Source organism: Burkholderia sola, from assembly GCF_905400185.1.
Lineage (GTDB): Bacteria > Pseudomonadota > Gammaproteobacteria > Burkholderiales > Burkholderiaceae > Burkholderia > Burkholderia sola.
In genome coordinates this window covers 1,706,374-1,764,044 of record NZ_FR989676.1, presented here as the reverse complement: position 1 = coordinate 1,764,044, position 57,671 = coordinate 1,706,374, and the positions used below count along the sequence as shown (strand labels likewise).

At 68.3% G+C, this 57,671-nt stretch carries 43 protein-coding genes and 1 pseudogene (2 of these 44 only partly in view); 11 read left to right on the top strand and 33 right to left on the bottom strand.

Annotation, left to right across the window (positions count from 1 at the left end):
* The 3 genes from KR541_RS24410 to panE all read right to left on the bottom strand — a co-directional run.
* Positions 1–778: the 5' portion of a substrate-binding domain-containing protein gene (locus KR541_RS24410; protein ID WP_216089853.1), read on the bottom strand. 167 nt of this gene lie to the left of the window's left edge; only the first 778 of its 945 coding nucleotides appear in the window; its start codon is at positions 776–778; the stop codon falls past the left edge of the window.
* 120 nt (positions 779–898) lie between these two features.
* A complete protein-coding gene (locus KR541_RS24405) occupies positions 899–1,858 on the bottom strand; it encodes an AraC family transcriptional regulator (RefSeq protein ID WP_050015075.1) in 960 nt (319 codons plus the stop codon).
* A 236-nt stretch (positions 1,859–2,094) separates the two neighbouring features.
* Positions 2,095–3,042, bottom strand: coding sequence for a 2-dehydropantoate 2-reductase (gene panE, locus KR541_RS24400; protein ID WP_050015073.1), 948 nt, complete (start codon positions 3,040–3,042; stop codon positions 2,095–2,097).
* Between the two features lie 150 nt (positions 3,043–3,192).
* Between panE and KR541_RS24395 the strand changes: the two are divergent.
* Positions 3,193–3,952, top strand: a pseudogene (locus tag KR541_RS24395) (IS5 family transposase).
* A 136-nt stretch (positions 3,953–4,088) separates the two neighbouring features.
* Here the strand turns inward: KR541_RS24395 and KR541_RS24390 are convergent.
* The 3 genes from KR541_RS24390 to KR541_RS36795 form a co-directional block, all read right to left on the bottom strand.
* Positions 4,089–4,658 carry a hypothetical protein gene (locus KR541_RS24390; protein WP_216089852.1) on the bottom strand — a complete coding sequence of 190 codons (570 nt, stop codon included), beginning with the start codon at positions 4,656–4,658 and terminating at the stop codon, positions 4,089–4,091.
* A 124-nt stretch (positions 4,659–4,782) separates the two neighbouring features.
* Positions 4,783–5,199, bottom strand: a complete 417-nt coding sequence (locus KR541_RS24385; RefSeq protein WP_089489538.1) for a DUF4279 domain-containing protein — start codon at positions 5,197–5,199, stop codon at positions 4,783–4,785.
* A gap of 7 nt (positions 5,200–5,206) precedes the next feature.
* The gene (locus KR541_RS36795; RefSeq protein ID WP_239468980.1) at positions 5,207–5,554 is read right to left on the bottom strand and encodes a hypothetical protein; all 348 of its coding nucleotides are present in this window, start codon (positions 5,552–5,554) and stop codon (positions 5,207–5,209) included.
* 793 nt (positions 5,555–6,347) lie between these two features.
* On the opposite strand from KR541_RS36795, the gene KR541_RS24375 reads away from it, so the two are divergent.
* On the top strand, positions 6,348–7,901 hold the full coding sequence (locus KR541_RS24375; RefSeq protein ID WP_089489539.1) for a methyl-accepting chemotaxis protein: 1,554 nt from the start codon (positions 6,348–6,350) through the stop codon (positions 7,899–7,901).
* 19 nt (positions 7,902–7,920) lie between these two features.
* Here KR541_RS24375 and KR541_RS24370 read toward each other — a convergent pair whose 3' ends face one another.
* The gene (locus KR541_RS24370; protein ID WP_050015069.1) at positions 7,921–8,598 is read right to left on the bottom strand and encodes a LuxR C-terminal-related transcriptional regulator; all 678 of its coding nucleotides are present in this window, start codon (positions 8,596–8,598) and stop codon (positions 7,921–7,923) included.
* A 376-nt stretch (positions 8,599–8,974) separates the two neighbouring features.
* On the opposite strand from KR541_RS24370, the gene KR541_RS24365 reads away from it, so the two are divergent.
* Complete coding sequence (locus KR541_RS24365) at positions 8,975–9,466, top strand: hypothetical protein (RefSeq protein WP_011547320.1); 492 nt, start codon at positions 8,975–8,977, stop codon at positions 9,464–9,466.
* 56 nt (positions 9,467–9,522) lie between these two features.
* On the opposite strand, the gene KR541_RS24360 is transcribed toward KR541_RS24365, so the two are convergent.
* The 9 genes from KR541_RS24360 to KR541_RS24320 all read right to left on the bottom strand — a co-directional run bounded on the left by KR541_RS24360 (position 9,523) and on the right by KR541_RS24320 (position 18,176).
* Positions 9,523–10,029: a hypothetical protein gene (locus KR541_RS24360; RefSeq protein WP_050015065.1), complete on the bottom strand. Its 507-nt coding sequence runs from the start codon at positions 10,027–10,029 to the stop codon at positions 9,523–9,525.
* 129 nt (positions 10,030–10,158) lie between these two features.
* Entirely contained in the window at positions 10,159–11,580 is a 1,422-nt protein-coding gene (locus tag KR541_RS24355) for a sigma-54 dependent transcriptional regulator (RefSeq protein ID WP_425542634.1), read from the bottom strand.
* A 108-nt stretch (positions 11,581–11,688) separates the two neighbouring features.
* Complete coding sequence (locus tag KR541_RS24350; RefSeq protein WP_124595230.1) at positions 11,689–12,273, bottom strand: hypothetical protein; 585 nt, start codon at positions 12,271–12,273, stop codon at positions 11,689–11,691.
* Positions 12,274–12,426: 153 nt separating this feature from the next.
* Complete coding sequence (locus KR541_RS24345; protein ID WP_216089851.1) at positions 12,427–14,052, bottom strand: chemotaxis protein CheA; 1,626 nt, start codon at positions 14,050–14,052, stop codon at positions 12,427–12,429.
* A gap of 44 nt (positions 14,053–14,096) precedes the next feature.
* Positions 14,097–14,378 carry a hypothetical protein gene (locus KR541_RS24340; protein ID WP_050015058.1) on the bottom strand — a complete coding sequence of 94 codons (282 nt, stop codon included), beginning with the start codon at positions 14,376–14,378 and terminating at the stop codon, positions 14,097–14,099.
* 72 nt (positions 14,379–14,450) lie between these two features.
* On the bottom strand, positions 14,451–15,041 hold the full coding sequence (locus KR541_RS24335; RefSeq protein WP_050015056.1) for a hypothetical protein: 591 nt from the start codon (positions 15,039–15,041) through the stop codon (positions 14,451–14,453).
* 111 nt (positions 15,042–15,152) lie between these two features.
* Entirely contained in the window at positions 15,153–15,476 is a 324-nt protein-coding gene (locus tag KR541_RS24330; RefSeq protein WP_050015054.1) for a hypothetical protein, read from the bottom strand.
* 1,214 nt (positions 15,477–16,690) lie between these two features.
* Positions 16,691–16,909: a hypothetical protein gene (locus KR541_RS24325; RefSeq protein ID WP_162484455.1), complete on the bottom strand. Its 219-nt coding sequence runs from the start codon at positions 16,907–16,909 to the stop codon at positions 16,691–16,693.
* A 340-nt stretch (positions 16,910–17,249) separates the two neighbouring features.
* Entirely contained in the window at positions 17,250–18,176 is a 927-nt protein-coding gene (locus KR541_RS24320; RefSeq protein WP_050015052.1) for an AraC family transcriptional regulator, read from the bottom strand.
* A gap of 181 nt (positions 18,177–18,357) precedes the next feature.
* On the opposite strand from KR541_RS24320, the gene KR541_RS24315 reads away from it, so the two are divergent.
* Positions 18,358–18,819 carry a (2Fe-2S)-binding protein gene (locus KR541_RS24315; protein ID WP_050015050.1) on the top strand — a complete coding sequence of 154 codons (462 nt, stop codon included), beginning with the start codon at positions 18,358–18,360 and terminating at the stop codon, positions 18,817–18,819.
* Between the two features lie 2 nt (positions 18,820–18,821).
* Positions 18,822–21,032 (top strand): xanthine dehydrogenase family protein molybdopterin-binding subunit, encoded by a 2,211-nt coding sequence (locus KR541_RS24310; protein ID WP_216089850.1) that lies wholly within the window; start codon positions 18,822–18,824, stop codon positions 21,030–21,032.
* A 121-nt stretch (positions 21,033–21,153) separates the two neighbouring features.
* On the opposite strand, the gene KR541_RS24305 is transcribed toward KR541_RS24310, so the two are convergent.
* On the bottom strand, positions 21,154–22,356 hold the full coding sequence (locus KR541_RS24305; protein WP_050015046.1) for a Fic family protein: 1,203 nt from the start codon (positions 22,354–22,356) through the stop codon (positions 21,154–21,156).
* Between the two features lie 417 nt (positions 22,357–22,773).
* On the opposite strand from KR541_RS24305, the gene KR541_RS24300 reads away from it, so the two are divergent.
* The 5 genes from KR541_RS24300 to KR541_RS24280 all read left to right on the top strand — a co-directional run bounded on the left by KR541_RS24300 (position 22,774) and on the right by KR541_RS24280 (position 39,978).
* Positions 22,774–23,172, top strand: coding sequence for a winged helix-turn-helix domain-containing protein (locus KR541_RS24300; protein WP_050015044.1), 399 nt, complete (start codon positions 22,774–22,776; stop codon positions 23,170–23,172).
* Positions 23,173–23,584: 412 nt separating this feature from the next.
* Positions 23,585–24,739: a type III secretion system cytoplasmic ring protein SctQ gene (gene sctQ / locus KR541_RS24295; protein WP_050015043.1), complete on the top strand. Its 1,155-nt coding sequence runs from the start codon at positions 23,585–23,587 to the stop codon at positions 24,737–24,739.
* A gap of 3 nt (positions 24,740–24,742) precedes the next feature.
* Entirely contained in the window at positions 24,743–25,417 is a 675-nt protein-coding gene (gene sctR, locus KR541_RS24290; protein WP_006480865.1) for a type III secretion system export apparatus subunit SctR, read from the top strand.
* The gene (locus tag KR541_RS24285) at positions 25,417–26,205 is read left to right on the top strand and encodes a lytic transglycosylase domain-containing protein (protein ID WP_216089849.1); all 789 of its coding nucleotides are present in this window, start codon (positions 25,417–25,419) and stop codon (positions 26,203–26,205) included. Before sctR ends, KR541_RS24285 begins: the two co-directional genes overlap by 1 nt.
* 252 nt (positions 26,206–26,457) lie before the next feature.
* A complete protein-coding gene (locus KR541_RS24280) occupies positions 26,458–39,978 on the top strand; it encodes an LWXIA domain-containing protein (protein WP_216089848.1) in 13,521 nt (4,506 codons plus the stop codon).
* Positions 39,979–40,021: 43 nt separating this feature from the next.
* On the opposite strand, the gene asnB is transcribed toward KR541_RS24280, so the two are convergent.
* From asnB to KR541_RS24205, 15 genes are all read right to left on the bottom strand, one after another.
* A complete protein-coding gene (gene asnB / locus KR541_RS24275; protein WP_050015037.1) occupies positions 40,022–41,992 on the bottom strand; it encodes an asparagine synthase (glutamine-hydrolyzing) in 1,971 nt (656 codons plus the stop codon).
* 267 nt (positions 41,993–42,259) lie between these two features.
* Entirely contained in the window at positions 42,260–43,291 is a 1,032-nt protein-coding gene (locus KR541_RS24270; protein WP_124595235.1) for an EscU/YscU/HrcU family type III secretion system export apparatus switch protein, read from the bottom strand.
* Positions 43,292–43,307: 16 nt separating this feature from the next.
* Positions 43,308–44,117, bottom strand: a complete 810-nt coding sequence (gene sctT / locus KR541_RS24265) for a type III secretion system export apparatus subunit SctT (RefSeq protein ID WP_069619387.1) — start codon at positions 44,115–44,117, stop codon at positions 43,308–43,310.
* Complete coding sequence (locus KR541_RS24260) at positions 44,111–44,779, bottom strand: hypothetical protein (RefSeq protein ID WP_216089847.1); 669 nt, start codon at positions 44,777–44,779, stop codon at positions 44,111–44,113. Before KR541_RS24260 ends, sctT begins: the two co-directional genes overlap by 7 nt.
* Complete coding sequence (sctN, locus tag KR541_RS24255) at positions 44,772–46,148, bottom strand: type III secretion system ATPase SctN (RefSeq protein WP_216089846.1); 1,377 nt, start codon at positions 46,146–46,148, stop codon at positions 44,772–44,774. Before sctN ends, KR541_RS24260 begins: the two co-directional genes overlap by 8 nt.
* The gene (sctL, locus tag KR541_RS24250) at positions 46,145–46,774 is read right to left on the bottom strand and encodes a type III secretion system stator protein SctL (protein WP_050015029.1); all 630 of its coding nucleotides are present in this window, start codon (positions 46,772–46,774) and stop codon (positions 46,145–46,147) included. Before sctL ends, sctN begins: the two co-directional genes overlap by 4 nt.
* Positions 46,756–47,496 (bottom strand): SctK family type III secretion system sorting platform protein, encoded by a 741-nt coding sequence (locus tag KR541_RS24245; protein WP_050015027.1) that lies wholly within the window; start codon positions 47,494–47,496, stop codon positions 46,756–46,758. The genes sctL and KR541_RS24245 overlap by 19 nt, the downstream gene beginning before the upstream one ends.
* Positions 47,493–48,377: a type III secretion system inner membrane ring lipoprotein SctJ gene (gene sctJ / locus KR541_RS24240; RefSeq protein ID WP_050015026.1), complete on the bottom strand. Its 885-nt coding sequence runs from the start codon at positions 48,375–48,377 to the stop codon at positions 47,493–47,495. Before sctJ ends, KR541_RS24245 begins: the two co-directional genes overlap by 4 nt.
* A gap of 53 nt (positions 48,378–48,430) precedes the next feature.
* Positions 48,431–48,907 carry a hypothetical protein gene (locus KR541_RS24235; RefSeq protein ID WP_089489769.1) on the bottom strand — a complete coding sequence of 159 codons (477 nt, stop codon included), beginning with the start codon at positions 48,905–48,907 and terminating at the stop codon, positions 48,431–48,433.
* A gap of 124 nt (positions 48,908–49,031) precedes the next feature.
* Positions 49,032–49,244, bottom strand: a complete 213-nt coding sequence (locus tag KR541_RS24230) for a hypothetical protein (RefSeq protein ID WP_050015022.1) — start codon at positions 49,242–49,244, stop codon at positions 49,032–49,034.
* A 138-nt stretch (positions 49,245–49,382) separates the two neighbouring features.
* Positions 49,383–50,741, bottom strand: a complete 1,359-nt coding sequence (sctD, locus tag KR541_RS24225; protein ID WP_124595238.1) for a type III secretion system inner membrane ring subunit SctD — start codon at positions 50,739–50,741, stop codon at positions 49,383–49,385.
* Entirely contained in the window at positions 50,722–52,767 is a 2,046-nt protein-coding gene (gene sctC, locus KR541_RS24220; RefSeq protein ID WP_050015018.1) for a type III secretion system outer membrane ring subunit SctC, read from the bottom strand. Before sctC ends, sctD begins: the two co-directional genes overlap by 20 nt.
* On the bottom strand, positions 52,767–53,045 hold the full coding sequence (gene sctS, locus KR541_RS24215) for a type III secretion system export apparatus subunit SctS (RefSeq protein ID WP_006480854.1): 279 nt from the start codon (positions 53,043–53,045) through the stop codon (positions 52,767–52,769). Before sctS ends, sctC begins: the two co-directional genes overlap by 1 nt.
* Positions 53,042–55,258, bottom strand: coding sequence for a type III secretion system export apparatus subunit SctV (gene sctV / locus KR541_RS24210; RefSeq protein WP_050015017.1), 2,217 nt, complete (start codon positions 55,256–55,258; stop codon positions 53,042–53,044). Before sctV ends, sctS begins: the two co-directional genes overlap by 4 nt.
* 250 nt (positions 55,259–55,508) lie before the next feature.
* On the bottom strand, positions 55,509–56,342 hold the full coding sequence (locus tag KR541_RS24205) for a helix-turn-helix transcriptional regulator (protein WP_050015015.1): 834 nt from the start codon (positions 56,340–56,342) through the stop codon (positions 55,509–55,511).
* Between the two features lie 281 nt (positions 56,343–56,623).
* On the opposite strand from KR541_RS24205, the gene KR541_RS24200 reads away from it, so the two are divergent.
* Positions 56,624–57,532: a helix-turn-helix transcriptional regulator gene (locus KR541_RS24200; protein ID WP_050015089.1), complete on the top strand. Its 909-nt coding sequence runs from the start codon at positions 56,624–56,626 to the stop codon at positions 57,530–57,532.
* A gap of 122 nt (positions 57,533–57,654) precedes the next feature.
* On the opposite strand, the gene KR541_RS24195 is transcribed toward KR541_RS24200, so the two are convergent.
* A protein-coding gene (locus tag KR541_RS24195) for an NRAMP family divalent metal transporter (RefSeq protein WP_050015013.1) crosses the window boundary here: on the bottom strand, positions 57,655–57,671 show its 3' portion. The gene runs 1,630 nt beyond the window's last position; 17 of the gene's 1,647 nt are visible here — the last part of the coding sequence; the start codon falls outside the window, past its right edge — the gene reads right to left on this strand; its stop codon occupies positions 57,655–57,657.

Genomic DNA, 57,671 nt, shown 5'->3' with positions numbered 1-57,671 from the left:
TCTGGATCGCGGCGATCGCCTCGGGCGCGCCGTCGACGCTCGTCAGCTTGATGTCCTTGCCGGACCCCTCGATCGCGGCGAGCGCGCCCATCGAGCCGCCGTCGTTCACGCTGAAGAGGCCCTTCAGGTTCGGATGCGCGGAGATCATGTTCTCGGTGACTGACAGCGCGGTCGCGCGCTCCTGCTTGCCGTTCTGCGTATCGACGAGCTTCACGTTCGGGAATTTCGCGAGTCCGGCCTTGCAGCCGCGCACGCGTTCGAGAATCGGCACGACCGGAATGCCGTCGAGGATCGCGACCTCGCCGCTGCCGCCGATCGCCTTCGCGAGGTATTCGCACGACATCACGCCCGCGTCGTAATTCTTCGAGCCGACGAACGAATCGACCGGGCCGTTCGCGTTCGCGTCGACGGCGACGACCACCGCGCCGGCCTTCTTCGCCTGCGTGATCGCCGACTGGATGCCGGTCGAATCGGTCGGGTTCACGAGCAGGATGTCGATCTTCTTCTGCAGCATGTCCTCGACGTCGCTCACCTGCTTGCTGACGTCGTGATGCGCGTCGGTGACGACGACCTGCGCACCGATCGACGCGGCCGCGTCGTTCAGCGCCTTTTGCATCGTCACGAAGTACGGGTTGTTCAGTTCCTGGAACGTCATGCCGATCCGCAGCGGCGCGGCATGCGCGGCCGCGGCGGGCAACAGCGCCGCGACGGCGAGCGCGGCAACGGCCGCCAGGCGGGCGGCGCGACGGGGGGATGAAGCGGGCGATGCGTGCGTCATGACGGTGTCTCCAGAATTGTGTGCGGCTTTTTCGTGGGTGAATGCGCCCCTCGCGACGTGAGCGACGCGATCGGCTGGGTGAAACGGCGGGTAAAACTCGGGCGGGCGGCGGCCCGGCGATCATCCGGGCTGCGGCATGAGTTCGGGCGCACCGGGCGTCAGCACGCGCGGCGGCAGCGGGTTACCGGTCGGCGCCGCGTGCAGCGCCAGCTCGCGGCTGCGCACGTTCAGGCGCTGCAGCGCGCGGAATTCGGACGGCGCCATTCCCTTCACCGCGCGGAACTGGCGGTTGAAGTTCGACACGTTATTGAAGCCGGCCTGGAAACAGATGTCGGTGATGCTTGCGTCGTCGGCGAGCAGCATCTGGCACGCGGATTCGATCCGCAGACGATTCACGTACTGGACGAACGGCATGCCCGTATGGCGATGGAACGCGCGCGAGAACGCGCTGACGCTCTGCCCGGTCAGTTGCGCGAGATCGGATTCGCGCAGCTCGGAAGCGAGGTTCTTGCCGATATACGACAGCGCGTGGCTGAGCCGTGTCGGCGTGACGTCGGCCTGGTCGTACGCGGGGCTCGCGAGCAGCGTGCGCTCCGCCGCGCCGCACAGCCGTTCGAGGATCGTCATGAACAGCGCGATGCGGCGCATGCCGCGCGCGGTCAGCAGTTCGTCGAACAACGGCGCGATCGCGGCGCTCGTCGCGGTGTCGAAGCCGACTCCGCGCCGCGCGTCGTCGAGCAGCGCCTGCGCGTCGCGGCATTCGGGGAATGCGTCCATGCAGCGACGCACGAACGACGGATCGAACTGGATCACGAGATTGCGGCGCTCGACGGTTTCGCCTTCGGCCATGTCGCTGACCCAGTTGTGCGGCAGGTTCGGGCCGAGCAGCACGAGATGGCCCGGGCCGAACGAGCCGATGTGATCGCCGACGAAATACTTGCCGTGCGTCGCGACGATCAGGTGCAGCTCGAATTCGGGATGGAAATGCCAGCGGATCGTGCGATACGGATAGCCGTGCGACCAGACCTTGAACGACTCGTCGCGTCGCACTTCGACCACTTCGAGATCGGGGTGCATCATGTTGGCGTCTCCATTCCCATATATTGCTGGCCGGCCTGTTCGGCTGGGCGCGCGTGCCGCGTGTTTCGCGCGGCACGGCGACCGGTCGCATGGGAAGCAATGTAGGTCGATCGAGCGCGCGGCTCCACCAACTTTACGCCTGATTTTCGATACTTTTTTGCCGCCCGCGCGCGGGAATGGCGTCGGACGGCAAATTTGTTGCAGCGCGGAACGGCGCGGCGGCCGCCCTCGCCGGCTTACGCCGCCGCGTGCTCGCGCGCCGTGCGCACCTCGTACGCCTTCAGGTGGTTGTACGCGATCCGCAGCAGCGACAGCGTATCGGCCGCCTGCGGGTCGCGTCGCGCGAGCAGGTCGCCGATCACGTGATCGGCTTCGACGCGCGCATGGTTCTCGACGTCGCGCAGCATCGACGCGGTCAGCGGCGACGGCGTCAGCACCATCCGCTGCATCCGCTCGCTGGCCGCCGGGTCGGGCCGGTGGCCGTTGTATTCGGCGATCGCGCTGCATTCGGCGAGCATCGTTTCGAGCAGGCGGCGGCCGTCCGGCGCGGCGAGAATGTCGCCGATCGACCCGCGAAACAGCGACGTGCTCGCGGCGAGCGTCGCGAGAAACACCCACTTGTCCCACATCCGCGCGGTGATGTCGTCGCTGAGCGTCGCGTCGAAGCCCGCGCCGCCGAGCACGTCGGCCACCGCGCGCACGCGCGGCGATTCGCCGCCGGCCAGTTCGCCGAACGACACGCCGTGCGTGTCGTTCAGGTGCACGATGCGCTGCTCGCGATCGAGCGTCGCCGCGATCACGCACAACCCGCCGAGCACCTGCGACGCGCCGAAACGCTCGCGCAGCACGTCGACGTGACGCATCCCGTTGAGCATCGGCAGGATCAGCGTCTGCGGGCCGACGAACGGCGCGAACGATGCAATCGCGTCGTCGAGGCTGTACGCCTTGCAGCTCAGCAGCACGAGATCGAACGGCGCGACGCCGGCGCCCGCGTCGCCCGCGCGGATGGTCTGCACGTTCGCGAGCGTCAGGTCGCCGCGCGGGCTGCGAATCAGCAACCCGTCGCGCGCAAGCGCGGCCGCGCGGCCGTCGCGCACCAGGAACGTCACGTCGCGCCCCGCCGCAGCCAGCCGGCCGCCGAAGTATCCGCCGACCGCGCCGGCCCCTACCACCAGAATCCGCATCGTTGCCTCCTTTCGGTTTCATCGTCATCGTGCTGCCGCCCGTGCGGGCGCGACGCCGATCATCGCCCGACAGTATAGCGGCCGCTGTTATGCATATGCATAGATGCCCGCGCCCGCGTAACGGGCATCGGGAAATGACCGCTTCTTAGCGTGCTGCCACCGCCAAAGCCACGCCGCAAGAAACACCCAGGACGGCTCCCGGTTTCCAACCGGGCGGCACTGGACGGCATCCTGAACGTATTCAAGACCGGGATACGCTGGTGCGACCTCTGGACCAAGCTGGGATTTGGCTCAGGGCCGACCTGCTGGAAGCGTTTGCGCGACTGGCAAAGGGCCGGCGTGTGGAGCGCGTTGCACGAACTGCTGCTTGCGAAGTTACGCGAAGCCGGCGAACTCGATTTCTCACGGGCAGCGGTCGATTCATCGTCGGTGCGAGCCGTTGGGGCGGGCGAAAAACTGGCCCGACCCCCATCGATCGCTCGCGACCAGGTTCGAAGCATCACATCCTCGTCGACGCCAATGGCGTCCCCATCGGTGCCATCCTGATTCGCGCGAATCGCAACGACGTTACCTAGCTGCTGCCGCTCATCGACGCGGTCCCGCCACTTCGCGGCGTACGCGGCCGACTGCTTCGCAAGCCCGAAGTCATCTACGCAGATCGAGGCTATGACTCCGAGCCGCATCGTCAGCGGCTTCGTGCGCGTGGTATCGAACCGGTGATCGCCCTGCGCCGTATGGAATGCGGCAGCGGACTAGCAAGCTCCGCTGGGTGGTCGAGCGTACTCACGCATGGCTGCACAATTTTCGTCGTCCTCGCATTCGCTTTGAGCGTCGAGCCGCGTCTGTACTGGTTAATCGACGGTTGCAGAAAAGGCAGCACTGCGCGGCGTCATCCTTGTTGAGTAAATGAAAAAAACCCGGACCTAATGAAGGTGCCGGGGCTTTTGTTGGTTTTTCGTGGATTTTCGTGGGTGTCCCCAGCCGACCGAAGAGATCTCAGGGGCAGCGTACGGTACGCTGCACTTCGAAAGAAAACGAGAAATCATTTAGCTGAAAAATAAATCATTTTTACGTGGTGGAAATGTAATTTCCGCATCTGAAAATTTTTCAATGTCACGACGAACTATCGCGTCACCCAACCTTTCATCAAAACACCTTCTAAACACCCCAAGAACCTTAGAGGTGTATTTCGCCTTTTTAATAAATTGACGAAGATCATCAATCGCCAGTTGGGGGAGTTTTGCATTTTTATCACCTATAACAGGATGAATCAAAACTTCAGCCACATACTTTATATCTGCCCCTTCGAATACAGGGTAATCGTGCCAGTGCACGATTTTATTTCTTTGCTTATTTATCGAAGCAACGATCTTGCGCACCGAATCCCAAAATTTCTTGAATTGATCTCCGCAGGACGCCTCTAGAATGGCGGTCACGATTTCAATCCGTGGACTCATTGAAATATTTGAGTAAAAAATGACAGATGCAATCTGATGGTCAATTTTTCCCGCATCAGCCATAACCCAGCAAAGCTGGCTCTCAATGTTCGCAAATGCGTCGATCGCCCTACCTCTTTCAAGATCGAAAGTGTCCTTTATATGATCTTTGTTATCCATCGATATTTTTCAAAAAAATCGCTGCACATACGACAACAAGCACGCTCAGTTTGATAGTACGTCGCTTGACTGAACAACCCTCCAATGCAATGCCATGTACTTCTCAGTGGTGCGTTGATCCGCGCTATCGGTATTCATCGACCTCGACCTCGCCTCCGAGCGATTCCACAAGAGCCCGGATATCGTCCGGCACGTCCGGCACGCGCTTACCGCTCTCGTTGTCCCAATAGCAGCGGAGACGGACCCGAGCGCCCGCACCGTCGATAAGCCCGCGCAGGTCCGGGCGCGGCAAAGACAGATGCTTGATGAGATAGCGAAGATGGGGTTCCAGTTGATCACTGTGGACAGCGCCGTCACTGCGAACCGCCCAAACACTCGTGCGACGCGTTATGACGCGCCCCTGTCCTGTCGGATCGTTTACCCGCTCCCCTTTCGTTACCTCCGTATCGGGTACGACGCGGAAATAGTCTGTCCAAAATTTGGGGACGACGCGATCGCCTGAAATAGAGAATGATGCATGTGCAAGTTGCTGTTTTTTCATGATCCGCTCAGTCCCCGTAGTTGTGCATGTTGTCGATCACGACACCTTTGAATTCAACGTCTCCGTTGTCGTGCCAGAGAACGTTATCGGCCCCTCCCAAATCATTCGCGTCTTTCATTTGGTGGATCATGTTGCCGAAGATTTTACGCTGGTAACCAAGCATTTTCGCCGCAAAGTTCGGGTTAGTCGTGCTTGCCGCCAGCTCTTGAATGTCACCGCTCAAAGGGCTATCAGCGTAGTCAAACACGTTCGCATCACCTAGCGGCGAACCCGATCCAAACGAGTTCGCAAGTTGAGGCGTACCGCCTGCTAGTGCGCCGCCAGTACCGGCAACGACACTTTGAAGGTAACTCATGAGTTCACCGGCTGACACATCGCTTGGTACGGCCCAAGACGGTATCGGCTTGTCCGCTGGAAGCGCAGCCATCCTCGGCACACTGGCAAACCTACTGCCCTTTGGGAAAGGCGGTGTTGATGGTCCGCCACCGCCCCCAGCACCCCCACTTGCCACGGGCCTATCGATCGAGACGGTAACCCGGCCGTCCTCTATCGCTGACCTAAGCGCGGCGACGGGATCGCCGGACAACGACCCGGCAAGCCCGAGTTCCCGAAGGTAGCTGGCAGCCTCCGCCATCAATGCGGAATACTTCGGCCAATGGAGCATTAATTCTGAGACAGCCGCGCGCTGTTCCGCAGGCCGAATTGCCCCGCTGTCACTGGACAGCGTAGCGCGCTTTCCTGAGCCAATGTCGATAGTTACGGCCACAACTCGAATTCTCCATACGAATCCTGGTCACTGGATCGCACCTCCCCCCGGCCTGTGAAGGCGCGGAGGGGTTCGTTTTCCGGTCCGGCGCGACGCCTTATAACGCGCCGCATAGAAGCTGTTGCGAAATCACGGCTTAGGTCTGTTAACTTTTTCGCAGCCGCCTCAAGATTCGCTACGAACGGTACGCACACGTGCACGAGGCATTCCTCTCGCTCGCGTGCTGCTTGATTTGCTGGAACAAACGCAAGACAGCGTCCGATTGATTTCGCAGCATCTTCTAAGGGATTTCCCGCCTACGGCGCCGCGCGTTTCACGCCGTCAAAACATGTATCCCGTCACGCCGTCCCGGCGAGCTTCCACGACTGACCGACCTCATACCATGCGCAATCTCTCCCTGAATCAGAAACTCGCCTCGATGATCGTCATCCTGTGGCTCGGCCTGCTCGTGATCGCCGGGCTCGGCGCATGGCAGACCCGCGCGTCGATGATCGCGGACCGCCGCGACCAGCTTGCGTCGCTGGTTGCGCAGGCCGCGAGCGTGACCGATCACTACTACAAGCTGTCGCAGCAGAACGCGCTGCCGGAAGCCGATGCGAAGCAGAAGGCGCTCGAGGCGATCGCCGCGATGCGCCACGGCGCCGACGGCTATGTGTCGGTCAACGATTCGAAGCCGGTGATCGTGATGCATCCGATCAAGGCCGAGCTCAACGGCAAGGACGTGTCGAACTTCACCGATCCGAACGGCCAGCACCTGTTCGTCGAGATCGTGAAGGCCGGCAACGCGGCAGGCGGCAAGGGTTTCGTCGAATATCTGTGGCCGAAGCCGGGCGCGGACAAGCCGCAGGACAAGACCAGCGCCGTGCAGCGCTTCGCGCCGTGGGACTGGTATCTGGTGACCGGCATGTACATGGACGACGTGCGCTCGGCGGTGCTCGCGAGCGTCGGCCGCTGGTTCGCGATGACGGCCGTGCTCGGCGCGATCGCGACGGCCGTGATGGTGCTGGTGCTGAAAAGCGTGCGCGCGAGCCTCGGCGGCGAGCTCGAAGCGGCGCTCGACGCCGCGCAGCGCATCGCGCAGGGCGACCTGACCGCGCGCGTGACCGTGAAGCACGACGATCGCGGCAGCCTGCTGCATGCGCTGCATACGATGCAGGGCGGGCTGATCGACATGGTGTCGCGCGTGCGGATGGGCACCGAGAACATCAACGTCGGCGCGAGCGAGATCGCATCCGGCAACACCGACCTGTCGCAGCGCACCGAGGAACAGGCGGCCGCGCTCGTGCAGACCGCGTCGAGCATGGACGAGATGACCGCGAACGTAAAACAGAACGCGGACAGCGCGGCGCAGGCCGCGTCGCTCGCCGGCCAGGCCGCGCAGGTCGCGACGCGCGGCAGCGAAGTGGTCGACGACGTCGTGCGCACGATGAACGAGATCACCGATCGCTCGCACAAGATCGGCGACATCATCGGCGTGATCGACGGGATCGCGTTCCAGACCAACATCCTCGCGCTGAACGCGGCCGTCGAAGCGGCGCGGGCCGGCGAACAGGGCCGCGGCTTCGCGGTGGTCGCGGCCGAAGTGCGGTCGCTCGCGCAACGCTCGGCGACGGCGGCCAAGGAGATCAAGTCGCTGATCGTGTCGTCGAACGAGACGGTCCAGCACGGCGCGACGCTCGTCACGCACGCGGGCGAGACGATGACCGAGATCGTGCAGTCGGTGCGGCGCGTGAACGAGATCCTCGACGAAATCAGCCACGCATCGCGCGAGCAGAGCGCCGGGATCGAGCAGGTCAACCGCGCGGTGGGCGAGATGGATCAGGTCACGCAGCAGAACGCGGCACTCGTCGAACAGGCCGCGGCCGCCGCGCATTCGCTGCGCGACCAGGCCGAGGCGCTGCGCGACGCGGTGACGCGGTTCGCGCTGCCGGCCTGACGGCAAGCCCGCCCCGCACTCACGCCGCGCTGCCCGCCCGCCGCGCGGCCTCGCCGCTCCCGAGCCCCAGCCCCGCCGCGCGCTGGATCAGCTCGACGTCGTTGCTCGCGCCGAGCTTCTTCATCGCGCTGATCTTCTGCGCGCTGACCGTCTGCTTGCCCTTGCTCAGGCGCTGCGCGATCGTCTTGATCGGCACGCCCGACAGATACAGGCGAATCACCTCGATCTCGCGCGCCGACAGCTTCACGGGCGTATCGCCGCGCGTGCCGAGCGCTTCGACCGCGCGGCGCACGGACGGGGACAGGTAGGTCGCGCCGCTGTAGCTCGAATGGATCGCCGTGACGATATGGCCGACCTCGTCGAGCTTGCTGACGACGCTCACGCCGCCGATCGCGACGATCGACCGGAAGATCAGCGGGTTCTCGTTCGCGACCAGCGCGACGATCCCGACGTTCGGCCGCGTGCGGCGCAGCCAGTCGAACAGCGCGAGGCCGTCCATCTGCTCGTCGCCGCGAATCGCATAGTCGACCAGCACGACGTCACAGTCGACGCCGCCGAGCGACGCGACCAGTTCGGCCGCGCTCCGATAGACGGCGGCGAGCTCGATCGCGCAGGCGCCACCTGCGATCTGCTCGATACCGGCCAGCGTCAACGGCCAGTCGTACGCGACGACGATGCGAACATTGAATTTCCTCATGCGCAATTCCTGGTGGTTCACCGGCCGCGCCACGCGGAACGCGCGCGACTGGTTGGGCGTTGAAAGGATATTCAGGCTATTTTTAGCCCGAATGTCGATTCTATGAACGTATGCCCGCTCGCGATATCGGACGGTGTACGAATTGGCCGCCGAAGACGTAATACTGGTTTGATATTTGCACCGGCTCGACGCCCGGCGGCCGTCGATCGACCGTCGCGGCATCGGCCCGATGGCCGGTATTGCGCGCCGCACGACCGGTCAGCAGGTAAAATTGCGCGTTTGCATGCCACCCCGGGCCGCCGGCGGCGAGCGACGCGCCGATGCCGGCCGCGCGCCACCGCCCCTTCGCCGGCTTGCCCGACCTCCCGCTTTGCTCATGACCGATTCCGACCTGCAATCCGACGACACCTCCATCCACGAAGACGGCCTCTGGCGCGACAACGGCTGGACGGCCCGCATCATCAAGAACGAAGACGACGACGGCTGGGCCGTCGAGATGGTCAAGGACGGCGAGTCCGAGCCCGCGCTCGTCGGGCCGTGGACCATGGGCCGCGACAAGAAGAACCCGAAGCCGATGGACGCGAACGCGTTCCGCACGCTCGTGAAAACCGCGACCGAAGTGCTGATGCGGCACGAACAGCAGCGGCGCGCGCTGCTGCACAAGGAAGTGACGGTGCAGGACGAAGCCGGGCAGGATGTCTCGGTGACGCTCGACATCGTGCCGGACGAGTTCGAGCCGTATGCGCAGCTCAAGGCGTTCGATCCGTATGGCGAGCTGCTGGCCGACGCGAAGGTGTCGGCCGGGTTCAAGCTCAACAAGGCCAGCGCCGAACGCTGGGTCGCATCGGGCTTCGACCGGCCGGCATAGGGCCGGCTCAGGGCCTGTTCAGGCCCTAAGCGCGCACGGCGCGCCGAGGCGGGCGATCAGGCCCGGGCGCCCCGCTCGGCCCGCGCGAGCCGGCGCGCGGCCAGCTTGCGCCGCACGAGCGCCTCGAACTGCGGCGTCGCGGCCTCGGGATCGCGCGCGGCCAGGCCCAGCACGTTGCGCGCGAGCTGGATCGGCGTCAGCACGATGCCCCACGGCAGCCCCCACCAGCCGAGCGTGGCCGACGCGAGCAGCGCGACCGCCTGCTTTCTGCGGCCGCAACGGCGGCAGCACACGTGGCGCCGCGTCGCCCAGCGCGTGACGAACACGAGCGACACGACGCGATGCGACGCGTGGACGTCGACCGGCCGCCCTTCGCGCAGGCAGATCGGGCAAGGCCCGTAGCGCCAGTCGTCGACGTACTGCCGCACCTTCGCGTCGGGCACCCGTTCGGCCTCGACGACGACCGGATGCGCCCGTGCGCATGCCGGGCTGCAATAGCGGCGGCCGTCGATCGACCGCCCGCCGACCAGGAACGTCCTGCCGCAGTGATTGCACTCTGCCACGATGACCTCGGATAAACGTGATGCGCCGCGTGCCGGTTGCGCGCCGATCGATGCGCGCGCCGGCCGCGGCCATTTGCTGTTTTAACGGCTGCCGCCGCGCGGTCTTGAGCGGTCGCGCGCCGCGGCGCGTCAGTCATGCAGCCCGTGCGTGTTCATCAGCCGGTACAGCGTCGCGCGCGAGACGCCGAGCTCCGCCGCGGCATCCGCATGCTGGTGGCGGTGACGCAGCAGCGTTTCCTCGATCGCGTGCCGCTCGGCCTGCCGGCGCGCCTGCGCGAGCGTCGGTGGCCGCAACGACGTGTACGGGCGCAACTCGAGATCGGCGGCCGAGATCAGCGGGCCGTTCGTCATCACGACCGCGAAGCGGATCCGGTTGATCAGCTCGCGCACGTTGCCGGGCCACGGATAGTTGTGGATCGCCGCGATCGCGCACGGCGTGAAGCCGCGAATCCGGTACGAGCCGTCGCCGCGGTAGCGCCGCAGCACGTGATCGGCGAGCAGCATGATGTCGCGGCCGCGCATGCGCAGCGGCGGCTCGTCGATACGCAGCACGCACAGGCGGTAGTACAGGTCGGCGCGGAATCGCCCGGCCTGCATCGCGGCCTCGAGATCGACGTGGGTCGCCGACACGATCCGCACGTCCACCGGAATCGACGCGTGCCCGCCGAGCCGCTCGATCTTGCCCTCCTGCAGGAACCGCAGCAGGCTCGCCTGGCTCTCGAACGGCATGTCGCCGATTTCGTCGAGAAACAGCGTGCCGCCGTGCGCGGCCTCGATGCGGCCGATCGTGCGCTGGTGCGCGCCGGTGAACGCGCCGCGCTCGTGGCCGAACAGTTCGGCCTGCAGCAGCGTCGTCGGGATGGCCGCGCAGTTCACGGCGACGAACGGTGCGTCGGCACGCGACGACTGCCGGTGGATCGCCGCCGCCGTCAGTTCCTTGCCAGTGCCGGATTCGCCGGCGATGAACACGGTCGCCTCGGTGTTCGCGACCTTGCGGATCGTCGCGAACAGCCGGCGCATCGCGTCGCACGCGCCGATCATCGCGCCGCCGGGCGGCGGCGCTTCCGCGGCCGGGTCGCCGTCCGCGAGCGTCAGCATCCCGTATGCATGGCCGACGAGATAGCCGATCGTCGTGTAGGCGGTCGCATCGCGCACGTAGTCGAAGCAGCAATGGCGGATCAGGCGCGCGATCGTGATGTTGCGCAGCCGCTCGCCGTCGGCGAGCGCGACCCAGCCGACGCGCGGGTCGCGCAGCAGCGCCTCGAACGACGCGACGTCCGGCGCCGCGAAACCGGCGAAATCGACGATGCCCGCGTGCGGACGGTTCGCCTTGACGAGATTCAGCGCGTCCGCCACGGTTTTGGCGTGCCATACGTCCCAGCCGCGCGACGCGAGCACATCGACGAGCGCGGCATCGTGTTGCCGCGACAGGTAGACGAGCGGCCGCGACGGCGCGACGGGGGGATGCCGGACCGCGATGAACGGCAGCGCGCTCACCTGCCGTTCGACATCCCGGGCGCCCGACATGCTCAGCTGACAGCAATGGTTCACGATCGCCTCGCCGCATAAGGGTATGTATCGGAGCGGCCGTTGCCCGATCGCGCGCGGCGGGGCCCGTGGTCCCGCGGCGCGACGCCGCTCCGTCCTCGAATCGATGCGTCATCGGCAGAACACGACGCGCTGCGTGTAGATCTGCGGCTCGACGACAGGCTTCGTCGAGCCGTTGAGATCGTCGCGATACGCGCGGTAGGTCCTGCCGTTCACCGTCACGTCCGACGCGCGGGCCGTCTCGATCCTGTCGAGCCCGGTGTGCCGCCATTCGTTCACCCGGTCCGCCGCCGTGACGCTCGACTCGCCCGCGATCTGCTGCGTGATCGTGCTGCCGTCGCTCCACGGCTGCGTCTGCATGTCCTCGGCGTGCTGCATCGCGCCGACCGTCTTGCCGGTCGACTTCGGCCCGTTCTGCGCGTCGAACGGCGCACCCCGGCCGTACACCGGCGATTGCCACGACGGCGCGTGACCCGCTTCCGGCATCATGTAGATCATCTGTGGATCGCCGATCATCATCATCGGCGCGCATGCCGTGTTGTCGGGACGGCCAAGCGTCGACAGCGCCTGCTGGACGCTCGCGGCGTTCGCGAGGGTCTGCTCGTTCAGGATGACGAAGACCGCGGGATTCTGGAAAACCGACTGCGCAGCGGCTTGCACGCTGGCCAGCAACAAAGCGATCAAAAAGATCCTCATGATTGAGGCCTCCTTGCACTCGTCACGCAAAAAGAGGTGTTGACCTCGGGGATGGGAGCAACACCCGTCAAACCGGAAAAGCGGGTCGGGCATCGGCCCGAGCGCCTGCCGTGCGACCAGCGTGCCGGTCGCACGGCAAACCGACCCGCATGCTCACGACGAGGTGCTCGTCGAGATGATGGCCGGCGCCGGCGCGATCGGTGCCGCCGGTGCGGCCTGCTGGTCGACCGTGGCCGGCGGCAACGCTTGCGCCGGATCGGTCAGCGCAGGCATGCCGGCGGCTTGTGCAGCCGCGGTGCCAACCGATTCCACTGCGTCCGGCGCTTTCGCGTCCGCTGCCCGCATGTCGGCAGGCGCAGCGCCGACGGCAGGCTGCGGGGCCTCCGGTGCAGGCGCTTCGGCGGTTGCCTGCGGCGCCGGCTCGGCCGCCTTCGCATCGGCGGCAGGCGCCGCGACGACGGCTGCCGCCGGCATCGGTTCGGCAACCGGCTCGCCGGCGGTCTGGGCCGTGTCGGTCGCGGCCGGCAGCGGCTCCGGCGCCTTGTCGGCGACGGGCTGAGCAGGCTCGGGGGCCTTGTCCGCGACGGCCGGGGCAGGCTCGGGCGTCTTGTCGGCAACCGCCGGGGCGGGCTCGGCGGCCTTGCCGGCGACCGGCTGCGCGGGCTCCGCTGCCTTCGTATCGGCAACCGGTGCGGCAGGTGCCGGCGCTGCCTTGTCGGCCACAGCCGGTGCGGCGATGACGGCTGCAGCCGGCACGGCTGCCATTGCGGCCGCCGGTACCACCGAGGCCGCAGGTGCGGCGGCGACAGCAGGCGCGGCAGCAGCAGCCGGTGCCGCGGCGGCCGGAACTGCGGCGGCAACCGTCGGCACTGCGACGGCTGGAGCAGCGGCGGCAACGGCTGGCGTCGCGACGGCCGGCGCGGCGGCGACAGGCGCGAGCACCGGGACCGGGACCGGCACCGAAACGGGCGCAGCGCGCATCGAAGCCGTCTCGATCGGGCGCGTCGGTGCGGGCGCGGGTGCGGCCGAGCCGAGCGGCGGCAGGCCCATCCGGTCGCGCACGATCGGATCGCGATACTTGATGTCGTCCGCGACGGTCGCTTCGACGCTGGGCGCCACGTTCGAACGCGCGAGCGGCGCGGTCGTACCCGGGCACAGGTGCCCGGTCGCTTCCACCGCGCGCCGGTTCGCGTCGCTTTGGCACAGCAGCGCGAGCGCCACGTCGGTCAGGCCCATCGCACGGAATTCACGCGCATCGAGACGCCGCACGCAGGCCTGGTCGACCAGCGTCGTGCCGCCGGTCGCGCCGAACCCCGGGAACGACACGCCGACGCTCACCGAGCCCATGCAGGTATCGGACAGCGTGGTCGTGAGGCCCGGCGCCTGAATCGACGGGTTCGTCTTGATCGTCTGCGTGCCCGAGTAATTGACGTTTTCCGAGATCTGGGTGTTGTACGGGTTGGTGCCGGGCGCCCCGGACGACTGGAGCGAGTTCACGCTCTGCGGCGTCACGTTGCCTCCGGCCGTGCCGGACGGCATCGTCACGTTGACGTTCACGCTCGAATTGCCGCTGCCGCGCACGCCGCTGCTGCTGCTGGCATTACCGCCGCGCGAACTCGTGGTGTTCGTGTTCATGCTCGACCCACCGCCCTGGCTGATCGCCGTCGACGACGTCGACGATTGCGCACTCGACGTCGAATCGGCGGTTTGCGCCTGGGCACCGATCGTGGTCATCGCGAACATCGCCGCACATGCCACCTTGATCCTGTTGCTGTTCATTTCACTCTCCGGACGAGGTTTGACCTCCGACCCAGGCAACCGTACTAATTCCCCTGAATGCCTTCAGTTTTCGCTGCTTCCCCGAACTGCTTCCAGCCGCTGCCCAGCTGGGACCACGAGCCGGCCGACATGCCCTGCCACTGCTGGGTGTCCGGTCCGCCGATGGCACTGCCCGACGAAAGCGTGTGTTGTTCTGACGGTTTGGTTGTCTGGTCAGGTTTGTTTGACGTCTGCATAGTCGATTGCCCACCATCGGCAGCACGGTCAGCGCCATACGCCGTCAGAGACGCGAACATCAGAGCGGCGGCAATCAGGTTCTGCTTCATGCCAACTCCTTACGTGACAACGATGCGGAAAAGAGACCAGCGTCGCTGGGAAACTGGCCCCCCCACACCTGACTAATGACTGCTCCCGGTCGCGCTCGAGTCGCCCTGGCTTCCGCCCGATGCGGACGGCGAACCGGCCGGACCGGTACTCCACACGGTCGACGAGTTGTAGTGATTCGAGCCCGTGATCGCGCCCGACCCGCCACCGCCCGTCCATCCCACGGCACCCGCGTTGGCATTGCCGTGGTCGTTCGCGCCCGTGGCCGTGTAGTGGTTCGCGCCGAGTACGATCGTGGCGGTCACCCCTCCCGAAAGCGCATTCGCGTTCTCGTTCGTGCTGCCGTTTCCAGCGAACGAGCCCGCGGCACCGATACCGCCGCCTGCCGCGAACGCGCCCCCGTTCGTGCCCCAACCGCTGGCCGTCGAAGTCGAGTTGTGATACGCGGACGCCGTGCCGGCGGAGCCGGCGGGTGTCACGGTACTGCCCGCATTCGCGCCGGCCGTCGAAGTCGAATTGCTGGTATAGCTGCCGGAACCGACCAGCACCGAACCGGAAACACCCGCCGCGACGGATTGCGTCTGGTTGGTCGTGGACGATCCGGCCGCCAAAGCAGCGGACGAAATGACGGTGAGCGCTGTCGCTAATATGACTTTGGCTTTCATAGCAATTCCTTGCTGTGAGGAAGTTCGACGGTGGCGGAGCCGGGCCTGCCCTCGCGGGGCAAGACCCGGCATCCGACCCGCCAGCCAATGACGAACGCTATGCGTCGCGGCTTAGTGGTGATACGTCCAGCCGGTCGAGCCCGCGTTCGCGCCGCTGCTGCCGCCCGCTTGTGCGCCGCCGAAGCCGAAGCCACCGACCGTCGACGTTTGCGTGTGGTTCGTGTACGAGATCGAACCGCTGCTGCCGCCACCGGCCGCTGCGCCGGCTGCGCCGAGCGCCGAGCCCGAATCGGTCGCGGAGAAGTGGCCGAACCCGGCAACCCCGGCCATCGTCTGGCCACCGCTCGACGAAGTGCTGCTCGACACCGTGCCGCTGCCGGCAAACGCTGCACCCGAAACCGCCAGAACTGCTGCTGCAATCAGAAGCTTCTTCATGGTGGACTCCTAACGGCGTGGAGAGAATGAGCACGGAAGATCGCACGCCATCGACCTTCCAGCCGCGAGCAATCCTTAAAATTAAGGATTACTATAAAATTGATAAATCAGTACTTTATCGAAAGTCGGCGCTTTATTTTTACAGCCGAATTCTAGTTTTATGTTTTTAAGTTGGCCAAAGTTTATTGGTAGGTGTTTTCTATTATTTTTACGATCATTGAGATGACAAAAAAAACACCCTTGATTCAATTAACCAAAATGACGCGCACATCTTTCCGGCTCGCGATTTTCAATTCCACGTCGAAAACGAATGCCGGCACTGGCGCCCGTTTTCGGAATTGAAAATCAGCGAATGTATTGACTACCGCAAAATGCAGTGCCCGCTCGACAGGCACCCTTCATCCGGGCGATAACGGGCCGGCATTGCAGCCAGACGACATGTCTGCTCCCTGAGCTGACGAAGAAAGGCCTTCCGGATAACCGGCCGACGCGCGTTCGATCTAGTCCGGCCGGCACCGGGGCTGGCCCGGCGCGATCGAAACGGCGCTGCACGGTTGAAGAGGAATCGGCGCCACGCTGTCCGGCACGAACAGCAGGCCGCATCCGGGAATGCTGAATGAAGTGGAGCGCCGCTGTCGGCGGGTGGCCGCGCGAAGCGACGAGCGCGCCACCACGCGGCGCGCGCGGAGGGCGGCAAACAGGCAACGCGCTACCGACGACGCTGGCACGGCGTCGCAAGCGCTACCCCGATCGTTCCCACTACCCCTTTGGTGCGCAAGAAATGCGCGGATCATGCCACTGCTTATAGTGTTCATCGCCGTTTCCCCGACAGGCATGTGACGAACTGGCCGCCCCCACATCGTTGTTGCATCGTGTCGACCGCTCGCCGGTGCGTCCTATATCGCAAACCTCATGCCATGCGATATTCCACCGAGCATTGCATGCGGCGTGCGGCCGCCAGGCCTGATCATTTCTCCAGAAACGGCGTTTTTTTGTTTCATGAATGTATCGCGATAATGAGGCACCCCCTACAGCGATCATTGAAGATCGTGACGCAATATCGTGATTTGATGGAAGAATCCGGCTCGCTGGGCATTGGCGGACACCCGTGTGAACGGGTGTTTCAATCTTGAGAGGCGAATCTCGACTCACCGCTCGGGGTTCGTGTTTTTCCACTGACAAACCGCGTGTTGCGGCATGCCAGCAGCCGTCCATTACCCCGACGAACCAGGGCCGGTCGCTCGATGCTTCACGCCGAACGGCCGCCGATACGGCCGGAACACGGGTTCACCCAGAAATGCAAAAGGAATTTGATTCATCCGTGAAAATACCCGCACGATCACGCGGCGAAAAATCGTGCCATCGGGCGTGTTGCAGTCGCAATAACCGAACGAATGAAAACGTCCAATTCCCACACAAACGGGCGCCTTCATTTTTTCACCGTTCGATTCACCTTCGCGCACGAAGCGACGACGATCGATTCATCGAACAGACATCTTCACTCGGCTATCCGTTTGATTCTCATCACTGAAACATTTCGATTCAAGACGGCTTTCACGTCTTCAATCTCGTGAAAGCCTGATTCATCGCGCGTTTCGTCGCATCGAACCGTAACGATCCAGCAATCTCCGTGGGTGCTTCCCTGTCCCCAAGGTTCGCGCGTGAGACACAAACGTTCAATTTCGACGAAGGCCCGCATCGGACAGGCGACGATTACAGTCGCGAACCGTGGCGCGACCGTCGGCACTGCGCAAGACCGGAGCGCGCCGCCCGTCAGCCGAGCAGTTCCTTCTTGCGCAGATGCACGACGTCGCGCATCGGCGGCGCGCCGAACAGCCGGCTGTATTCGCGGCTGAACTGCGACGCGCTTTCGTAGCCGACGACGGCCGCCACCGACCCGACGTCGCCGCCCTGCCGCAGCAACAGCAGCCGCCGCGCCTCGTGCAGCCGCAGTTGCTTCTGGTACTGCAGCGGGCTGAGCGTCGTCACGTGCTTGAAATGATGGTGCAGCGACGACACGCTCATGTTGACCGCCTGCGCGAGCGATTCGACGCGCATCGGCTCCGCGAAATGATCGCGGATCCATTCGATCGCGCGTGCGATCCGGTGCGTCTGGCTGCCTGCGATCGCCATGTGCCGCAGCCGCGTGCCCTGCCCGCTCGTCATCAGCCGATACAGCACCTCCTTTTCGATCAGCGGCGCGACGACCGCGATGTCGGCCGGCGTATCGAGCAGCCGCAGCAGCCGCAGCGCCGCGTCCAGCAGCGGCGGCGTCAGCTCCGCGAGCGCAATCCCCTCGCCTTCCGGGCCCGCATCGGGCTCGGGCAGCCGCATCTCGGCCGCCAGCTCGACGATGCGCTGCGGATCGAGCGTCAGCGACAGGCACAGATACGGTTCGTCCACCGACGCACGCGTCACGCGCGAGAGGATCGGCAAGTCGATCGACGTAATCAGGCAATTGTGGGTGTCGTATTCGTAAGCCTGGCCGGCCACGATCACGCGCTTCGCGCCCTGCGCGGCGATCACCAGCGCGGCGCGCGATACGCCGCAGCCGAGATCGACCGGCCGCGTGTGCCGATGCAGCATCAGGCCCGGCACGGCCGTCGAATGCGAGCCGTCCGCCGGCGCGAAACGGCCGATCAGCGACGCCAGCTCACGTCGCCCGGATTCGCGCGACGCGACGATATCGGTCATGTCCATGACGCATCCTCGAATGATTTCCCGTGTCGCGCGAGCATAGCGAAACGGCCTGCGGCGTGCCGGGGATTTGCAGGATTGTTCAATAAATTTGCAGGATTGGGTAGACGCAAATTCGGGCTGCTCGCGCACACTCCCGGCTAACCTGCCCGTAAGGCGGGTTTTCCCCACGGAGACATACAACATGCCTACCTCGTTTGTCCTGAACGGCAAGAACGTCACGCTCGACGCCGATCCGTCGATGCCCGTCCTCTGGGCGATTCGCGAACACGCGGGACTGACCGGCACGAAATTCGGCTGCGGCATGGCGCAGTGCGGCGCGTGCACGATCCATCTCGAAGGCCAGGCCGTACGCTCGTGCGTGCTGCCGCTCGCCGGCATCGCGGGCAAGCACGTCACGACGATCGAAGGCGTGCAAAGCAAGCCCGCGCAGGCCGTGCAGGCCGCGTGGGTGAAGCTGCAGGTGCCGCAATGCGGCTATTGCCAGTCCGGCCAGATCATGTCGGCCACCGCGTTGCTCGAACAGAACCCGAAGCCGACCGATGCGGACATCGACGCCGCGATGAACGGCAACCTCTGCCGCTGTGCGACCTACGCCCGCATCCGGGCCGCGATCCACGATGCGGCCGCGACACTGGGAGCCTGACCATGACGATCGAACTCGACCACACCGATGCGGTGCGCCCGTCGCGCCGCACGTTCCTGAAAGCCGCGGGCGCCGCTGCCGCCGTCAGCCTGACCATCGGCTTCGACTGGGCCGGCCTCGGCCGCCGCGCGCTCGCCGCGACCGCGCCGGCCGGCGAATTCGCGCCGAACGCCTTCCTGCGCATCACGCCCGACGGCGCCGTCACGGTGATCGCGAAGCACGTCGAAATGGGCCAGGGCGCGTATACGGGCATCGCGACGATCGTCGCCGAGGAGCTCGACGCCGACTGGTCGAGCGTGCGCGTCGAAAGCGCGCCGGCCGATGCGAAGCGCTATGCGAACCTCGCGTTCGGCACGATGCAGGGCACGGGCGGCAGCTCGGCCATGTCGAACTCGTGGCAGCAACTGCGCGAAGCGGGCGGCAAGGCGCGCGCGATGCTCGTGTCGGCCGCCGCGGCCCGCTGGAAGGTGCCGGCCGCCGAACTGACCACCGCCAACGGCGTCGTCACGCACGCAAAGAGCGGCAAGACGGCCGCATACGGCACGCTCGTCGCCGATGCGTCGAAGCTGCCGGTGCCGGACAAGGTCACGCTGAAGCAGCCGGCCGATTTCAAGCTGATCGGGCATCGGATTCCGCGCGTCGACGCATCGTCGAAATCGAACGGCACCGCGCATTTCACGCTCGACACGACGTTCCCCGGCATGCGCGTCGCGCTGCTGCAGCGGCCGCCGCGCTTCGGCGCGACGGTGAAATCGTTCGACGCGACGGCCACGAAGGCCGTGCCGGGCGTCGTCTCGGTCGTGCAGGTGCCGGGCGGTATCGCGGTCGTCGCGACGGGCTTCTGGGCCGCGAAACAGGGCCGCGACGCGCTGAAGATCGACTGGGACGAAACGAAGGCGGAAAAGCGCGGCTCGGACGAGCTGATGCGCGAATACCGGCAACTCGCCGAGAAGCCGGGCGCGTCCGCGCGCAAGGACGGCGATGCCGATGCGGTGATCGCCGGCGCGGCACGCAAGATCAGCGCGACGTACGAATTCCCGTATCTCGCGCATGCGCCGATGGAGCCGCTCGACGCGGTCGTCAAGCTGACGGCGAACAGCTGCGAGATCTGGGCCGGCGACCAGTTCCAGACGGTCGACCAGGGCAACGCGGCCAAGGTCGCGGGACTGAAGCCCGAACAGGTGAAGATCCACACGCTGTATGCGGGCGGCAGCTTCGGCCGGCGTGCGAACGCGTGGTCGGATTACGTGGTCGAGGCCGTGTCGATCGCGAAGGCGCTCGGCGCGGACGGCAAGCCGGTCAAGCTGCAATGGACCCGCGAGGACGACATCCAGGGCGGCTTCTACCGGCCGATGTACTTCCACAAGCTCGACGCGGGCCTGACCGCGGACGGTCGGCTGGTGGGCTGGCGTCACCGGATCGTCGGCCAGTCGATCCTCGCCGGCACGCCGTTCGAGGCATTCATGGTCAAGAACGGAATCGACGCGACGTCGGTCGAGGGCGCGGCGAATCTGCCGTACGCGGTGCCGAACGTGTCGGTCGAACTCACCACGACCCAGGTCGGCCTGCCGGTGCTGTGGTGGCGCGTGGTCGGCAGCTCGCACACGGCGTACGCGGTCGAGGCGTTCATCGACGAAGCCGCGCATGCGGCCGGCAAGGATCCGTACGCGTTCCGCCGCGACCTGCTCGCGAAGGAGCCGCGGATGCGCGCGGTGCTGGAGCTGGCCGCGCAGAAGGCCGGCTGGGATCCGGCCAAGCCGCTGCCGAAGGGCCGCGGGCGCGGGATCGCGGTGGCCGAGGCGTTCAAGAGCTATGTCGCGCAGGTGGCCGAGGTGTCGGTCGATGCGGACGGCAAGGTGAAGGTCGAGCGCGTGGTGTGCGCGGTCGACTGCGGGATCGCGATCAATCCCGACATCGTCGCCGCGCAGATGGAAGGCGGCATCGGTTTCGGGCTCGGCGCGGCAATGCACAGCGCGATCACGCTGAAGGACGGCCAGGTCGAGCAACGCAACTTCGACGGCTATCACGTGCTGCGGATGGCCGAGATGCCGAAGGTCGAGGTGCATATCGTGCCGTCGGCCGAGGCGCCGACCGGGGTCGGCGAGCCGGGCGTCGCGCCGGTCGGGCCGGCCGTGGCGAACGCGATCTTCGCGGCGACGGGCAAGCGGCATTACGTGCTGCCGTTCGATTCGGCGGAGAGCGCGAAGGCTTGATGGGCCGGGACGCCGGCTGCGGCGCAAGGTATGCGCCGCGGCCGGTGTTTTTCAACGCATCGTCAACACCATGCTCATCCGGGCCGAAGCCGCATGACAGGACGCGGCCCGCCACGCTCGCTCACTCCTGCTCAACTTCGGGCCAAAGCCTCGGAAACAGAAACCGCAGGCTATTCAACGGCAATCCAAAAGAAAGCTCGCCGCGATGCGAAGGCGAGGTCAGCAGCCCGTAGTCCAGCAGCGATCGAACGATCCTGCGCGCCAGTACGTCGCTGACACCCAGCATCTGCGCGAATTCCGCACGCGTGACGGTCCGGCGCAGCGCCACGAACTCCATCGCCAGCGCCGCCGCTTCCGGTTTGATCACGGATTTTTCCGAGCGAATCGTCCATGGGTTGGCCTCCAGGAACCTCAGCAAATCCAGCAGCCGTCCCGTCACTCCATCGAACTGGGTCATATGCACCATAAAACCGACCTGGTCCTGACAGCAGTCGAGAAAAAACCGGGCGAACTTGACCAATCCTTCCTGGGATAGATTGCCACGGCCGTCCAGATCGTTGCGACGCGTCTGGTCGGCCTCGCTCAGCCTCGCGTAATACTGCTCATGCTCTCGCGCCAGCCCTCGAAGCGGCGACCAGAGACCGTGGGTCAGATCGGCAGCGCGCAACCCGAGATGCGAATGCAGGCGCGCCACGCGCCCGTTGCCGTCCATGAACGGGTGCACCCAGGCGAGGCGATGATGCGAACAGGCAATGCCGATCAGTTGATATTCCTTGGCCCGAATGCGCGCGTAACGTGTCGCCCAGACCTGAAGCAGCGGCGCGATCATTTCCGGTTCCGGCGCCAGATGGCGCCCGACCGTCACGTCCCCGCGCCGAAATTCGCCCGGGACGACGACATTGCCGTCGGCGGTCATTCGCTCGTCGTCAGGCAGGCAGGAAAAGAAGCGATCGTGAATGGCCGAGATCCGCGCCGGCTCGAACAACGCAGCGACCGGTAGCGCACGCCACTCTTCCTCGAGCGCGGCTTCTGCCGCGATATGCGCGACCGCAAAGCGCTGCTTCTTGCGTTCGACGAGATCGGTCGAATAATCCCGATGCAGCGCCGCCTCGATCTTGGCAGGCGTCGTGTGCTGGCCTTCGATCTTGTTCGTGTAGTACGAGTTCATCGCGCGCAATTGCGGCACGAGTGCGGTGGCCAACGGGGTATCGCGTATGGCAAGCAACCGCTGCGAAGAATCGACGAGTTCGGCGGCCTGCTCGAGCAGCGGATCGAGTACGCGATCCTCGGGAAACAACGGTTCGAAGGTAGCGACGGTCGTCATGCTTCCCTGTATGGTTCCATGTAGGGTTCAATGTCGGCCATTATAATAACTTATGTTGCTGATTTATATTGATTTTTCATTGAACCACGTAGAGTTAAATGTAGGGTTCAATGTAGGGTTCCCATCGCATGCCGCTAACCCCGGTTGTGCCGCTTGTTACGATGCCCTCCCCACACGTTACGTCAGACGTAACGCCCGTAACGTCGCCACCCGATGCTACGTAACAATCCTTCACTATTGCCCGGCCGCTTTCATCGGTCGCCCGGCGCTCCCCGTTAAAAATTCTTTTAAATTCAACGCTTCCCCGCCGTCCGCGCCCTTGCCGCGGGCTCGCACCGCCGGACAACCATCTCCCTGGCCCGGAAGTTGCAGCACAGGACCCCGCAAACACTCCTTTACGGACATGCGAGGGCCACCATGGATTGCAAATACCTGTACATCGACAACATAAAAATCAACTTCGTCCGCCGCACGATCGAAATCGACAACAAGGTCGTCGACGTGACCCCGCGCGAATTCGACGTCGTCGAATTCCTGCTCGACAACATGAACAAGATCGTGCCGCGGCAGGCAATCCAGGAAGCCGTATGGGGCCGCGAGCTCGGCGTGTCGTCGCGCACGCTCGACACTCATATCTCGCGGATCCGTTCGAAGCTGCAGCTCGAACACGACAAGAACCTGCGCATCATCCCGATCTACGCGGTCGGCTATCGTCTCGTGCTGTTCGGTGCGGCGATGACGCACGTCGAGCGCCACGACGCGGCGCCGATCATGCGCGCGGCGCCGCAGCCGGCGATGTCCGCCGACTACGCGTAACGCTTCGCCCGCGCGCCGCCCGTTCGCCGCGCGCCGGCAACGCCTCCCCACCGCGCTGCGCGGATCCGCAGCCCCTCGCGACCTGCCAGCCGGATGCGGCCTGCCCGCCGTCCGGCCCCGTCAGCCAATCGCGCCCCGACCGCCGCCTCCGGGCGGCGGTCGCCTTTGACCGCCAGCCGTCGCGCCGCCCGCTTCATCGCCCGCCGCCGCACGCCGCTGCACCCTGCCGCACTTCGTCACGCTTCGTAGCGCCGCGCTCCCGCCGTCTGCGCGCGCTGGTCGCGACTACGGATTCCGGCGCGGCACGCGGCCATCGCCGTCCCTACAATCGACGCAGCAGCCGCGCGCCCCTCGGCGCCGCCGGCATCAGAACAACCCGTCGAACCGACGCCGAATCCGCCCCGATCCCGCCGTGCCTGCGCTGTTCCTGACGAATGCCGACGCCGGCGACGCCGCGAACCGGGCCATGCCCGCCGCTTCGCCGCCGCCCGCCGCCGCGCCGGCCGCGGTCGCGCTCGACGCGTCGCCCTACCTGCCGCGCCTGTCCGCCGCCGCCGCGCGTGGGCTGTCGCATGCGTATTGCGCGACGGGCGCCGTCCCGGTCACGCTCGGCGAGCATGCGTACGAGGTGTGCTGGCGCGTCGACGCCGAGCCTGCCGCCGATGCACATGCGTACCGTTTCGTCGTCGGCCCGGCCGCCGGCACGCTGTGGATCGACCCGATCGCGGAAACCGAATGGCTCGGCGATGCGGCCGATCCGGCGGTTCCGGCCGTGATCCGCGCGGCGCTGCTCGCCGATCTCGCCGCGCCGCTCGCGGCCGTGCTGCAGACGGCGACGCGGCAGCGCGTGGAACTGCTGCCGCCGGCGGACAACGCGCCGGCCTGGCACGCGTTGCCGTCCGCGTTGCGGTTCGAGCTGCGGCGCGCCGACGCCGCGTGGCGCTGCCACGGCGCACTGCTGTTCGACGCGCCGGATGCGCTGGCCGTATTCTTCGCGGCCGCGCCGGCCGCGCTCGCCGACGCGCGCGCGGCCTACGCGAGCCTGCCCGTGCCGCTCGTGTTCGAGATCGGCCGCACCGAGCTGACGACGGCCGAACTGGCCGACGTCGTCGGCGGCGACATCATCGCGATCGAGCGCTGGCAGGCGCACGAGCAGAACCTGCTGTGCGTCGCGCGGCTGCCGGCCGCGCCGGCGTGGGAGATCACCGGACGGCCGTCGGGCAACCGGCTGACCGTCGAACGAATCAGGGAGATGCCTTTGGAACCGACCCGCACCGACTCCGCGCCGACGACGACGCACGACGCGCCGCCCGCCGACGCACCGCGCTCGCTCGACGGCCTCGCGGTCGACCTGCGCTTCGAGCTGCCGCCCACGTCGATGCCGCTCGGCGAACTGAGCGCGCTGCAGCCGGGCGCCGTGATCGAGCTGCAGCAGGGCATCAACCAGAGCGTGATCCATCTCGTCGCGAACGGGATGCTGATCGGCACCGGCCATCTGATCGCGGTCGGCCAGAAGCTCGGCGTACGCGTCGTCACGCTGACGCAACCCGCGCCGCGCGAGCGCTGAACGATGGGCAACCTGCCGAATCCGGTCGCGCTGATCGCGGTGATCGCCGCGCTCGGCATCGCGCCGTTCGCGGCGCTGATGGTGACGAGCTACACGAAGCTGGTGGTCGTGCTCGGCCTGCTGCGCTCCGCGCTCGGGATCCAGCAGGTGCCGCCGAACCTGGTGCTGAACGGCATCGCGCTGATCCTGTCGCTGTTCATCATGGCGCCCGTCGGGATGTCGATCCGCGACGCGCTGCAGGCGCGCCACTTCGATGCGTCGGGACAGTTGTCGACGTCGGACATCGGCGCGCTCGCCGATGCCGCGCTGCCGCCGATCAAGGATTTCCTCGTCTCGCATACGCGGCAGCGCGATCGCGAATTCTTCGTGCGCACCGCGACGTCGGTGTGGCCGAAGAACCGCGCGGACGGCATCAAGGACGACGACCTGCTCGTGCTGGTGCCGAGCTTCACGCTCGCCGAGCTGACGAAGGCGTTCCAGATCGGCTTCGTGATCTACATCGTGTTCATCGTCGTCGACCTGCTGGTCGCGAACATCCTGCTGGCATTAGGGATGCAGATGATCTCGCCGACCACGATCTCCGTGCCGTTCAAGCTGCTCCTGTTCGTCGCGCTCGACGGCTGGTCGCTGCTCGTGCACGGGCTCGTGCTGTCGTATCGGGTCGCCGGAGCCGGATGATGCGCGCACGCGCCCTGCGAACCGCCGCCGCGTGCGTTGCCGCGCTCGTCGCGCTCGTGCTCGCGTGCGGCCAGCCCGGCGTCGCGCAGGCAACCGGCAGCGCCGCCGGTTTCGCGCAACTCGCTCGCGCGTGCGTGCCGAACGTCGACCCCGCTACGCTCGCCGCCCTCGTGCGCACCGAGTCGGGCTTCAATCCGTATGCGATCGGTGTGGTCGGCGGGCATCTGGCGCGCCAGCCCGCCTCGCTCGACGAGGCGCGCGCGACCGCGCGCGAACTGTCGTCGCGCGGCTTCAGCTACAGCGTCGGTCTCGCGCAGGTGAACGAACGCAATTTCGCGAAATACGGGCTCGACGAAGCGACGATGTTCGAGCCGTGCCGCAATCTGCGGGCCGGCGGCGCGATCCTGACCGAATGCTTCGCACGCTCGTCGGGCACCGGCCGCGCGACGCAGGCCGCGTTGCGCGCGGCGCTGTCGTGCTATTACAGCGGCAACTTCACGACCGGCTTCTCGAGCGGCTACGTGAGCCGCGTCGTCGCGAGCGCGCAGCGCAACGCGCACGAAGGCGGCATCGAACCGATCCCGGTCGTGCGCGACGTGCCGCCGCCGGCGCGGCAGCGACGCATGGAGGCGGCCGCGACCACGCCGCCCGACCGCGCGCGCCGGCTGCCGTTGCCGGCCGCCTCCGCCGACGCCCCGTCGTGCCATGCGCGCCCGGTCGTGATGATGTGCCGCGGCTTGCCGGCGAGCCAGGCGAAGCGGCTGTGCGTGCGGTGTCTCGATCAGTAATCGCATGATCGCGCGCGGCGCCGGGCGCGCGCGTCCGCGCCGCTTTCAGGGGTCCGAACGACGCCGCGCGGCATGGCTGCCGCACGCCGCGCGCATCTCGTAGCCCGCGCGACGCCGGGGCGCCGAGCGCTTCCTGCCGCTACGAAACAGCGGCGTTCCCGCCGCCGGGTGCGTCCGTACACTCGAACGATCACGTCGCGGCGTGCAGGACGCCGCGCGTGCCGCGCATCGCGCGGCTCAACGGAGACGAGCATGCTGTTGATCGACGGATTGGGACTGGGTGTCAACTGGCAGCGCTTCCTGTCGGAAACGCTGAATCCGGTCGTTGCACCGCCGCCCCCGCCTCCACCTCCGCCGAAGAAGGACGATCCGGCCGCCGGGCCCGCGAACCCGACCGCCGCGCCGCCGATTCCCGTCACCGCATCGCTGGCCACCGATCCGTCGAAGCCGACCAACGCCGAGATCCAGTCCGCGACGTCGCTGATCCAGAGCATGGCCGCGCAATATACGGCGCCGCCGCCCGACATCACGGTCGAGAACGACAAGACGCGCGCGGTACAGAAAGCGATCCAGGACGCGCAGACGAAATACGACAACGCGTCGCAGACGCTGCAAGGCGCGCAGAACGTGCTGCATCTGGTCAACCGCGATCCCGAGTCGACGGCCGACGACCGCAAGACCGCGCAGGCCGACTACGCGAAGGCGCGCACGACGGCCGACACCGCGCAGCGCGAGCTGAACGTGACGACCGACGCCGGCTACATGATCCTGTACGGCGAACAGGCGAACGCCGACATGCCGGCCGGGATGAAGATCGACGATTCCGGCAAGGTGACCGACCCAGGCGACGCGCAGCACGCGGCCGACCAGCAGTTCAAGACGCTGCTCGACGCCTTCCCCGATCATGCGAACGATCCGAACTGGGTGCCGCAACCGGGCGACTGCAAGAACCCGCTGCAGATCCGGCTCTACGACAATTGGCAGACCGCGAGCGCGAAGGCGGCCGTGGGTGCGTCGAAATACTTCGCGGACGTCGCGAATTCCAATCTCGCGTATACGCAGTTCCAGTCGTACCTCGCCGATCCGGACTACAAGGCCGCGCTCGATGCGGGCGTCGGGCGGCTGAACGACGCGTTGCAGCCGCTGGAGCTGCAGGTCACGATGCCCGATGCGCCCGCTTCGCAGGATGCCGCGCAGCAGGCCGTCACGTCCGCCGCGAAGGATGCGAATTATGCGAACGCCGCGTACGGCGCGGCCAACGACAGCCTGGCGCTCACGAACGCGCAGCAGCGCTACGATTCGGCCAGCGGCAAGGAAGGACCGACGGTGGTCGTCGCGAACGAGGTGTCGGACGCGAAGACCGCGCTCGCCCGCGCGCAGACGGCCGCGAACACGAGCGGCGGCTATCTGCAGATGCTGTCCGCGCAGCGGCAGGTCGACACGCTGCAGGCCGACTATACGAAGAAGCAGGACGCATCCAGCGCGTGGCACAAGGACAATCCGCACGCGATGATCAAGGATCCGCAGGTCGACCTGGACCTCGGCGATGCGTATGCGAAGCTCGATCAGGCGAAGCAGCAGGCGAGCATCGCGCACGACGGCTTCGTCGTCGCGTACGGCGCGTCGCTCGCGCAGCAGTACGACGATCAGGCGTCGCAGCTCAAGGCGCGGGTGAACGCGCAATCGATCTTCACGAAACCCACGCTTCAAACGCCGCTGCTGACGCCGTCGCTGTCGACCGCGAACGGCCTGCCGGGTGTGCCGGCATCGTCGTTGTCGACGGCGACGTCGGCCGCCCCCACCGGCACGCCGACGCTGCCCAGCGCGTCGCCGCAGGCCTCGCCGACGTTGCCCGGGTCCAATGGCGCATCGTCGCTGCCCGCGTCGCCGCTGCTCGACCGCCCGTTCCTGCTGCCGCAGTCGTCGGGCCCGACCGCCGCACAGGCCGGCCCGACGATGCTCGACGTGAAGCGCATGCAGACCGTCGCGGGCGCGATCCGCGCGGCCGACAGCCGGATGTCTGATTCGGTCAACGAGCACGCGACCCAGCTCGCGCTGTCGCAGGCGCACATCAAGCAGACGCAGGCGAAGAGCACGCTCGAGTCAGTGCAGAAAAAGTACGACGACTGGGCAGCCGCGAATCCGCCGCCCATGCGCTTTCGCACCGTCTCGGGCGACGACATGATCCCGGCGCCGTCGGCGCCGCGTCCGAACCTGTATCAGGACGAGCTCGACAAGGCGAAGGCGGCCGTCACGCAGGCCGACAACGCGGTACAGCGTCTGCAACTGCTGAGCGAAACGTCGCACCAGCAGGTGCTGATGGACGGGTTCGACGCCGGCCTCGACGAACGGCTGCGCTATGCGGCGCCCGGTTCGGACGCCGAGAACGACTACAAGAAGGCGCTGCACGATTTCTACGAAGCGCATCGCGGCGAGTTGTCGAATTCGCTGCTCGACGCAGCCAGCGCGAGCACGAACAACGGCGGCACGATCGCGTTCGGCAAGTTGACCGACAACGCGCAGCGCAATCTGATCGGCGTCGCGCTCGGCATGCAGCCGGACGTCCAGAACGACGCGGCGTCGAGCGACGGTTCGGATCCCGTATCGCCGACGAAGGACGACGTCGCGCGCTACACCGACAAGGACAAGCTGAAGACGATCAACAGCGTGCGCGACAAGCTGCTGTCGATCGGCGGCGGCGCGACGACGCAGGTCAGCGTGTTGCCGATGGTCTACGCGGCCAAGGATGCCGGCATGACCACCAGCGCGCTGTTCAAGGTCAGCGGCAAGGACGGCACGCAGTACGTCGACGAGACGGCGAGCAACTACGACGACATCAACGATTACATCGACAACAACGAGCTGTCGACGGACGGCACCGTCGACATCGCGACCGGCCACAACGCGGACGGCACGCTGCAGCTCGTGTCGAAGGCCGCGCATCACGAAAGCGGCTTCGACAGTTTTCTGAACACGCTGACGAGCACGGGCCTGAACATCGGCATGATGGTCGGCGGGATGGCGCTCGAAGGTCTCGGCACGCTGCTCGACGGCACCGGCATCGGCGCGATCGTCGGCGTGCCGCTGAACATCCTCGGTGCGGGGATGATGTATACGGCGATCGGCGCGACGATGACGAGCGCCGGACTCGATCTCGCCAATCGCGCCGACCACGGGCGCAGTCTCAATCCGTTTACCGACCCGGGCGCGCGGGCCGACTTCATCAACCTCGTGCCGATGGGCGCGGCGGGCGCCGCGAAGCTGGCCGGCAGCAAGCTGTTCACGCGCGCGGTCACGGCGCTCACGCGCACGCCGAAGGTCGCGTCGGTGCTCGCCACCGGCGCGCGGACCACCGCGGTCGTGACGGGCGTGGGCGGCGCGGTCGAGGCGTTCGGCGAAGCGGGCTACGAGTATTTCGTCACCGGCGACAAGAAAGCGGCCGGCGAGCAGCTCAAGTCCGGGATCACCAACGTCGCGTTGATGGCCGCCGGCGGCCTCAAGGAACGCGCGGTGACGTCGGTGCGCACACGCATCGGCCAGCCGGTGCCGATCCGCGGGGCCGACGGCAAGACCGTCAGCGTCGACAGCCAGACGATCGGCCGGATTCTCAACAGCGGCGACGCGTCGTCGCTCGCGGCCGGTCGCACGCGCGTGACGCTCGACGGCGAAGCCGTCAAGGTGTCGCCGGACGGCACGCTGCGCGTGGGCGACAAGGTGCTCACCTACGACAACACGCCGATTCGCGTGCTCGACCGCGCATCCGCGAAGCGCCTGCCGCCGGGCAAATCGGTGGTGCTCGGCGAGGACGGCACGCTGTCCGTCGTCTCGGTGTCGCCGAAGGCCTGGACCAATGGCACGCGCGTCGACGACGTGGCCGGCACCGGCGAACGCATGTCGTTCGGCCCCGACGGCGAGATGAGCGTGACGCCGAAGATCGTCGCGAAGACGCCGCTCGACGTGCTGCAACACGTGCTCGACCAGGCGAGCGACGCATACCGGCAGACGGTCGCCGGCGCGCAGGCGCCGCGCCGCCTCGCGCAGACGGCGGCCGAAGGCGAAGCCGCGAGCGTATCCGCCGACGCGCGCAGCACGCGCCGCACCAGCGAGGAACACGCCCGCGTACAGCAGCAGCGCGACGAAACCGATGCCGAAAGCAGCACGACCGCGAGCACCAACCGGCGCAGCGCCGACACGCAATCGATGCGCTGGCGGCCCGTCGCGGCCGACGAGCCGGCCGGCCCGGGCACGCGCGCGAAGCCGGACGGCACGCCGCCGCGCGTCAACGCGAAGGTCGTCGATCTGACGGACGACGCGCCCGTCGCGCGCGCGGCGACGTCCGATCCGGCCGGCATCGCCGTGCCGCGCGGGCCGAACGCCGAGCCGATGGAAATCGGCGATCGCACGGTCTACGTGGTGCGCAGCGGCGCGACGCCCGACGCGCCGGGTGCGCGGCCATCGTCGCCGCGCCCGCAGGATCTCGCGGAACCGGTAATCGTCGTCGCCGGCGAACACGACGCGGCGCTCGCACCCGAGCTCGCGAACCGCTGGCAGAAGCCCGTCTATGCAGCCGCGCCCGATGCATTCGGGGCGGACGGCCAGTTGCGCGCGGGCGCGCGCGTGCTGCGCTTCGATCCCGCGCCGGAGACGGTCGCGGCCCATGAAGCCGGCCTGCCGGCCGGCATCGCGCCCGACGAAGCGCCGCCGGCTGCGCCCCGCGCGGCTGCCGACGACACGGTGATCGTGCTGGCCGGCAAGCGCGGCCCGAACGAACCGGCGATGCCGCGGACGGCTGCGCCGCCCGAGCCGGTCAACGCGCTCGATGGCGTGTTCAGCGCGCCGAACCGCGTGCTCGTGCTCGTCAAGCCGGAACACGCCGGCACGCCCGAGCGGATGGCGGAACGCGAAACCGCCGCGGCCAACCGCGGCGCACGCGCGCTCGACGACGCCGACGGCCAGGCCGACCGCGCGCCGACGAGCGGCGAACGTCGCACCGCGGCGAACGACGACATCGGCCTCGCCGCCGCGCACCCTGAAACGACCGAGACCGCCCCGCCCGACGCCGGCGCCGCGAAGCCGGGCTGGGTCACGCGGATGCAGATGCGCTTCGGCGGCGCGGCACTGCCCGAAGCCGCGCAGGCGCTCGCGATGCAGTCGGGCACGCTCGCCACGCAACTGCGCATGCTGCAGGACGCCGGCTGGCGCGTGACGCTCGGCAAGCGCGGCGGCGGCAGCCGCATCGATCCGCGCAAGCGTCGCGTGACGATCGACGGCGCGCTCCAGCATCCGGGCAGCATCACCTATACGCTCGCGCACGAAGCGCGCCATGCGGTCGAGGCGATGGCCGGCGTGCTGAACCTCGACTACGGCAACCGCAGCCGCTTCACGCGCAAGGCGCTCGAAGCCGAGGCGCGCGCGCAGATCAACGCGTTCGAGGCACGCTACGAAATCGAGCTCGCGGGCGGCGGCGACATCGCCGCGCACGTGCGCCTGCCGGATGCGATCGAGCGCGAAGGCGCCGCATGGCGCGCGCCGTCGCGCGACTATGCGGGCACGGTCGGACGCCTCGTCGACGCATTCGCCGATGCGCCCGTGTCGGGCCGCGACGGCGAGACCTACCGCGATTTCTACGACGACGTATGGTCGCGCCAGAAGCGCCGCGGCGGCATCCCGCGCCGGATGCCCGCGCCGCAGACGCACGAGACGGGCGACGTGCCGCACGGGGTGCGCAGCTTCGACGAACGCGTGGCATGGAGCCGCGCGCATGCCGAATATGCGTCGCCGTTCGGCGACGGGCCCGTGCCCGCGGCGGCCGACCTGCAGGCGGCGCGCAGCCGCCACTTCACGATGCTGGAGGACGAAGGCGTGTTGATGCTGCACGCCGACACGTTGCCGGACGGCACGCTGCTCGCCGGCGGGCGGCCGGCCGGCGTGCACGAATACGCGCTCGACCAGGCGCCGTCGTTCCTGGTCAAGGATGGCTATTCGATCGTGCTGTCCGCGAAGCACGGCGGCGAGGCGGCCGCCGCCGGGCTCGCGAATCTGTGGCAGCGGCCGGTGTATGCGCCGCCCCCGCACGCGGTCGGCGAACACGCGGCGCTGCTCGACACCGGCGCATTCCGCCGCTACGATCCCGCGCCCGCGGCGCCGCACGATCTCGGGCAACTGGCGGCCGACGCCGAAGGCGTGCACCTCGAAAGCAATCCGGCGGCGCGGATCGACGTCGAGCGTCACGTCGGCGAGCTGCTCGGCGCCGGTGCCGAAAAAACCGTGTTCGCGCTCGGTCACGATGCCGCGCTCGCGGTTTACGACAACGGCCCGCATACGTCCGAAGCGCGCCAGATCGAGGCGGCGATCGACGAGAGCATCGCACTCGACGATCTCGCGTCGTACGGGCTGAAGACCGTGACGATGGACGGTCCGTTCTCCGCGCTGAATCGCGTCGCCGTGCTGTACCGGCCGCTTGGCGTGTTCCACAGCTTCGGCTTCGAGACGGGCGCGCTGCCGCGCGTGGTGTCGCGCGCGGCGCTCGAGCACATCCGGCAGATTCGCGAAGTCGTCGAACGCACCGGCATCGGCTTCGACCTGCAAGGCCTCTTCACACGCGGCGGCGATTTCCTGCTGAGCGACCCCGGTGCGATCGGCATGGGCGCGGGCGAGCATTTCACCACGCTGCAGCGGCTCGCGGTGATCGAACGCGCGCTGACGCAAGGCCTCGAGCGCGGCCACGTCGAACTCGCGCATCCGCGACTCGCCGAAACGCCGCCGCCCGATGCGTTCGTTCAAAAGCCGTCGGTCATCACGCGCGTGCGGATGCGCTTCGGCGGCGCGCCGCTGCCGAAGGAAGCGTACCGGCTGATCGACGCATCGAGCCTGCTGTCGCAGCAGCTTCGGCTCGGCGCCGACGCAGGCTGGAAAGTCGTGCGCGGCAAGCCGGGCGGCGGCAGCAAGATCGACACGCGACGGCGGCGCGTCACGATCGACGGCGGCCTGCAGTCGACCGGATCGATGGTCTACGTGCTCGCGCACGAAGCCCGCCATGCGCTCGAGGCCGCGACCGGCACGCTCGGGCTCGACTATGGCTCGACGCAGCGCTACGTGCGCAGCGCGCTGCTCGCCGAGGCGCGCGCGCAGGTCAACGCATTCGCGGTGCGCGACGAGATCCGCGCGAACCTCGGCATCGACATCGGCCGCCACGTCGCGCTGCCCGACGCGATCGCCAACGAATACGGCCGCGCGCGGGCCGGCGACGCCGCCTCGCTCGCGCGCCTCGCCGACGCGTTCGAGCACAGCCCGACGTCGCTCGACGGCGGCGTCACCTACGGCGAGCTGTACCGGCGCCAGGCGCAGGCCGCGCAGCGCGCCGGCGTGACGATGCCGGCGCCACGCGAGACGGCCGCGACACTCGCCGAAGAAACCGCATGGTCGCGCGCACGTGCGGTGAAGGCCTCGCCGTTCGACGGCAAGCCGGTCGCCGGCGTCGACGCGCTGACGCTCGATCGCTCGGGTCCGCTGTCCTACGACCGCGACGGCCGCATCGTGATCGTGCATGGCGTCACCGACGCGCAAGGCCGCCTCGTCGATCCGGACGGCCGGCCGTACACGCCGGTCGAGGTCACGCTCGCGCACCGCTCGGTGCTCGGCCTGCCCGGCTCGTCGGTGATTCTGTCGGCACGCAACGGCCGCGACGCCGCCGCCTGGCTCGCGAACGTCTGGCAGCGCCCCGTCTACGCGCCGCCGACGATCGCGGTCGGACTCGGCGCCGAGGCGCGGCTCAGCCATACCAACGCGTGGCTGCGCTACGATCCGGCGCCGCACCAGCGCCCGGACCTGGGCGCGCTCGACGTCGACGGCAACGGCGTCCACGCGAGCGGCGATCCGGCCGCACGCGTGCCGGTCGAGCGCTTCACCGGCGCGGCCACCGGCGCCGGCATCGAGAAGACCGTGTTCGAACTGGGCCGCCGCAATGCGATCGGTCTCTACGAGGGCACGGACAATCGCGCGATTCTCGGCCACATCGAATCGATCCGCCTCGAACAGGAAGGGCTCGCGGCGCTGCGCGCACACGGGCTGCGCACGCTGACGGTCGGCGGCCCGTTCGCGGCATTCGATCGCGTGGCCGTGATGTACGCGCCGTTCGCGTCGCTGAGCAGCCACGACGTGATGGCCGGCATGCTGCCGTCGCGCGTCACCCGCGACGCGTTCGCGCAGCTCGACCGCGCGCGCGACATCACCGCGCAGCACCGTCTGTACTACGACTTCGAAGGCGTGTTCGATGCGCACGGCGACTTCTACCTGAGCGATCCGTCGACGGTCATGACCGATGCGCCGAAGCTGAACGTGGAAGGCATCGTCCGCGAGATCGGCACGCTGCGCGTGATGCTCGAGGACGGCATCGCGCGCGGCGCGATCGAGCTCGCGCATCCCGGCATCACCGAGCACTTGCCGCCCGACGCGTTCGTGCAGAAGCCGTCCGTCATCACGCGCATCCGGATGCGGTTCGGCGGCGCGCCGCTGCCCAAGGCCGCCCATGCGCTGGTCGACCGCTCGAGCCTGTTGCGCCAGCAGGTCGCGCTGGCCGGCGAGGCCGGCTGGAAAATCGTGGTGGGCCGGCCCGGGCGCGGCAGCCGGATCGATACCGCGAAGCAGCGGATCGTGCTCGACGGGCAGTTCCACGGCGCCGGCACGCTCGTCTACACGCTCGCACACGAAGCGCAGCATGCGGTCGAGACGATCACGCGCCGCCTCGCGCTCGACCGCTCGTCGCCGGACGCGCTGACCGACAGCGCGCTGATGGCCGAAGCGCGCGCGCAGGCGAATGCGTTCGCGGTGCGCCGCGAAATCCTCGACGATGGCGGCATCGACATCGCCCGGGACGCCCGCCTGCCGGATACGATCGCACGCGAAGCCGACCACGTGATGCCCGGCGACGAAGCCGGGCTGCGCCGGCTCGCGACCGCCTTCGGCGACGTCGCGCCGTCCGTGCCGGGCCACGCGACCTATCGCGCGTACTATGCGAGCCAAGCCGACGCGATGCACGCGCTCGGCGTGCCGCGCGAGATGCCGGCGCCCGCGCCGCAGCCGGGGTCGAACGCGCCGGTGCCCGCGGCGGCGGCGGACGCCGCGCGCCGCCAGCATGCGCTCGATCACCTCGCCTCGCACGGCAAGCGCGACCTGATCCGCATCGACGGTTCGCAACTCGCGTCGCTCCAGCAGATGAAGGATGCGTTCGGCACGAATGCGCACGTGCTGATCGCCGAGCATGAAGCGCGGCCGGACGCGTCGATCGACGCGCGCCATGCGCAGCCGAAATTCGTCGCGAGCATGCGCACCGACGAGCACGGTACGTTCGTCGACAAGGCGTCCGCCGATCCGGCCGTGTCGATCCCCGACGCGGTCTATCGCGCGCTGAAGGACAACGGCAGCGCGGAACGGGCGGACGTCGATTTCTACGTGTCGCCCGTGCCGCTCGCGGAATTGCGCGAGTACGGCGGCGCCGCACGGATCACCGCGCGCAGCGACGGCCGCACGTGGGAAGCCGAACAGGCGGCCGCGACGCCCGACGCGGACGTCGTCACGACGCTGAAGTCGCTTGCCGACGCGCCGCGCTTTCGCCGGCCGAAGCAGGCGGCGAAAGCGGCCGGCGACGGCGCGACGCTTTACGCGATCGACAAGGAAACCGGCAAGGTGCTCGGCTACGCGACGCGCAACGCCGCGCACGACTGGACCTATCACGAGTCGACCTCGCTCGGCGACGCGACGATCGCGCCGCGCGATCTCGGCGCCGCATTCCGCCGGCGCGCGCGCAACCTGTCCGGCGGCCGGCGCGGCGTGCGATTCGTCGTGACGGACGTCGCGCACGACACGGTCGAGCGCTACGGCGGCTTCGCGCCGGCGGAAATGCGCAAGGCGCTCGGCGACGAGAAGCCGCCGACGCAGAAACTCGGCACGCGCGTGCAGCGCGGCCTCGCGAAAGCCGACCCCGGCGTGCGCCGCAAGATCGCCGAGATCGAAGGCGCCGACAGTCCGTTCCTGCCGCCGAAGCTCGTCCCGGACAGCAAGCAGCTCGCGATCGACTTCAGCGGCGCGAACACGCTGCACCTGATGCGTGCGCTGGAACTGAAGGCGCTGGGCGGCGATCACTACGTGTACGTGTACGAGACCGATCATCCGGTTGCCGAATCGCTGCATACGCGCCGCGGCATCATCGCGATCCACGACGGCAACGCGCTCTGGTACGACAACGCCGAGCAATTGCGCGACCACCCGGACGCGGGCCGCCCGCTCGACGAGATGCCGCTCGGGCGCGGCCCGTTCGGCGCGAACCAGCACTTCCTGCTGTCGACGCTCGCGCCCGAGGCGTTCGATCCGCGCGCGACCGCCACGCAGAAAGCCGCGCTCGCGCAACGACTCACGCAGCTGCTCGACGAGAAGTCGTATTTCGATGCGCTGCCGCAGAAGTTCGACCTCGCCACGCGGTGGATCCGCACGCAGATCGCCGGCCAGATCGATCGCGTGAAAGCCGCTCAGGCCGACCTCGCCGCGGCCCAGCAAGCCGCGCAGCCGGCGGGCGGCGGCGCCAGCGGCGCAACCGGCCCCGCCAGCCGGGTCCGCAATGCGCTGCGCGGCAAGGGCGGCCGGCGCAACCGCCGCGCCGCGAACGCGGCAAACGCGTCGAATGCGCCGAAGCCGCCGAAAACGCCGGCGGCCAAGCCGCTGACGCTGCGGCCCTACCAGCCGAGCCTGGGTTCGAGCACGGTCGCGGAATGGGTGATGCGTTACGGCGCCGCGAAGGTGGCCGACTGGTTCCCGACGATCGACCGCGTGAAGGCGGTCACCGCACGCAAGAACCAGCCCGATGCCGGCGGCCTCGCGCTGACCGACGAACCGCAGACGATCCTGGCCGACGCACCGATGCTGAAGGCGCTCGGCATCCCCATCGGTCTCGCGCGCGAGGTGTCGAGCATGCCGTCGCGCGGGCCGGTCGCCGATCCCGGCGGCGATCACAACCGCTTCGTGAAGTGGATGCAGGCTTACGCCACGCGCCACAGCGCGGCACGCATGATCGACAAGCGCGCGATCCAGGCGTTCGTGCGCGCGCCGGCCGAGATCCAGGACCGCGTCGCGCCGATGGCGCGTGCGTTCAATCTGCGCGACGATCCCGCGCTCGCGGTGCGCTACGTCGAGCAATATGGCGGCGCGATGCCGGTGGTATCGATTCCGGTCGATCCGCATACGCTCGCGGCCGCGCGCGGCGGCAAGCACGATCCGGCGTTCATCCGGCGCGCGCGCCAGTTCGGCTCCCCGATCGGCGCGCGCTACAACGAGGCCGACGCGACGATCACGCGCGAGGCGCCGGACGGCACCACGCGCACGCTCGAGCTCGACGACATCGCGCATCTGCACAAATGGCTCACCGCGGCATCGCGCCACGGCTTCCAGCTTCGTCTCGAAGCGGCGTCGGGCCGCCCGCTCGTCTCCGCGGACGACCGCCGCACGATCGCCGGCACCAACGACAGCTATGCCGAGTACACACGGCTGATGACGTCGTTCGAGACGTGGTCGCACGATCACGCCGGCGAGCCCGCGCCGAACGTGATGCTGAGCTTTCACGGATGGGACGCCGTGCTCGAACCGGTGCCTGGCGCCGGCCACGTCGAGCTGCTCGATGCGCTACTCGACCGCAAGGCGATCGACTGGCTGCACGTCGGGCTGTCGTACGGCACGCACGGCGCCGACTTCATCGCGAACCAGGACCTGACGCGGGCGCTGGCGGAACGGATCGTCGACTATTACCAGACCGACCGTCACGGCAAGTTCGCACGGTTGCACGGCGCCGATGCGCTCACGCGCGTGTTCGAACCGGTGAGCCCCGAGGCGTTCGCGAACCAGCAACAGGTGCTGTTCGCGGAGATCGCGCGCATCGGCAAGTCGAAAGGGCTGTCCGACGACGCGCTCGCGACGCTGCGCGGCGAACTGTACGAACGCAACACGACCGCGCTCGTCAACCAGGCGCGCAAGGCGACGATCGAGCATGCGATGACGCAGTGGGCGTCGGCCGATCATCCGCCCGCCACGCGCACCGAAAAACTCGCCCGCCGCTTCGGCGAACGCTGGCTCGCGGAAGCGGGCGGCCGCGCACCGGCGCGCGGCACCGTCGTGTCGACCGCCGATCCCGCCGGGCCGCTGCCCGACAGTCGCGCGTACTGGCAATCGGTGGTCGAGCGCGAAGCGCTGAAGAACGATCCGTCGAAGCCGATCAGCGTCGGCCGGCAGATCGCGGCGAACCCGAAACAGGCGAAGATGATCGAGGAACTGCAGGCGCTCGCGCAGATCAACGCGCTGCGCGTGCATCGGCCGTCGTTCCGCAAGGCGGAGCTGTGGAAGTCGATCGGCTTCAGCTCGCTCGTCACCGGTGCGGGCGCGCTCGTGATCGCCGATACGCTCGGCGCGACGCACGTGCTGCGGCAGGACATGCTGAGCAGCGCGACGTCGTCGTTCCTGCTGGGCTCGCGTCTCGGTCGCGTGTTCCAGGTCATGCACCAGGGCGCGGTGCGCAGCCTGCAGGCCGGCGATCCGAAAGCCGCGCAGGCGGTGCTCACGCGGCTCGAAGTGACGCTGTCGCGGCAGCTGCGCTCGGGCGCGCACGATTACGGCCAGAACCGGCGCGCGCAGCTCGAGCAGATCTCGAACGAAGCGCGGACGCTGGCCGCGCAGTATGTCGAACTGAACCGCGTCGGGCTGATGAGTTTCGACGACGCGACCACCCACATCAAGGCGCTCGCCGCGGACGTGCTCGCGCAGATGCAGGGCACCGTCGGCGGCACGTCGCTGCAGCAGCTCCATACCGGTAACCCGCGTCACCTGTTCGGGATCGCGGGCCGCGCGGGCGCCGCGATCACGTCGACCGCGACGCTCGCGGTCGGCATCAGCGGCGTGGTGCACGCGCACGGGGCGTTCGATCTCGCCTACGGCTCGGCCGCCATCGCGAGCGGTGCGTTCGGCGCCACGTATGCGGGCCTCGTCTACACGATCGGCGCGCACCGCGTGAATGCCGACAAGCGCAGCCGCATCGTGCGCTTCACCGATTCGGCGAGCGACTTCATGGCCGTCGCGTACGGCGGTCTCGGCACCGGCGTGCAGTGGAGCGGCGGCCATTACGATCTCGCGATCGCGACCGGCGTGTCCACCGCGCTGCTGCTCGGCGGGCGTCTGAACACGCATTTCCCGAACGCGACGCCGCTGATCAAGAAGATCCCGACGGCCGTCGTGCTGATTCCGGTCGGCGCGTTCGCGTACAAGCTGATCGAAGGTCTGTTGACGACGTTCTTCGGCTCGGGGTCCGGTTCGTCGAATCAGTCGAATTCGTCGAATTCGTCGCAATCGAATCTCGCGCCCGGTGCGTCGCCGAGCGCGTCGGCCAGCCGTTCGGCCAGTCCTTCGGCAAGCGCCGCGCCAAGCGCTTCGGCGAGCGCATCGCCCAGTGCGTCGCCTGCCGCGCCGGCTTCGCCATCGGCCAGCGCCACGCCGTCGACCGCGCAACCGTCGGCGTCGCCGCAGCCCTACATCGTCGTCGCGGGCGATTCGCTGTGGGTCATCGCCGACCAGCATCGCCAGTCGCTGCTCGACGCCGCGCACGTGTCGCGCGCCGATCAGCAGGCGATGACGCGCGGCGAGCAGGATACGCGCGCGTTCAACGAGATCCTGCAGCTCAATCCGTCGGTGTCACGCGATCCGAACCGCCTGTCGGTCGGCACGCCGCTGATCGTCGGCTGATCCTCGCGCGCGGTGCGCGTGGCGCCGCGCGCGGCACGCCGCATCACGTCGCCCGCTGATGTTCCAGCCACGCCTGGAACATCAGCACCGTCCACAGCTGGTGCTGCCAGTTCATCCGGCCCGTCTGGTGCTGGCGCCACAGCCGCTCGACCGCCGCCGCATCGAAGAAGCCTTCGTCGCGCAGGCGCGACGGCCGCAGCAGCGCGTCGGCCCAGTCGCGCAGCGCGCCGCGCAGCCAGTGGTCGACGGGCGCGCAGAAGCCCTGCTTCGGCCGGTCGATCAGCGCGGACGGCACGTACCGGTCGAGCAGCCGGCGCAGCAGCGCCTTCGACTGCCCTTCCGGCAAGCGCACCGACGCCGGCACGCGCCACGCGAATTCGACGACGTGATGATCGAGGAACGGCATGCGCGTCTCGAGGCTCACGGCCATCGCCGCGCGATCGACCTTCGCGAGGATGTCGGTCGGCAGGTACGTGAGCGTGTCGATCGCCATCGCCTGCTCGGCGAAGCTCAGGTGCGCGGGCCACGCGGATACCGTGTCGAGCGGCGTCGGCGGCTCCTGCCCCGCCAGCGCGATGCGCTCCGGATGATGCACGGACGACATCAGCAGCCGGTACAGCCCGATGCGGCTCTCGGCGGTCATCACATGGCCGAGCTTGTGCAGGCGATCGCCGATGCGCGACGACGATTCGCGCGCTTCCACGCCGCCGCCCCATGCGCCCTGCGCGACGGCCGCGAGCTGGTCCGCGTGATCGGGCCGCAACGCATGCAGCGCGGCGGCGATCCGCGCGCGCACCGCCGCCGGCACGCGATGCAGCTTGCGCCACAGGCGCGGCGTCAGGAAGTAGCGCGTATAGCCGCCGAACAGCTCGTCGCCGCCGTCGCCGGACAGGCTCACCTTCACGTGCCGGCGCGTCAGTTCGGACACCAGAAAAGTCGGGATCTGCGACGCATCGGAAAACGGCTCGTCGTAGATCGACGGCAGCTTCGGCACGACGCCGAGCGCGTGGTCGGCCGTCACGTAAAGCTCGGTATGGCGCGTGCCGAGATGGCGCGCGACGGCCTTCGCGTAACCGGCCTCGTCGTAGCCGGCCTCGTGAAAGCCGATCGTAAACGTGTCGACCGGCGACGCCGATTGCGCCTGCATCAGTGCGACGATCGCCGACGAATCGATGCCGCCCGACAGGAACGCGCCGAGCGGCACGTCGGCTTCCATCTGCCGCGCGACGGCCTGGCGCAGGATCGTGTCGAGCTGATCGACGGCTTCGCCGGCGCTGCCCTCGAACGGCTGCGCGCGGCCCGCCTCGATCGCCTGTTCGAGCGTCCAGTACGCACGCACGCGCGGCGTGTCGCGCGCATGTTCGAACTGGATGTACGTGCCGGGCGGCAGCTTGCGGATGCCGCGATAGATCGTGTAAGGCGCGGGCACGCTCGACTGGCGCAGATACAGGCACAGCGCGTCGCGGTCGATCGTGCCGTCGAAGCCCGGATAGCCGCGCAACGCCTTCAGCTCGGACGCGAACACGAGCGCGTCGCCGATCCGGCCGTAGTAGAGCGGCTTCTCGCCGATCCGGTCGCGCGCGAGCGTCAGCACCCGCGACGCGCGATTCCACAGCGCGAACGCGAACATGCCGGTCGCGCGCCGCAACGTGGCCTCGACGCCCCACGCGACGATCGCCGCGATCAGCACCTCGCTGTCGGAGTGGCCGCGCCACGCCGGTGCGCGCCCCGTGCGCTCGAGCTCCGCGCGCAGTTCGCGATGGTTGTAGATTTCGCCATTGAAGACGAGGACGTAGCGGCCGCACGCGGAAGCCATCGGCTGCCGGCCGTGCACCGACAGGTCGACGATCGCGAGCCGCCGGTGGCCGAGCGCGATGCCGGCTTCCGGGTCGACCCAGATGCCCTGCCCGTCCGGCCCGCGATGCGCGAGGCTCGCCGTCATTCGCGCGAGCGTGCCGCGCGCTGTCTCCTCATCGAAGGCGACGCTATTCAGAAAGCCGTCGATTCCGCACATTGATTTGTCTGCCCCTGTTGACCTGTTCCGTCACGCACCGCGCACCTCGCGGCCCGCCGTCGGGCATGACGGTCGAGCCATATTACGAAGAAATAAATCAGCAATAATTCACCAGTGAATGCGGGCACCGTCCGGAAAAAAATGGACGTCAAGCGCCGCGTGCGGATGGCCAGATCACGGGGCCATATCGAATCCCGCCGGATGGCCGGCAGGCAAGGCAGGCAAAAAAGGGGGGCATACCGGCATGACGCCCTCCGGAACGCCGCGTCACGCGGCGCCGGTCGCCCATTTCAGCAACTGCGCGACCTCGCGGAAGTGCTGCGGCTGGATCGTGCCGTTCTCGGGCGTCGTCTCGTACAGCGCCTGCGCGAGCCCGACGTTCGCGAGCGTCGGGCGCAGCGCGTCGCGGGCCAGCCGCACGATCCGCTCGGCCGCGTCGCCCTCGCCGCGCGCGAGCACCCACGGCAGCGAGCCCATCCCGCCGTAGTAGAGCGCGACCGCGACGCGCGGCGAATAGACGACCACCGACGCATAGCCGACCCGGTCCGGCAGCGATGCGAACTGCACTTCGCGCGCGAGCTGGCGGCGCTTCGCCTCGATGTGCGGATCGCCTTCGTCCTCCTTGTGCTCGCGCCGCACTTCGTCGATCGACATTTTCATTTTCTGGTTGAATTCGTGCCGCTGGTGCACGATGTCGATCAGCGCCATCACGATGTAGATCAGCGCGGCCCAGCCGAACAGCAGCATCAGCAGCTTCACGATCAGCGCGAGGATCGAGACCGGCCGCGTGAAGCCCGACTGCACGGACGGATCGAGCGACTCGACGATCAGCCAGCCGAGCGTCGCGACGAGCAGCGCCGTCTTCAGCAGCATCTTCGCGAGGTTGACCAGGTTGCGCAGCGACCACAGGTTCTTCATCCCCTCGGCCGGGTTGAGCCGCGACAACTGCGGCACGAGGCGGCTCCACGCCATCACGCCGCCCACCTGCACGAAGCCCGCAAGCAGCCCCGCCAGCAGCCCGGCCGCGACGATCTGCGCGGACTGCGTGGCCCAGTCGCGCGCGGCGCCGTCGATCAGCACCGCGAGCCGCGCGGACGGATCGGCGGCGCCGACCGCGTCGAACACGAGCCGGAACAGCGCCTGCAATCGCGCGAACATCGAACCGATGCCCACCGCGAGCGCCACGCACACGCCGACGAAGAACGCCGACGACACCGTTTCCGCGCTCTTCGGTACGTCGCCCTTCTCGCGCGCCTCGCGCAGGCGCTTCGCGGTCGGTTTCTGGTCCTTTTCGGCCATGTCGGCTCCCGCGCGCTCAGCCGCCGCCGTGCGCGGCGAACAGCGCGCGCAGCAGCGCCATCAGCCCGCTGTCGGGGCTCAGCAGCGAATGCAGCGACGCGTACACCACCGGCAGGAACAGGACCATCATCAGCAGCGCGAGCGCGCTCTTCAGCGGCTGCGAGAACACGAAGATGTTGAGCTGCGGCACCGCGCGCCCGACCAGGCCGATGCCGAGTTCGACGAGCACCAGCACGATCGTGACCGGCGCGGCGAGCTTCACCATCCATTCGAAGATCGTATCGGTCTGCCGCACGATGAAGGTTTGCAGCATCGACGAGAAATCGGGGCCGAGCGAGCCGATCGGCCACCATGCGTACGACTGCGCGAACAGTTGCACGAGCACCTGCAAGCCGCCCGCCGTGACGAACAGCGCGATCGCGACGAAATTCAGGAATCCGGACGTCGGGCCGCCCTCGTGCCCGCCCATCGGATCGAAGAACGCGGCGCTGCCGCTGCCGGTCTGGAAGTCGATCAGGTAGCCGACGCCCTGGATCGCGAACAGCACCGCGCTGAACGCGCCCGCGAGCAGCATGCCGACCACCGCCTCCTTCGCGACGAGCAGGCACCACATCAGGAACGGCAGCGCGGCGACCTGCGCGGCGTCGATCGTCGGCGCGACGAACGCGGCGATCACGACCGCGATCCCGTTGCGCACGAGGCCCGTGATGATCTGCTCGTTGAACACCGGCACGACGAACATGATCGGCAGCAGGCGCGGCATCACGTAGAGCAGCGGCCGCAGCATGCCGGCGACGTCGTTGAAACCCGCGGCCTGGTCTAGCATCGGCGCTCCGCGACGGCGGGCGGGGCGGAGTCGTCGGGCGAGGCGGACGGGCCGGTTTTAGCCGTGATGTCGGCACCGGTTTCCACTTCGGTCATTGCCGCATCGAACGCGGCGGCGGCCTCCGGCGGCGTGGACGCATGACCGGCCGCGTCGCCCGCGCCGGCCACCCAGGTGCCGCCCGTCGCGAAGCGCCGCACCGCGTAGCCGTCCGCGACCTCGTCGGCGTCGCGCTCGACCCGCGCGGCGCGCGCGTGCAGCGCCTTCTCGCCGGCCTTGTCCAGCTTGTCCTCGGCGGCCTTCGCCTTGCGCGCGGCGCGCTGCAGGTCGGCGAGCGTCGCCTCGTGGCCGCGATGCACGTGCGCGGCCTCGCTCACCGACGCGTTCGCGGTGCCGATATGCCGGTCGAACGTGCGCGTATCGGCCGCCGCGTCCTGCAATGCGCGCGCTTCGCGCACGTCGTCGGCGAGCCGTGTCTGAATCGCGGCCTTCGCGGCGACCTGCTGCGCGAGCTGCGCCTGCGCGGCCGCCAGCGCGCGCCGGCTCTGCGCGGCGATGCCCTGCTGGCGCGCGGCCGCGATGCGCGCGATCTGGCTGCGCATCTCGCGCACGCGCTTCAGGCGGGCGAGCGTCGCGAGCACGAGACGGTCGTCGGCTTCAGACATGATCGTTCGCCAGCTTCGTCAGTTTCGCGAGCAGCGCGTCGAAGCGCACGTCCTCGTCCGACGCCTGCGCGCAGAACGCGCCGATCGCGTCGCGCGCACGCAGCGCGAGATCGCCGAGCCGGTCGCTGCCTTCGCGATACTCGCCGATCTGCACGAGCAGCTCGATTTCCTGGTACTTCGCGATCAGCTCGCGTACGCGCGCGGCCGCATGCTGGTGCGCGCGGCGCGCGACGAGCGGCATCACGCGCGACAGGCTCGCGAGCACGTCGATCGCCGGATAGCGGTTCGCGAGCGCGATCTTGCGCGACAGCACGATATGGCCGTCGAGAATCGAGCGCACTTCCTCGGCGATCGGGTCGGATTCCTCATCGCCTTCGACGAGCACCGTGTACAGCGCGGTGATCGATCCGCGCGCGCCCTGCCCCGCGCGTTCGAGCAGGCGCGGCAGCACCGCGAACGTCGACGGCGGAAAGCTGCGCCGCGTTGGCGGCTCGCCGCTCGCGAGGCCGACCTCGCGCTGCGCGCGGGCGAAGCGCGTCAGCGAATCGACCAGCAGCAGCACGCGCTTGCCCGCATCGCGAAAGTGCTCGGCGATCGCGGTCGCGACCAGCGCGGATTTCACGCGCTCCATCGCGGGGCGGTCCGACGTCGACACGACGACGATCGAACGCGCGCGCACCTCCGGCGACAGGCTGTGCTCGATGAATTCGCGCACCTCGCGACCGCGTTCGCCGACCAGCGCGATCACGTTCACGTCGGCCTGCGCGCCGCGCGCGATCATCCCGAGCAGTGTGCTCTTGCCGACGCCCGACGGCGCGAAGATGCCGACGCGCTGCCCGACGCCGAGCGTCATCAGGCCGTCGATCACGCGCACGCCGGTCGGAAACGGCGTGTCGATCAGCTTGCGCGCAAGCGGATTCGGCGGGTCCTGCTGCGTCGATACCCACGCGGCGCCCGTCACCGGCCCGCGATCGTCGAGCGGCCGGCCGAGCCCGTCGAGCACGCGGCCGAACAGCCCTTCGCCCACCGGGAACACATGCTCGCGCCCAGACGGCACGACGGTCGTCTCCGGCGACAGCCCGGCCACGTCGCCGAGCGGCGTGAGCAGCGTCGTCTGCCGCGAGAAGCCGACCACCTCCGCAAGCAGCGTCGGCTGGTTCGGCGTGCGCAGCTCGCAGATCTCGCCGAGCCGCGCGCGGATGCCCGTCGCGTTCAATATCTGCCCGACCGCATGGTTGACGCGGCCCTGCACCGACACCGGCGAAAAAAACGCGAGCCCCGCGTCGAGTTCGCCGACGAGGCGGCCGCGATCGAACGGCGCGCCGTCGTCGTCGCCGAACGACGGCGGATCGTCGAGCGGCGCGTTCATCGCGCGGCCCCCTTCAGCGCGTCGCGGCGAATCGCCTGGCGCAACGCGTCGATCTGCAGGTCGAGGCTCGCGTCGATGCGCCCGGACGGCGTCTCGACCGTGCACGCGTGGCGTTCGAGTCGAGCGTCCTCGACGATGCGGATCTTCTGCCGGTTCGACTGCCCGGCGAATGCGCCGTCGAGCGCATCGCGCATCTCGTCGGTGCGGCCGGGCGCGATACGCACGATCAGGAACGCCTCGTCGCGCACGAGCGGCGCGATCCGCGTGAGCGCGGCCTCGTACAGCTTCTGCGTGCTCATCTCGCCGACGATCGCGCGCACGGCTTTCACGACGATATCGGCCATCGCGTCCTTCATCGTCTCCATCGTGCGCGTGGCGGCGAGCGCCTGCGTGTACGCCTGCGCGGCCTGCTCGCGCTGCGCGCGGCGCATGCCTTCGTCGTAGCCGGCCGCCTGGCGCTTGTCGAATTCGCGCTGCGCGTCGGCGACGATGCGTGCCGCCTCTTCATGCGCGGTCGCGATCACCGCGGACGCGTCGAGCAGCGCCGCGTATTCGCGCTCCTTGAGCACCTTGCGCTCGGACAGCAGCTGCAGGTTGTCGCTCGTGATCAGAAAAGCCAGTCCCATGACGCAAGCCTCTCGGGAATCAGAAACAGGAACATCAGTTCGCCGAACTGATCGCGCTGCGCGCGGTTCAGCCAGTACGGCGCCTCGTCGTCGATCGCACGGTTGAATTTCAGGCGCACGCGCCGCGCGACCGCATCGCCGGCCACGCCGATGAAATCCGCGAGCAGCCGGCCGCCGCGCGCGCGGATCACGACCGGCAGCGCGGCGGGATCGGCGCGCCACGGTTCGAGCGTTTCCGCGAGCGCGCCGAATTCCGGCGCGCGTTCGAGCGCCAGCTCGAGCGCATCGCCGCCGAGCCGCGCCGCGACTTCCGCGCGGATGCGGCGCCCGGCCAGCGCGTCGCGCAGCCACGCGCGGTGCAGCAGCAGCCCCGCATACGCGGCCAGTTGCTCGAGCGCCGCGCCCGGCAGCAGCGCGAGCCGCGCGCACGGGTTCGCGACGTCGAAGTCGTGCCGGTCGGCCACGCCGTTCGCGTCGAGCAAATGCCGCGCGAGCAGCTTGCGGCCGGCCGCGCCGAACGCGTCCGGCGAACGGTAGCGCGCGGGCCAGTCGGCCGGCACGCGGGTCACGTGCAGATAGCGGTCGGGCCGCAGGTTGAAATCGCAGACGAGCGCATGGAACGCGGCAGCGCGCGCGGCCGGCGGCGGCGCAAGCGGGTGCAGCCATGGCAGCCGCGTCGCGTCAGACGCGTCGCCCGGCGGCAGCGCGTGCGAATCGCTCATGCGCCGTCGCGCGCGCCGTCCGGCGTGCGCAGCCCGCCGCCTGCCTGCTGCGGGGCCGCGCCGCCGCCGTTCGCGCCGCGCGGTGCGCCGAGCAGCCCCGCGAGCCGCGCGCCGAACATCCCGCGCCGCGCGGCCGACAGCGCGATCACCGCGCAGGTCAGCAGGATCAGCGCGAACACGAGCCAGCCGAGCGGCGAGCGCAGCCGCAGGATGTCCGACACCGCGCTGCCGATTCCGTCCACGCGCGTCGCGCGCGCGGCGGCCGGCTGCAGGAACAGCGACACGTTGTCGTACTGCAGCCCTTCGATGCTGTGCGCGACGAGATCCTTGACCATCGGCGCCATCGCGCGCAAGTCGACGCCCGGCCGATAGCGGATGTACACCGCGGCCGACGACGGCTTGATCTTGTCCGCGAGCGGATCGTTCTCCGGAATCACGACCTGCACGCGCGCGACGACCACGCCCTCGATGTCCTGCAGCGTGCGCGACAGGTCCTGCGACACGCCGTACAGGTAGCGCACGCGCTCCTCGGCCGGCGTCGACACGAGGCCCTGCTTCTGGAACAGCTCGCCCAGGCTCGCATAGCTCGGCTTCGGCAGCCCGTTCGCGTGCAGCACCGTGAGCGCAGACTGCATGTCGCCGTCCGCGACGCTCACGAGCCACGCGTTGCGGTCCGACGTGTCGCGCGCGTCGTTGTCCTTCGACGCGCTGATGCCCGCGTCGCCGAGCACCGCGATCATCTGGTTCGCGTCGCGCTCCGACAGGCCCGAGTACAGCTCCTTCTGGCACCCGGCCAACAGCACGAGCAGCCCCGCGAGCAGCGCGCGCGCCGCCCGGCTGCGCCACGCATGCATGCGCGGCGTCGAATCGATCGTCGTCATCGTTTTTCCGCGTCAGGGCGCATGAGGCCGTATCCTCCGGCCCGCACGCGCTTTCACTCCTGCGTCTTCAGCACCGTATGCGTGAAGCCGTTCGCCGCCTGCGCAACCGACAGGCTCAACTGGTATTCCGAAATCGTGGTGGTTGCGGTCCACTGGAAATCCATCGCCTTCACCATCGTCATCAGCGGGTCGCTGCGGCTGTCCGCCATCGACGTCAGCATCTCGTTGCGATGCTTGTCGATGTTCGCGTACCGCGAATCGAGATCGTTGCCGTACGTGCGCAACCGCTCGACGAGCGACGACTGGTTCGCCTGTGCGGGCGTCATCTGCACGGCCGGCGCCGCATCCGCCGGCGCGCGCGCCATCGCGACGCCCGACGAAGACGGCGGGGCGGCCGCCGACGCGCCCGGCTGCATCAGCGCATCGAACTGGCGCACCTGCGCCGGATCGGACGCCGTGCCCGTTTGCTGCGCGGCACTCGCGAGCGCCGCCGCGCCCGGCGGCGCCGCGCCTACGCCTGTTACCGACATGATCGTGTCCTCCTTGACCGGCAGAGCCGGGAACGGGCCGGCCGGCACGCATCGACGCCACACCGGGCGCCCGTCACGGGCGGCCCCGGCATGCGACGTCGCGCGGCGCGGCCGGCGACCGGCGTCACGCGCGGCCGGCGGAACTCAGGTGTTGCGCAACCTGGGCGTTCGCCGTCCCTTCCTGCGCGGTCACTGCGTTGCTGGTTTCGAACGTCGCAGTCGATTGCTGAACCTGGAAGTTGATCTTGGTCAGTTCGAGCTGCGTCTTGGTCAGGTCGTCGGCCTGCTTCTGCACGTCGCCCGTGTTCGTCACACCACCTGTTGCCGAGGTACCCATGCTTCGCTCCTTTACGTGAACCACACACCACCTTCCGGCGGCGGCCCCATGCCCCGCCGGCGACGTGACGCGCCGCATGCGCGGCGTGTCGCGTAATGCGCGCATCGCGAAACGCGCTGCGCTGATCCTGTCGCGACGCTAGTGCGTCGCGCCTTTCGATGCGCCGGCCGCCGCGACGGCTGGCGTCGCCGGCGCATCGGGCAACAGCGTCGGTCCCGGCACCGGCTGCGCGACGCCTGCCGCCGCCCCGCTCGCGAGCGGCGCCACGGGCGGCGCCGGCGCCTGCTCGGGCGCATGCGCCGACGGGCCGCCGAGCGGCATCGTGATGCGCTGGCCGTTGCGCTCGAACACCACTTCGTCCGGGCCGATCGACACGACGGTCGCCCCCTCCTTCAGCCGCGCGCCTTCGAAATAGCGGCTGCCGTCGACCGTCTCGATGTAGCGCTGGTCGCCGTCGCCCGCGAACACGGTCGTGATCTCCGGAATGCCCGCCGTGCCGCCGAGCGTCGTCGCCGTGCGCGGCGCGGCCGCATCGGCGTCGCGCACGTGATCGACCACCTCGAGCGCCGGCCGGGCATCCTTCATGTAGTTGCGGATGCGCGGCTCGATCTGCGCGCGCGCGGCCGTGCCCGTCAGCTCGATCCGGCCGCGCCCGAGATACGTGACCGTCAGCGCCGTATCGCTGAAATAGGTCTGCGCGGTCGCGACCAGATCGCTGACCACGTAGATGTTGCCGAGCGCCGCGTTGTCGACGCCCGCGACGATCTGCGCGACGCGCTCGCGCGCGGCCGGGTCGCTCACGTAACCCGACACGATCACGCCGTCGTCGCGCGGCGCGACCGCCAGCTCCGGATACGCGTGCAGCAGCTGCTGCAGCCGGTGCGTGCGCGCGAGCACCGATTCGTGCTGCCACGGCAGGCGCCCCGACCATGCGACGAAGCCGTAGCCGAGTGCGCCGAGCAGCACGCCGACCCACAGCGCGACCAGCGCGATCACGAGCCGCCGGCTGCCCAGCCGCCGCAGCCCGCCGGTGAGCCAGCCGAGCCATGCGGCCTCGCGCGCGGTGTCCGGCGTATCGGTTTCGTCGGGCAACGCGACGCTCGCCTGCGCATGCCGTGCGATGCCGAGCCGGATCGAGCCGACCGTCACGACGTCGTTCGGCGTCAGCGAGCGGCGGCCGCTGCCGAGCGGCTCGTCGTTGAACAGCACCGGCGCACCGGTGTCGCCGCCGTGGTTCTGCACGGTCACCGCGAGCGCGCCGACCTGCAGGCATACCTGTTTCGCGCCGATCTCGCGATCGGGCAAGATCACTTCGCAATCGGCCGCCGTGCCGACCCAGTTCGCGCCGCGTGCGAGCGACATCGTGCGGCCGTACATCGGCCCGCTCAGGAAGCACAGGTTCCACGGCGACGCGAGCGCGGCCGAACCGGCCCCCGCGCTTCCCGCGCCGCCGGGCAACGCGCCGTCGCCGTGCGGATCAATGATGCTCGTCGACATGCGTGACCACTCCTGCGGTCGTCGCCGCCGGCTGCGACGCCGCGCCCGCAGGCGGCGGCGGCAACGCGGGCGGACCGAACTTCGTGCCGGGCAGCGGCTTCGGTGTCAGCGGCACCGCGACGTCGTTGTCCGGCGGCCGATACATCGACAGCCCTTCAGGGTTCGCCGGACCGTCGACGCCCGGGTTCACGGGCGAGCCGTCCGGCGCATACATCGACGCATTCGTCACGACGCGCGGCGTCAGCAGGTAGAACCGCTCCATGTGGTTGCCCGACTTGTCGGTGTACTTGAACAGGTTGCCGATCAGCGGAATGTCGGACAGCCAGGGCACGCCGCTCTTGTTCAGCCGCACCTCGTCGTCGTTGAAACCGGCAATCAGCAGGCTCTTGCCTTCGTCGATCATCGTCTTGGTGACGATGTTGCGCTGCTGGATCACCGGCACGTTCGACACGGCCTGCCCCGGCACGATGTTGCCGTCCTGGATGTCGATCGACATCATCACGCTCTGCGAGTTGCCGGACACGGCGGCCGCGTTGCGGATCGCCTCGTCGACGATCATCGGCGTCACCTTGATGCTGGTGCCGGTCGTCACGCTGTACAGCGACGAATCCTGATAGCCCGGCACCTGCACGTAGAACTGCGTGAGGTTCTCGAGGATCGCCTCGGTGTTGTCGAGCGCGAGCACCTTCGGCTTCGATCGCAGTTGCGCCTGGCCTTTCTGCGCGAGCGCGTTCACGCGCGTGAGCAGGTAGTTGCGCAGCGACCCGCCGATCGATGCGGTCAGCGCGATGCCGGTCGGCATGAACGCGCCCGTCTGCCCGGTTTCCGACGTGCCGATGCCGAACGTCAGCGGCGGGTTGCCGGCGCCGTTGTACTGCGTGTTGCCGTTCAGCGCGTTCTGGCCGTTGCCGATCTGTACGTCGCCGTGCGTCGTGTGCAGGCGCCAGTCGATCCCGAGGCTGTCGAGCGAATCCTCGTTGATGTCGATGATCGTCACGTTGATCTCGACGATGCGCGGCCGCTCGTCGAGCTGGCCGATCAGCGACTGGTAGCGGTACATGTTCTCCGGCAGGTCGCGCACGATCACCGCGTTGATCGCGGGATCGGCGACGATCTGCGGCAGCGTGTCGCCGCCGCCGTTGTTCGAGAACGGCGAGAACCCGCCGCCCATGCTGCCGTCCGCACCGCCGTAGCCGCCCTGCCGCGGGCCGCCGGAGATGTCGGGGAAGTCGAGGCGCGGCACCGCAATCGTCAGCCCCGAGCCGAGCTTCACCTGGCGCGCGGCCTGCCCGAGCGGCGTGCTCGACGGCGCCGCGACCGTGTCGCCGGTCTTGCCGAACAGCCGGCGCAGGATCGTCGCGACGCCCGGCACCGTCACTTCCTTGCCCGAGCGATTGATCGTGAAATCCGACGCCCAGCCGTATTTCAGACGGAACGCGCGGATGTCCGCATGCGCGCCGTTCGCCGACGGATCGCCGACCGAGCCGATCGCCTGCCGCACGAGCTCGACGTAGCGGCGCGGGCCGGCCACGTACACGCTGTTCGCGCGATCGTTGATCACCAGCGTGTAGCGCTTGTCCGGAATCTGCATCGCCTGCAGCGCGCGGCCGATTTCGCCGGACGCGTTCGGCGGGATCGGGATCATCTGCGTTTGCGACTGGTCGGCCGGATCGACGTACAGGAACGAGCCGTCGTAGTACCACGTGAGCCCGTAGGTCGAGCAGATCGTGTCGAGCGTCTGCTGCGGCGTGCCGGAAAAGCGGCCGCTGATCACGCCGTCGACCTTCGGGTCGACCACCGCCGTCACGCCCTGGGACGACGCGAGCTCGCGGATGAAGTCGCCGATCTTCTTGCCGTTCGCGACGATCGTGAACGGCTTGTTGCGCCAGCGCAGGTCCGCGGCGCGCGCATGCTGCGCGGGCGCCATGCACAGCGACGCCGTGAGCAGCGCGGTCGCACACACGGCAAGCGCGGCCCGTTGCAGGCTGCGCGGTTGAAACCGGATCGAGGCGACGCGTCGACGCATCAAAGGACTCCTGTGGAAGAAACGAACATGCGTTCCAGCGCCTGCTGTGCGAAGCGCAGCACTTCGCCGCCGAGCCAGCCCGACAGCAGCACGAGCGCGACCATCACGGCGATCAGCCGCACCGCGATGCCGATGTTGGCGTCCTGCACCTGCGTGACGGCCTGCAGGATCGCGACGACGAGGCCGGTGACGGTCGCGATCAGCACGATCGGCAGCGACAACAGCAGCACGAGCATCAGCGCCTGGCGCGTCAGGTCGAGGATCGTCGAGCTCGTCATTGCATGGCTCCCGGCGCGCGCACGTCGGCGCCCGCGCCGACCGTGCCGTCGTCCGGCGGGTTCTTCACCCAGCCGACCGTATGCAACTGCACGTCCTCCTCGACTTCCTGGTACGACAACACCGCGAGCTCGGGCAGCACCGGCTGCAGAATCGTCTTCACGTAGCGGCGCGCGCCGAGCGCGACCATCACCGCGAGCCGAGCGGCGCCCGGCGCATTGCCGTGGCCACCGTGGCCGCCGGGGCCGGCCGCCTGCGCGGCCTGCACGATCGCGCGCACCTGTTCGCCGATGTCCTGCTTGACCGCGCTCGACAGCGCGAGGAAATTGCCCTGCTTCGTGCGCATCACCGCGCTTTCGATCCGCTCCTGCAGGTTCTGCTCGAACAGCACGACCCGCAGCTGGCGCGCCGTGCCCGCGTGACGGTCGGTGATCATCCGGCGCAGATCGACGCGCACGAGTTCGACCAGCGCGATCACGTCGTCGGGCTCGTTCGGCGCCCACGTGATCAGACTCTCGAAGATCACGCGCAAGTTGCGGATCGGCACCTGTTCGGCGAGCAGCCGACGCAGCACTTCGGTCACGCGCTGCAGCGGCACGAGCCGCGTCAGTTCGCCGACGAGCTCGGGGTGATCGCGGCGCACCAGATGCACGAGCGCCTGCGTCTCCTGGATGCCGAGCAGCTCGTCCGCATGCTGGCGCACGATCTGCTCGACGTGCGCGGCCAGCGCGCTTTCGCTCGACAGCCACTTACCGTCCGGCGCCGTGCCGTCCGGCTTGATCCACAGCGCGGTCGCGAACGGACCGAACGCCTCGGCCGGCTGGCGCTCCGCGCGCTCGGGCAGCGGCGCGACGCCGTCCCACAGCAGCCAGCCCGGCTTCAGCGCGCCGTGCGCGGCGAGCACGTCCTGCAGGTAGATCCGGTACGTGCCGGCCGGCGCGCCCTCGTCGTCGTTCAGCGTGATGCGCGGAAACACCGTGCCGATGTCCGCGTCGACGCGCGCCTTCGCGCTCGACAGCGCCGCCTGCAATTGCGCGAGGTTCAGGCCCGTGCGTAGCTCGTCGGACAGCGACACCGCGATCAGCGACGTGACGCCCGCCGCGTGCGACACCTTCGCGGGCTGGCCGTCGTCGGCCGCGCCGACGCGCCCCGCGACATGAATCAGGTTGAAGCTCGGCGCCGACGTCTTGCGCTTGAGTTGCGAGAACGCGAACGCACCGAGGCCGAGCGCGATCAGCGCGAACGACCATTTCGGAAAACCGGGCACGACGAGAAAACCGGTCAGCACGAACGCCGCGATCAGCAGCGCGCGCGGGTGCGCACCCAGTTGCTCGCCGAGCTGTTCGCCGAGCTGGCGCTGCCGCGCATCGCGCGTCGCCACGCGCGTCGTCACGATGCCGGCCGCGATCGACACCAGCAGCGACGGAATCTGCGACGCCATCCCGTCGCCGACCGTCAGGATCGCGTAACGTTGCAGCGCCTCGCCGATGTCCATCCCGTGCATCAGCGTGCCGACCGCGATGCCGGCCACGATGTTGATGAACGCGATCACGAGGCCCGCGATCGCGTCGCCCTTCACGAACTTCATCGCGCCGTCCATCGCGCCGTGCATCTGCGATTCCTGCTCGAGCTTCTCGCGGCGCTCGCGCGCTTCGTCGGCGCTGATGATGCCCGCGCGCAGGTCCGCGTCGATGCTCATCTGCTTGCCCGGCATCGCGTCGAGCGAGAAGCGCGCGCCGACTTCGGCCACCCGCTCCGACCCTTTCGCGATCACGATGAACTGCACGACCGCGATCACGAGGAACACCACACCGCCCACCACCACGTTGTTGCCGACCACCAGCCGCCCGAACGCGTCGATCACGTGGCCGGCGTTCGCATGCAGCAGGATCAGCTTGCACGACGCGATGTTCAGCGCGAGCCGGAACAGCGTCGTAAACAACAGCAACGCGGGGAACGACGAGAAGCTGACCGCCGACGGCACGTAGGTCGACACCGTCAGCAGCACGACGCTCGCCGCGAGATTCAGCGAGATCATCCCGTCGAGCGCGGTCTGCGGCAGCGGCAGGATGAACAGCGCGACGACCGCGACGATGAAGGTCGCGAGAAACAGGTCGGCGCGCGGCGATGCGCCCCCGAGGCGCCGTCCGGACACGCCGCGGCCGGCGGAAAACAACCGCTGCCAGTCGCGGGGGAGCGCCTTCGGTTCAGCCATCGTGCCGTCGTCCTGTCGTTATCGCCGGCTGGCACGGGCAAGCCTTCCCCGTGCTGCGCGGACCGTTGAATGGGACGAGTGTAGCGACGGGAACCGCAAGAAAAAGAAGCGCGCCTCGTAGCGTGAAAGCGCGTTTTCGTCAGACGATCGAATCGGACTACGAAACCCGGCGGCCGGTTCGGGCACGCGTCGCCGGAACCGCTTCCATCGCGCGCCGGGGCCGCCGGCGCGCGTGCCCGAAGACGTCAGATCAGGACGGCAGCCGCCGCGCGGCGAGGTACGCGAGCTGCGCGCGATTCTGTACGTTGAACTGCTTTTCCAGCGAGCGGATATGGTGTCCGACCTTGTGCAGCGACGTACGCAGCGCGCTCGCGATCTCCTGGTCGGACAACCCGTGCACGAGCCGGTCGAGCACCTGCTGCTGCTCGTCGCCGAGCGCGAAGCCGCGCATGCGCGCGACACGCGCCTCGAGGAACGGCAGCGCGACGCGGTGCACGGCAAGACTGACCGACAGCGCGCCGCCGATCACGCGATCGTCGATCCATTCGGTACCGTGCGTTTCCGACGTCAGGTTCACCGCGACGCGCAGGTCGAGGCGCGGCGCCGACAGACTGAAGATCACGCCGCTATTCATTGCATGCGCACGCAAGTGGCCGGCGAGCGCCAGCACCTTGCGATCGCCGCTGCCCTGCGCGGCCGCCTCGATCTCGTCGAGCCGCCACGCGACCGGGAAGCCGCTCTGCCGCACCTGCGCGAAGCGCGGGTCGCTTTCGTACAGCATCCCTTCGATGAACGGCTGCATGAACGTCGCCGGCGCGAGATCGCGCAGCAGATGCGCGCGCAGGATGCGGCGCCCGATCATTTCGTACGCGCCGTAACCGAGCGTACTGAATCCGATTTGCCGCAATCGCGCATGGCATTGCGCGAAATCGAATGACGCAAGGTCGGTTTTACCGGGCGCTATTTGAATACCGGTAAAAACGTCACGCTCGATGGTGTGATATTCGTTCGAATAAGCGGCAGCGGCCGCGATATCGGCTTGTGAGAACCACTCGACGCGTGGTGCGCCGTCAGCATATGTCATGAGGAGCCCGCCCTTTCCCAATATGTGAAACTGCGCCCCGTCACGATCTGGTCTTTTCTTTATGATTTTCTGGTCGTCGTTATATGCACGCGAACATGAAACTTTCGCCGCGATTAGTATTACGGCATATTACCCACACACCGGCATTTTTGTACAATGCCCCCGCGTTTCGTCAGGGATGACGACGGCGCAATCACAACGATGCTCGGTCGCACCGCCGCGAATACCGTACACGATACGGCCGCCGCCAGGCGATGCGCGTCGATTCCGAGGGATGGCTCATGTCCGATATTGCATTGCATGAAGAAGCGGTCGCCCCAACCAGCTTGCCGCGCTCGTCGCGCGTGTCGAACGCCGGCGCGGACGCGCTGCGCGAGCGCGCCGTGCAGGTCGTCTGGTGCGACGACGTGAAGCGCGGCGACGACGCGCAGCCGCACGCGCCGAAGCTCGGCGTCGCCGATACGCTCGCGCTCGCGCAGAGCACGGCCGAGCGCAACCGGATCGTCACGAGCCTGCTGCACCTGACCGGCTTCTCGACGTTCGCGTATTTCGCCCTCGAATTCACGCGCGAGCGCGTCGAAAGTCTCTACCTGCACGAAGCGTTCACGCCGGCCACCTATCGCGGCGACTACGTGCGGCACAGCCATCACGACGTCGATCCGCGCACGCTCGGCGCGCGCGTGTGCAACATGCCGATCGTGTGGGATCTGCAGCAATTGCGCCGCGCGCACCGCGAGCGCGACGACGCGCCGTCCGTGAGCCCGGCCGCGCTCGACGGCTTCCTGCAGACGATGCAGGACGACGGGATGTGCAGCGGCATCATGTATTCGATGGCCGTGCCCGGCACGCGGCTGCACGCGTTCATGAGCTTCACCGCGCCGCGCCGCACGCGCGAATGGATCACGCCGGCGACGATCGAGCAGGCGCTGTCGATCGGGCTGTCGGTCCACAAGTTCGCGTCGCCGCAACTGATCTCGACGTCGCGCGAGCGTGCGGTCAACGGGCTCACGCCGTTCGAGCAGGAGTTGCTGCTCGGCATCGCCGAAGGCGCGTCCGACAAGGAGATCGGCCGGCGCCTCGACACCAGCGCGCACAACGTCGACTATCACCTGCGCAAGCTGCGCAAGCGCTTCGGCGTCGCGAACCGGATCCAGCTCACGTATCTGACGTCGAAGCTCGAGCTGATCTGACACGCGGCGACGGCTCAACGCCGTTGCGCGTCATCGCCCGCGTAAACGCACATGCCGGCCTCGCGGGCCGGCATGGACGGGCGGCGCCGGGTCTGGCGCCGCTTCCTGGCAGACGATCGCCGTTACTTCAGCAGCGTCA

Coding starts and splice junctions, on each gene's coding strand:
- KR541_RS24405 (WP_050015075.1), bottom strand. CDS start 1,858: ATGATGCACCCCGATCTCGAAGTGGTCGAAGTGCGACGCGACGAGTCG.
- panE (WP_050015073.1), bottom strand. CDS start 3,042: ATGCGGATTCTGGTGGTAGGGGCCGGCGCGGTCGGCGGATACTTCGGC.
- KR541_RS24390 (WP_216089852.1), bottom strand. CDS start 4,658: ATGGATAACAAAGATCATATAAAGGACACTTTCGATCTTGAAAGAGGT.
- KR541_RS24385 (WP_089489538.1), bottom strand. CDS start 5,199: ATGAAAAAACAGCAACTTGCACATGCATCATTCTCTATTTCAGGCGAT.
- KR541_RS36795 (WP_239468980.1), bottom strand. CDS start 5,554: ATGAGTTACCTTCAAAGTGTCGTTGCCGGTACTGGCGGCGCACTAGCA.
- KR541_RS24375 (WP_089489539.1), top strand. CDS start 6,348: ATGCGCAATCTCTCCCTGAATCAGAAACTCGCCTCGATGATCGTCATC.
- KR541_RS24370 (WP_050015069.1), bottom strand. CDS start 8,598: ATGAGGAAATTCAATGTTCGCATCGTCGTCGCGTACGACTGGCCGTTG.
- KR541_RS24365 (WP_011547320.1), top strand. CDS start 8,975: ATGACCGATTCCGACCTGCAATCCGACGACACCTCCATCCACGAAGAC.
- KR541_RS24350 (WP_124595230.1), bottom strand. CDS start 12,273: ATGAGGATCTTTTTGATCGCTTTGTTGCTGGCCAGCGTGCAAGCCGCT.
- KR541_RS24345 (WP_216089851.1), bottom strand. CDS start 14,052: ATGAACAGCAACAGGATCAAGGTGGCATGTGCGGCGATGTTCGCGATG.
- KR541_RS24340 (WP_050015058.1), bottom strand. CDS start 14,378: ATGAAGCAGAACCTGATTGCCGCCGCTCTGATGTTCGCGTCTCTGACG.
- KR541_RS24335 (WP_050015056.1), bottom strand. CDS start 15,041: ATGAAAGCCAAAGTCATATTAGCGACAGCGCTCACCGTCATTTCGTCC.
- KR541_RS24330 (WP_050015054.1), bottom strand. CDS start 15,476: ATGAAGAAGCTTCTGATTGCAGCAGCAGTTCTGGCGGTTTCGGGTGCA.
- KR541_RS24325 (WP_162484455.1), bottom strand. CDS start 16,909: ATGAAGGCGCCCGTTTGTGTGGGAATTGGACGTTTTCATTCGTTCGGT.
- KR541_RS24320 (WP_050015052.1), bottom strand. CDS start 18,176: ATGGACATGACCGATATCGTCGCGTCGCGCGAATCCGGGCGACGTGAG.
- KR541_RS24315 (WP_050015050.1), top strand. CDS start 18,358: ATGCCTACCTCGTTTGTCCTGAACGGCAAGAACGTCACGCTCGACGCC.
- KR541_RS24310 (WP_216089850.1), top strand. CDS start 18,822: ATGACGATCGAACTCGACCACACCGATGCGGTGCGCCCGTCGCGCCGC.
- KR541_RS24305 (WP_050015046.1), bottom strand. CDS start 22,356: ATGACGACCGTCGCTACCTTCGAACCGTTGTTTCCCGAGGATCGCGTA.
- KR541_RS24300 (WP_050015044.1), top strand. CDS start 22,774: ATGGATTGCAAATACCTGTACATCGACAACATAAAAATCAACTTCGTC.
- sctR (WP_006480865.1), top strand. CDS start 24,743: ATGGGCAACCTGCCGAATCCGGTCGCGCTGATCGCGGTGATCGCCGCG.
- KR541_RS24285 (WP_216089849.1), top strand. CDS start 25,417: ATGCGCGCACGCGCCCTGCGAACCGCCGCCGCGTGCGTTGCCGCGCTC.
- KR541_RS24280 (WP_216089848.1), top strand. CDS start 26,458: ATGCTGTTGATCGACGGATTGGGACTGGGTGTCAACTGGCAGCGCTTC.
- asnB (WP_050015037.1), bottom strand. CDS start 41,992: ATGTGCGGAATCGACGGCTTTCTGAATAGCGTCGCCTTCGATGAGGAG.
- KR541_RS24270 (WP_124595235.1), bottom strand. CDS start 43,291: ATGGCCGAAAAGGACCAGAAACCGACCGCGAAGCGCCTGCGCGAGGCG.
- sctT (WP_069619387.1), bottom strand. CDS start 44,117: ATGCTAGACCAGGCCGCGGGTTTCAACGACGTCGCCGGCATGCTGCGG.
- KR541_RS24260 (WP_216089847.1), bottom strand. CDS start 44,779: ATGTCTGAAGCCGACGACCGTCTCGTGCTCGCGACGCTCGCCCGCCTG.
- sctN (WP_216089846.1), bottom strand. CDS start 46,148: ATGAACGCGCCGCTCGACGATCCGCCGTCGTTCGGCGACGACGACGGC.
- sctL (WP_050015029.1), bottom strand. CDS start 46,774: ATGGGACTGGCTTTTCTGATCACGAGCGACAACCTGCAGCTGCTGTCC.
- KR541_RS24245 (WP_050015027.1), bottom strand. CDS start 47,496: ATGAGCGATTCGCACGCGCTGCCGCCGGGCGACGCGTCTGACGCGACG.
- sctJ (WP_050015026.1), bottom strand. CDS start 48,377: ATGACGACGATCGATTCGACGCCGCGCATGCATGCGTGGCGCAGCCGG.
- KR541_RS24235 (WP_089489769.1), bottom strand. CDS start 48,907: ATGTCGGTAACAGGCGTAGGCGCGGCGCCGCCGGGCGCGGCGGCGCTC.
- KR541_RS24230 (WP_050015022.1), bottom strand. CDS start 49,244: ATGGGTACCTCGGCAACAGGTGGTGTGACGAACACGGGCGACGTGCAG.
- sctD (WP_124595238.1), bottom strand. CDS start 50,741: ATGTCGACGAGCATCATTGATCCGCACGGCGACGGCGCGTTGCCCGGC.
- sctC (WP_050015018.1), bottom strand. CDS start 52,767: ATGCGTCGACGCGTCGCCTCGATCCGGTTTCAACCGCGCAGCCTGCAA.
- sctS (WP_006480854.1), bottom strand. CDS start 53,045: ATGACGAGCTCGACGATCCTCGACCTGACGCGCCAGGCGCTGATGCTC.
- sctV (WP_050015017.1), bottom strand. CDS start 55,258: ATGGCTGAACCGAAGGCGCTCCCCCGCGACTGGCAGCGGTTGTTTTCC.
- KR541_RS24205 (WP_050015015.1), bottom strand. CDS start 56,342: ATGACATATGCTGACGGCGCACCACGCGTCGAGTGGTTCTCACAAGCC.
- KR541_RS24200 (WP_050015089.1), top strand. CDS start 56,624: ATGTCCGATATTGCATTGCATGAAGAAGCGGTCGCCCCAACCAGCTTG.